The sequence below is a fragment of the uncultured Thiothrix sp. genome, from assembly GCF_937873765.1.
Taxonomy (GTDB): Bacteria; Pseudomonadota; Gammaproteobacteria; order Thiotrichales; family Thiotrichaceae; genus Thiolinea.
The window spans coordinates 1-43,068 of record NZ_CALMZC010000065.1 but is presented as its reverse complement, the minus strand read 5'-3'; the positions used below and the strand labels follow the sequence as shown (position 1 = coordinate 43,068).

The window sequence follows — 43,068 nt, the reverse complement described above, 5'->3', positions numbered from 1 at the left end:
CGCTTAAGTTACTACCGCTTTAGTGGCTCTTCAACTCCTCTGGTGCATGACCAGTGTAAGGTAGCCAGCTTGCTTAATCCAGCGTAACAACAATAGCTCACCTCCCACCCAATAACACCCCAACTCTATCCACTATCACCTTCACCAACGGCTCCAAATGCTTCCGCATCACCGACCCCACCGCATCGCTTCCCCCAAACATCTTATTCAAACTATCTTCACCCAGTTGCGCGAGCACTAACAGATGATTCATGGTGGGATGCAATTCGCTAGGCAAAGTATCCAACACTACCTGCAAAACTTCCGGTGTTTCAATCCCTTGGCAATACTGATTAGCACGTTGTAGAGCCAAGTCCATATCCACGCCGCGTACTTCAGGGAAGGGTAAATTAAAGCGTTTTTGGATGGCGCGAAATAAGGAAATCACCACCTCTTGATCAGTAGGTTTTTCCAGTGCCAATAACAAAGTTTGTAGCCATTTTTGCCCATCGGCACTGAGGGTATGATGTAGTGCATTCGCAAAAGGATTATTGTCAGCCAGCAAGGTTTGCAAAGCGCTATTCACCAGATTAAAGTGGGGGTGAGCTTGAGTATTGAGTGGAATATGTTTGGCATCCGCATGTAAAAAGCCCACATAAAATGGATTTTTGCGCTTAGCACGACTCCACAATTGCTCGCGCTCAGCCGCTACAATCAACTCACCTTGCAGACACAAGCGCACCGTATCCACCACATCTAAGGCGATTTCTTCAAAGGGTAAAAACTCTAATAAGTAAGTCGCTAACTCTTTGCCAAGTTCACCTTCAGCAACGGCTGACTTTTCCAATAACCGCCGCGCAGTATCCGCAGAGGGATTAGCCCACCAAGCATACTTAGCTAGCTCATGGCTAAGATTAGGGCTATGCACCACGGCAACAATCGCTTCCGGCTCGCCTAATAACAGCATGTGCTCTAAATTATTATGCGCATGCCCTGTGCGTGTCCAACGCTGCAAAAATACCGGATAACCGCCCGGTGATCCGGTGACTTTTAACGATAGCCATTCACGAATCCAACGCAAATACTGCTCATCGCGCACGGTAGGATTGAGTTTGATTGTTGCCTCGCCTTTAGTAGTTAAAGCGTGCAGAGTCATAGTGCCTTCATTAATACGCACCGCTTGTACAGACTGAGCGAACAAAACATGGAGGCGCAAATTATCTTCATGGGCAAGTTGCATAGCAGCAATTCTAAAATGGATTAAGGTTAACAATACGCTAAATCAGCCTTCACCCTATACCTCTGTTTGCATAGCAGAGCATGGAGCTAACTAGCTTTGAAAGCTTAACTTATCTTTAGAAACCACGAATCCTCTATTCTTCCGATATTTTAAATCTATGGAATGAAGTGGTCGCTCCGCCTCATATCTGTTTTAATACTAAAACCTATCAGTCCAGATTGGCGACATAACGGAGGAAAGTGTATGAGTGGGGTCACTAAAACCAGTCTTTCAATCTTGATCGGGACAGTGCTAGCCAGTACCAGTCTCGTGCAGGCCGATATGCTCCAAGAGCTAGGCAAAGGCGAGGGCAAGCTCAATATTGTTGCTTGGCCGGGCTATATTGAGCGGGGCGAAACCGATAAAAAATTTGATTGGGTCACGAAATTTGAGGAGAACAGCGGCTGCAAGGTCAGTGTAAAAACCGCGAATACCTCAGATGAAATGGTCGCTTTGATGAATGAAGGCGGTTTTGATCTAGTAACAGCCTCAGGCGATGCTTCCTTGCGCTTAATTGCGGGCGAGCGCGTGCAGCCGATTAATCCTAAATTAATTCCTAGTTGGTCAACGCTCGACAAACGCCTGCAAGATGCGCCTTGGCATACTGTTGATGGTGTGCATTACGGCACTCCCTACATGTGGGGGCCAAATGTATTAATGTATAACACTGAAGTATTCAAAGAAGCACCAAAAAGCTGGAATGTAGTGTTCGAACCGATGGATTTGCCCGATGGCAAACCGAATAAAGGCCGCGTCCAAGCTTACGATGGCCCCATTCATATTGCTGATGCGGCGAATTATCTGATGGCGCATAAACCCGAGCTTGGCATTAAAAGCCCCTATGAATTAAACGAAGATCAATACAAAGCTGCTTTAGATTTGCTGCGCCAACAACGCAGCTTAATAGCGCGTTATTGGCACGATGCGATGATTCAAATTGATGACTTTAAAAATGAAGGGGTAGTTGCCTCAGGCTCGTGGCCTTTCCAAGTGAATTTGCTGCAAAGCGAACAAAAACCAATCGCCTCAACTATTCCTGAAGAAGGGGTGACTGGCTGGGCAGATACCACCATGTTGCACGCTAAGGCCGAAAATCCAAATTGTGCTTATCTGTGGATGGAACATAGTCTGTCTTCCAATCTGCAAAGTGATTTAGGCGTATGGTTTGGCGCGAACCCGAGCGTACCAGCAGCCTGTACTGATAAACGCGGCATGTTGGATGAAGCAACTTGTAAGAAAAACGGCATGGATGACTTTGAGAAGATTAAATTCTGGGTCACACCTGCGGCGAAATGCGCCTCACAAACCGCTTGTGTACCCTATTACCGTTGGGTTTCTGATTATATTGCAGTCATTGGCGGACGCTAATCCTGCAATGCGGCGAGCTTAAAGAGTTAAGCTCGCTGCCTTTCCTCGCTCGTGCTCAGGAACGCTATGCATATGCCTACTGCCGTGTTATTCGAGCAAGTCTCGCGCCATTTCGACCAAGTCAAAGCAGTCGATAGGGTTGATTTAGCCATTCAAGAAGGTGAATTCTTTGCCATGCTCGGGCCTTCTGGTTCGGGCAAAACCACTTGCTTACGTTTAATTGCAGGTTTCGAGCAGCCGAGCGCGGGGCAGATTGCAATCTTTGGTGAACCAGTAGCCGGTATACCACCCTATCACCGCCAAGTGAATACGGTTTTTCAAGACTATGCTCTCTTCCCGCACCTGAATATTATCGACAATGTGGCCTATGGTTTAATGATTCGCGGTGTGGATAAAAAAACACGTTATCAGGCTGCAGAACAAGCTTTAAACCTTGTGCAATTAGCTGGCTTTTCGGTACGCCGCCCTGCACAACTCTCGGGGGGACAGCGCCAACGGGTGGCTTTAGCCCGTGCTCTAATCAATCAACCCAAAGTGCTGCTCTTGGATGAACCACTCGGCGCTTTGGATTTAAAGCTGCGCGAACAAATGCAGGAAGAACTAAAAACCCTGCAAAAACAGCTCGGTATTACCTTTGTGTTTGTGACTCACGATCAAGGCGAAGCACTCTCAATGGCGGATCGGATTGCGGTCTTTAATCAAGGCAAAATTATCCAAGTTGACACCCCTGAAGCTTTATATCGCCGTCCAAACTCACCTTTTGTAGCCAACTTCGTGGGTTCCTCCAATGTCTTACCCCCTGCTTTTATGCAAAGTTTAGGTTTACCTGCACAATGGGCAAGCTTACGTCCCGAAGATATTCAATTGGTACAAACGGGCGGGTATAGCGTGACTCTATTAAGTCGCAGTTATATGGGTAGTGCAAATCGAGTACAATTAGCGCTTAACGATCAGGTGTTACACGCTCTAGTGCCGCATCACCTTCCCTTACCAGCCGATCACAGCAATTTACAAATTGCGTGGCAGCCAAGCGATTTGCATCTGATGGAGTCAGCATGACTACGTTGGCCGCCCTCAATCATCATTCGCGCTTAGCACGCTTATCCGATTATTTATGGCAGTATCCCAAACAAGTTTTAATTACAATGCTGCTTTTGCCCGTGCTCTGGCTTGGGGTAGTTTATTTAGGCTCGCTCGCGACTTTATTGATTCAAAGCTTTTTTTCGATTGATGAATTTTCTGGCCTGATCAAACACGAGTGGACGCTGAAAACTTATCAAGAATTATTTGTTCCCGCCAATCTAGATATTATTCTGCGTACAGTCTTGATGTCCGCTTTAGTCACCATTGCTTCCGCGATCATTGCCTTTCCGATTGCTTATTACGCTGCACGCTATGCCAAAGGCGTATGGAAAGCTTTATTTTATATTGGAATTATGTTGCCACTCTGGTCGAGTTATTTGGTCAAAGTCTATGCTTGGAAGTTGATTCTGGCTAAAGAAGGGATTCTGAACTGGCTCTTCACCACCTTGCATTTAGATAGTCTGCTGAATGTGTATTTGGCGCTACCCGTAGTGGGAGGCAGTTCGCTATCGGTGAGTTATACCGGCACCTTCTTGGTCTTCGTTTATGTCTGGCTGCCCTTTATGATTTTGCCTTTACAAGCCGCCTTAGAGCGTGTACCGACCAGTTTATTGGAGGCTTCTGCGGATTTAGGCGCGAGTGCTTGGCCGACCTTTCGCTATGTTTTATTGCCACTCGCCCTGCCCGGTCTGATTGCAGGTTCGATTTTTACCTTTTCCCTGACTTTAGGTGATTACATTATTCCGCAAATTATTGGCTCCTCACGCTTATTCATTGGTCAAGCCGTCTACATGCAGCAAGGCACAGCGGGAAATATTCCGCTGGCGGCGGCTTTCTCAGTCGTACCGATTGTGATCATGGGCATTTACTTGTGGCTGGCAAAACGCGCTGGGGCTTTCAATGCACTCTAAAGCACCATGGAGCTTAAAATTCGCTGCTGGCTTAGGCCTAGCCTTCTTGCACCTGCCCATTGTCTTGATCTTTGTATATGCCTTTACTACCGAAGAAAAAAGCTACCAATGGCCACCGCCTGATTTCACCTTAAAATGGTTTGGTGTGGCGTGGGAACGCAGTGATGTTTGGGAGGCGTTAGCGTTGTCTTTAAAAGTCGCGAGCATTTCCACCTTAATTGCTTTAGTGCTCGGCACTTTATGTGCTGCTGCGGTGGCGCGCACGCGCTTTCTTGGCCGTGAAACGATTTCCTTATTGGTGATTTTGCCGATTGCCCTACCCGGCATTATTACGGGCATTGCGCTACGCTCGGCTTTCAATTTGGCAGAAATTCCCTTTTCGTTTTGGACAATTGTTTTAGGACATGCGACCTTTTGCATTGTGGTGGTTTATAACAATGCAGTGGCACGCTTCCGACGTATTTCTGGTTCATTAATTGAAGCTTCGATGGATTTGGGTGCGAATAGTTTTCAGACCTTTCGCTATGTGATTTTGCCGAATATTGCCACTGCATTACTAGCAGGCGGGATGTTGGCATTTGCACTCTCATTTGATGAAGTCATTGTTACCACTTTCACCGCAGGGCAACAAAGCACCTTACCGATTTGGATGCTGGAAGAATTGGTACGCCCACGCCAGCGTCCTGTCACCAATGTGGTGGCAGTGCTGGTGGTATTAATGACTTTACTGCCGATTATCGCGGCGTATTACTTAACTCGTGATGGCGAGCATAACGCTGTCCAAGGTAAATAAAGGAGCAGGTATGGATACTCAGATGTTAATTGGTGCGAGTTTTGAAGCGGGCACTGAAGCCGAGGAAACCATTTTTAATCCCCGTACTGGCGCTAAGATTTTAGGCATTCCTGAAGCTTCGCCAGAACAAATTAATCGTGCGGTTGCTGCGGCCGAAAAAGCTTATGACGCTTGGTCACGCACCACTCCCGCTCAACGTTCCGCTTATTTATTGAAAATTGCCGATCGCTTAGAGGCTGAAGCGGATGATTTCGCGGCACTTGAAGCGCTCAATTGCGGTAAGCCAATTAATGCGGTACGCAATGATGAGCTACCGGCGATTATTGATTGCTATCGCTTTTTTGCCGGTGCTGTGCGTTGTATGCCGGGGAATGCAGCCGGTGAATATTTACCCGGCCATACCTCAATGATTCGCCGCGATCCGATTGGCTTAGTCGCATCTATCGCACCGTGGAATTATCCTTTAATGATGATGGCATGGAAGCTCGCCCCTGCTTTAGCGGGTGGGAATACTGTCGTGTTCAAACCTTCTGAGCAAACGCCTCTCACTGCACTCAAATTCGCCAAACTCCTCGCCGATATTTTACCGGAAGGCGTGGTTAATCTAGTACTTGGACGAGGTGATAGTGTCGGTAATACCCTGATTAATCACCCGAAAATCAATATGATTTCGATCACTGGCGATATCGCAACGGGTAAGAAAATCATGCAAGCTGCTGCAAAATCGGTCAAGCGCACGCACTTAGAATTAGGCGGTAAAGCGCCCGTGATTGTGTTCGACGATGCCGATTTAGAAGCCGTGGTGAATGGCTTACGCACTTTCGGTTTTTATAATGCTGGCCAAGATTGCACCGCCGCTTGTCGTGTCTATGCTGGCTCCAAAATCTATGAGCGCTTAGCGGCTGACTTATCTTCTGCGGTCAGTTCAATTCGCTATAATCAAGCCGATGATGGGGCGAATGAAATGGGTCCCTTAATCTCGACGCGTCAACGTAATCGTGTCGCCAGCTTTGTGGAGCGTGCCGCTGAATTGCAACATATTGAAATCACTACCGGCGGCAAACTCGCTGGAGAAAATGGTTTTTATTACGAGCCAACAGTAGTTGCGGGTGCGTTGCAAACGGATGAAATCGTCCAGCGCGAAGTATTTGGTCCTGTCATTTCACTGACTCGTTTTACGGATACCGATGAAGCGGTGAATTGGGCGAATGACTCTGATTATGGCCTCGCCTCCTCGGTGTGGACGAAAGATGTGAGCAAAGCAATGTCCACCGCCGCACGCTTACGCTATGGCTGTACTTGGATTAATACCCACTTCATGCTAGTGAATGAAATGCCTCATGGTGGCTTGAAACAATCGGGCTATGGCAAAGACATGTCGCTGTATGCCTTAGAGGATTACACCACAGTGCGGCATGTGATGATTGCGCATTAGTCTTAGGCAAGAAGTTAGGCTAAGTATCTGTTTACTAAGAATAGTACAGCTCCAGATAGTACGCGAGGCTAACTATTAACTGTAAAGCTTAACCCTTAAATTTACCTTCACTAGCGGCTATGCCACACTCGACATAATAAAAAACTCAGGAGCAGGCAGATGTTTGAAACAGCACTAGAGGCGAGCCTTGAGTGGCATAGCAGCATGCAAGCATGGCGACGTGATTTGCATCAATATCCTGAAATTGCTTATGCAGAACATCGCACCAGCCAGAAAGTGGCTGAATTACTTACAACGATGGGATTAGAGGTTCACTCAGGGATTGGCGAGACAGGTGTAGTCGGTGTGCTCAAAGGTAAACAGGCAGCCGATCGGCATATTGCCTTGCGGGCAGATATGGATGCGCTGAAACTAACTGAACTAAATACCTTTGAACATGCCTCCTGCCATCACGGTCAGATGCACGGTTGTGGGCATGATGGGCATACCGCGATGCTGTTAGGCGCTGCCGCTGCTTTAGCCAAAAATTCAGATTTTGCGGGCACAGTGTATTTTATCTTCCAGCCTGCGGAAGAAGGTGAGCGCGGTGCTTTGCGTATGTTGGAAGATGGTTTATTTAAGCGCTTCCCGATTCAGGAAATTTACGGTATGCACAATTGGCCGGGCTTACCTGCGGGTGAGTTTGCGGTACATTCAGGTCCCGTAATGGCGGCTATTAATGGCTTTGACATTAGGATTCAAGGCACTGGCGGACACGGCGGCATGCCGGATAAAGTCAATGACCCGATTATTATTGCCGCTCAATTGATTAATGCCGTACAGACGGTGATTTCACGCAATCTTTCGCCGATTCATAGTGGAGTAATTAGCGTTACCCAGATTCAAGGCGGCAGTGGTGCGTATAATGTCATCCCTGAAACTGTGACCTTACGTGGTGCGATTCGCAGTTTTTACAAAGCAGATTTAGAACTGATTTATGCACGCTTGCGGACTTTAGTTGAACATACGGCAGCGGCCTTTAATGCTCAAGCCAGCATTGAATTTCTTGACGGGGCTAGTGCCACCATTAATCATCCGGCACAAGCAGAAGAATGCTATGCCGTGGTTAACGATTTAGTCGGGATGGATAAAGCACACTGGAATCCAGAACCCAGCATGGGTGCTGAGGATTTTGCTTACTTTTTATTAGAGCGTCCGGGTGCGTATATTTGGATTGGCAATGGCGACTTAGATCAAAGTCATGCTTTGCACAGCCCTTATTATGATTTCAATGATCAGATTCTGCCGCTCGGTGCAGCTTATTGGGTTAAATTAGTCCAAAGCTTAAGCCCTTTATCCTAATCGCAGCGAGAATTAAGCCATTTTCAATGCATTAGAGTTAATGAAGCCTGCCAGTGAGAGTGATACACTCGCTGGCCTCACTGTAGGGAGACCTGCAATTTTTAAATGACGGAGTTTGTAATGCTCAAAGTAGGTTTTGTCGGTTGGCGTGGCATGGTTGGTTCCGTGCTGATGGAGCGCATGCAGGCCGAAAAAGATTTTCAAGGTTTTGAACCAGTATTTTTCACCACTTCGCAAGCAGGCCAAGCAGGCCCTGATGTTGGCATGGGCGCGAAGCCTTTGCTGAATGCCTCAGATATTGATGCTTTAAGCCAAATGGACATTATTGTCACCTGCCAAGGTGGCGATTATACGACTGAAGTGTATGAAAAATTACGTGCCAACTGGAATGGCTACTGGATTGATGCCGCTTCTACTTTGCGCATGAAAGACGATGCGATTATTGTGCTCGACCCTGTGAATCGTCATGTGATTGATGCGGGCTTAAAAGCAGGCATTAAAAACTATGTTGGTGGCAACTGCACGGTGTCCTTGATGCTGATGGCACTCGGTGGCTTATTTGAAAAAGGCTTAGTCGAATGGATGTCGACGATGACTTATCAAGCGGCCAGTGGTGCAGGTGCGAAGAATATGCGCGAACTGCTCACGCAAATGGGTGAATTGAATGGTGAAGTCCAAGATTTATTAGCTGATCCCCATTCGGCGATTTTAGATATTGACCGTAAAGTCACTGCTAAATTAAATGATGGTAGTTTATCCACTGAAAACTTTGGCGCACCTTTAGCCGGTAGCTTAATCCCATGGATTGATAAAGCTTGGGAAAACGGCCAAACCAAAGAAGAATGGAAAGGTATTGCTGAGACTAATAAAATTCTTGGCCTTGCGGGTGCAGATATTATTCCAGTGGATGGTCAATGTGTCAGAATTGGTGCAATGCGCTGCCATTCTCAAGGTGTGACGATTAAATTAAAACAGGATTTACCCTTAGCGGAAATCGAAGCTATCATTGCTAATCATAATGAATGGGTAAAATTAATTCCGAATGATAAAGCCGCTACTTTGGCAGGTTTAACCCCTGTGCAAGCGTCTGGAACTTTAACTATTCCAGTCGGGCGTGTGCGGAAAATGAATATTGGCCCTGAATACTTGACAGCCTTTACTGTCGGTGATCAATTACTCTGGGGTGCGGCTGAGCCAGTACGGCGGATGCTGAAAATCACTTTAGATTATTTGAAAACGACTCAGCATTAATGCCTCATAAATACGAAAGGCGTGAATTGAATATTTACGCCTTTACGGCTCTCTTCAACCCATCGCCACCTTACTACTCCGCCGTTTACGATCTGCTACATCTTTGCGCCAAGTGACATAAGCAAAAATCATCCAAGAGCTATGAAATAAAATACCGCAAGCAATCACTACTTCCCCCGGAATGGGGCCGACGACCGCCCGCGCATATAAATCACTAAAACCACCTAACGGACTGGGATGAATCGCTAACTTTCCATAATAAGCAATCGCTTGCACGCTCAAGACCCAAGCATAATTACGTCGCAAGCGGCGACCAATCGCACGCGGTAAACTAATATGATGATGTGGCTTACAATAATCATCGGCGAGAATTTGATTCCACTTATTTAAATGCGCACCCTCACCACGCAACATCGGCGCATAAAACTCGCGTTCCATATGGCGTGCACGCGCCCGCCATACATTAAAATATCGATAACGATGGGCTTCAAATAACAGAAATACACAAATGAGAAAGCCTACTAGAATTAAAGGCAAGGGTGATGCATCTTTGCCTGCAAAGGTAATGGAAAAGGCCAAGCCCGTCGTCACGACCGCCCAGTTGGTCGTATTGTCTAAGCGAGTGCGCCAGACCGTCGAACGATAAACCTCCCCTCGGTACAAATGCGCCAGAGCACCAATTTCAGCAGCGGTAAATTCACGAGCGGGAATAGTGGGCGCGACTGTCTGTGCGCTTTCAGCTTGTTTTTCGTCCATTTCACGGTTTTTTTCGTTGTTAATTGGTTAGCCTTCCTCCAAGTTCACAATGGCATAAAACCTGCTTAACAGCCAATAACAATTCACTAAACCTAAGTGTCTAAACGGAGTTATTTTTATGCAGCCTCTAATCATCTCCGCTAATCCCAATAATGAATATTACTTTCATGAAGGCTGTCACATCCTTGAATTGAGTAATAGCCCAGCCGATGGGGGAATTTCCATTGCACGAGCTCGTGTCGAGTTGGGGCAAACCACCCGCTGGCATTGGCTATTACACACCACTGAACGCTATGTGATTTTAGAAGGTCGGGGTATGGTTGAAATCGGTGCTTTAGAACCACAAGCGGTTCAAGCGGGTGATGTCGTCATTATTCCCCCGCATTGTCGGCAGCGTATTCGCAATACTGGCGAAGGCGATTTGATTTTTTTGGCGATTTGCTCACCACGCTTTCGCGCAGAGAACTATTGCTCGGATTAAGAGCGTGATCAATTAACTAGCTTATTGATCTTAAAGGAGTAAATTTACAGCATCCCTTATTTAAGGGATGCTAAAACAGCGGGTCAGCCTGTATATTAGTTTTTAGCTACTATAAAAATTTTAAAACCCTAGCCCCCCCCCTTCTATCACTGCGAGGTCAATCTGTATGAGTAAGCAAGGTTTGTGGTGTTTGCTATTTGCGAATGCGCTAACGATGGGTACAGTACAAGCGAATTGCCAAGTCTTTGAGCATATCAATTACACCGGTTCCGTCATGTCTTTATTACCCGGCCAAACCATACCGAGCGTAGGCCCTGCGTGGAATGATCGCATTTCCTCGGTTCAAGTGGCGAATAGCTGTCGCTTAGTTGCCTTTGAGCACGATAATTACCAAGGGGATCGACGTGTGTTTGCCAACAATACGCCCTCCGTTGGCAACTTATGGAATGACCAAATCTCTGCTTTAAAATGTCAATGCCCTACCCCACCGCAGCCAGCTTGTTTGATGTATGAGCACAGTGATTTTGCCGGACAAGTGCTACCGGTGCGTGGCAAGCTCAACTCTGTCGGCGATAGCTGGAACGACAAGGTCTCTGCGATACGTGTGCCCAATAATTGTGAACTGACGGTTTATCAACATATTAACTACGATGGTGACAGCCGCAGCTTTGGCCCTGGTGCAGTCCCGTTTGTAGGCAATTTATGGAATGATCAAATCTCATCGGCTGTGTGTAGCTGCCGATAAAGACTAAAATCTTTGCGCTAGCCTTGAGGCTTGCTCTGACTAATGCCTGAGCAAGCTTTTTGTACCCATCGAGCGATGTTTAATCTAGCTAGTGAACACTACATCAAGCAAAATTTAAATCCACCATTAGCTGATCACTTAACTCTTCGAGTTTAGCTTGTACCTGCTCTGTACTGATACCTTCAGGTAGGCTCACTGTTAAAGCTGCAAAAAATAAGAGACCACCCGACATAGGCGCGGGGCGCTGCTCACTGAACAACTCTTCAATATTGACTTTGAGACTGGCTAATTGTGTGGTGATGTCACGAATAATACCGGGACGATCCAAGCCCAATACTTCAACTTTTAAGATTTCCGTGGCTGTTGGAAGCTCGTTAGCTTCCGCGATTAATACTTTTAAACCACTATCTTGCAAGCCATCCAAAGCTGCTTTCAAATTTGCCACACGCTCACGTGGTAGACTCACTTGTAGCAAGCCAGCAAACTGTCCCCCTAAATGCACCATACGGCTTTCAGTCCAGTTCCCTTGTTGCTGATTGAGGACTTCGGATAAGGACTTTACTAAACCTGGGTGATCAGGACCTAAAACGGTAAGAATTAATGTGGTGTGCATAACGACCTCCTCGCCATGAGCTTTTATTATGAGAATAGCAAACTAACACCAAAGCGTTAGCTGAAGCCAATGCTATTAAAGCGGTAATTGTACCGAGTGACTCCCATCCATAGCGACCGGAACACTGTGGTCAATGGAATAATAATCGCCAGCCTCGGCTGCAAAAATATGTGCCGCGATTTTCAGCCCCTGAGGACGATCTAAAGAACCAGCGGCTATCGAAATACGCTCACCCTGTTCATCTTCAAAAAACAAACTAGACCCACATTCCTGACAAAAGCCTTGGCGCAAACCAGTCTGATAGCTATACCATTTCAAGCCATCCGTGTTCAGCCATTGGAAATAAAGTTTACGGGTCGCGGTTGCTGCCACAAAATGCCCACTGAAACGTCGGCATTGCTCACAATGGCAAGCAATCACAGGACGCAAAGAGCCATTGATTTGATAGCGCACCGCACCACAAACACAGCCACCGGTAATGGCTAAGTTTGCATTACTCATAGTCAAACTCCGATAGGGCGGGCTAAGCACTCCGCCGTTAAAGTAGCAGAAATTAAGCCGACATCGCCCGTTAAACCCGGTACATCCAAACGTTCTAGTTTTACTTCAGTTGTTAAGACATCACCATCCATTTGTTGCGCTTTAGACTCTGCTAATTGCCGAACTAAACAATCCGCTTCTGCCAAAGCTTGCGAGGCATCCGTAAAAATTAAAGGTTCACCACTATGATGCAAGGTAAAGCCGCCCGGCTCACGCATAGCCACCGTAACCACGGCTTGCACACGAATCAAACCGATAGCAGCACCAATCGCATTGGCAACTTCACTACCTACTGGGATAATGGTTTCAACCCCCAAACGTCTACCCACTTCGCCATAAAATACCGGTGCAGGCCCGCCGACCGCGACTAAAGGAATAGAAGGCTGCAGGCTCACTTGCAAGTGATTTAATAACCTTTGCCCATGAGCCACTAAACTCACTAAAGGATCGTTGGCGGCAAAACTGCTGCCCGCTAAAGATTCGAGCAACACGTGTATACTTTTTGCCACCATGACCTCAAAGATTTCTTGGGCAAAAGCTTGGCACTCCGCCTCACGCTTAGCTTCATTGTAAGAAACTTTGCCGTAAGAACGTCCAATCATCAGACAGGTTAAATCGGCAACCTCTTTCGACCACTGTGCTTGCAGAGCCAAGACATGCGCCGCGTCACTTGGCGTAAAGCCTGCTAATTGAACTAAACCACGCTCCACAAAACGCAAGACCCGCCGCCGATCACTGACTGAGCTAACCACTTGCGTCCAAGGCTTAGGTTCTTCACCGATAGCGGCTAGTAAGCTTTTTTCAGCCGCTGTTAAATCTGTCGGATCAGAGGCTGCATTGAAACCTTCAGGGCGCAATAAAAATAGCGTAGCAATCCCTAAACCCATGCCTTGCGCTAAAGCGCTTTCTAAAGCTTTTTGCACACTTGGCCAGCGTGCTCCAATCAAAGCTACTGGCACGACACGATTAGGTTGTAGTGAGACTGTCCCTTGAGGATCAACCGCAACTTCGCTATCGCCCCCTAAACCAATGGTGCGCATATCAATGGCTTTGACCATCGTGCGATGCATACCGACCATTGCGCCTTTTTCATTTAAAGCAGGCCAACCATTGCGCACTATCGCGACATCGGTCGTTGTACCACCAATATCCGAGATAATGAAATCGGTTAACCCTGAAATGAAATTCGCACCGATCACACTCGCTGCCGGCCCCGATAAAATGGTTTCAATGGGCTTTTCCATCACTGCTTGTGCGCTCGCCAGTGAACCATCGCCTTTGACTATCATTAAAGGCGCGTGAATGCCTTGAGCCTGCATAGCGGTTTGCACCGCATTAATAAGTGCAACGATCATGGCAATAATGCGCGCATTGAAAGCTGCCGTTAGCGCACGTCTTGGCCCATTTAAAGCCTCAGATAAATCGCATGAAGCCGTCACAGGGCAGCCGGTCTTTGCTTGAATTAAAGCTTGAACGCGACGTTCATGACTGGAATTACGAACTGAATAAACACCTGCCACCGCATAAGCATCAACAGTACCAGTGATAGTGGCTAATTCGGTTAATAATGTAATCTCATCTAAAGCAGTAAGCTCGCTACCATCGTATTTATGACCACCCGCAATGCGTACTACTTTAGCCGCTGGCAAAGCCGTTTTTAGTTCAGAGCGATCCAGCATGGTGTCATCGAAGCCGAGCAGAATCACCGCTATCGCAGAACCTTTACCCTCGACTAAGGCATTGGTCGCTAACGTAGTCGAGAGCGAGACTAAACCAATCTGCTGTGGATCAACCTGAGCACGACTTACATCCAGCACTCGTTGCAAAGACTCAAGTACGCCGATGGATAAATCACCACGGGTTGTCAGTGCTTTCGCGGAAGCTAAAACTTTACGCTGCTGCGTATCAATCACCACCGCATCGGTATAAGTACCTCCCGTATCAATTCCAATATTGAAACTACTCATTTACGCCGACGCCGCCGTTGCGTTGGATCATCCGCCACTACTGTTTCTTTTTCAGTAGGCTTGTCGACCACTGCGAATAAATGTGGAAAAGGATCTGTCTTATGAGGGAAAGCCATCGCACCGACAAAATAGTCTTGGAATTTAGGCTCGACTGCAGTTTCGATTTTGGTAATTTGCCGGACTACCGTTTCAATCACTTGCCGAGCATCTTGATTCAATAAAGCAATCCGTGCCCCTGTTCCCGCAGCATTACCTGCTGAAGATACTTGATCCAAAGGACAATCAGGAATTAAGCCTAATACCATCGCATGTTTCACATCAATATGACTACCGAAAGCACCCGCCAAGCGAATACGTCCAACTTGCTGCACTTGCATCTTATCCATCAATAAGCGCACCCCTGCATACAGAGCGGCTTTGGCTAATTGAATCTGGCGTACATCATTTTGCGTGACCGCAATCACGCGCCCTGCCCCATCGCTATACACAACATACGACCAAGTACGGGCGTTCGGAATAATCAGTTCAGGATAGGCTTCAGCCAAACTACCATCAATCACGCCATCGGTACTGATCACACCCGCCAGATACATTTCAGCCACGACTTCAATAATGCCTGAACCACAAATGCCATTCACACCAATTGCAGCCACTGATTCGGCAAAGCCTGTCTGATCTGACCAAAGCTCTGAACCAATCACTCGAAAGCGCGCTTGTTTAGTTAAGGGATCAATCCGCACCCGTTCAATCGCTCCTGGTGCAGCCCGTTGACCACTACTGATCTGTGCCCCTTCAAAAGCAGGCCCTGTTGGGCTGGAACATGCAAATAATTGATCTCGATTGCCTAAGACAATCTCAGCATTCGTACCCACATCAACTAATAAGGTGACTTCTTCCTGCAACTGCGGCTCTTCTGCGAGCACCACGCCTGCCGCATCTGCACCCACATGCCCGGCGATACAAGGCAACACATAAACCATCCCGGCAGGATGAATCTGCAAACCCATCTCAGCGGCTTTGATATTCACTGCCTCATCGGTCGCGAGTGCGAAGGGAGCGCCGCCTAATTCCACCGGATTAATCCCAAGGAAAATATGGTGCATGATCGGATTGCCAACCAGCACCATCTCAAGAATTTCAGTGCGCTGAATGGCTTGGTGTTGGCAAAGTTCACTAATAATCGTATTTAAGCCATCCCGAATCGCTTGCGTGAGTGCTTCAGCAGCTTCGGGATGCATCATGATGTAAGAAACGCGGCTCATCAGGTCTTCGCCGAAGCGAATCTGTGGATTCATTAGGCTACTTGAACCCAGCACAGCACCCGTGCGTAAATCACATAAATGCGCTGCGACCGTGGTGGAACCCACATCAACCGCGATCCCATAAACCGTTTCGCGTAAACCCGGCCAAACCGTTAAGATGCGTTGATTTTGATAAACCGCCGCCGTCACTGACCATTTACCTTGGCGCAACGCAGTTTGCAATTCAGCTAATAAACTAAAGTCGTAAGTCAAACCTGCCAATTGCCACTCAAACTCCAAAGCCTCTAGCAAACGTTGTAAATCGCCTTTAGGGTCATGCATATCTGCTTCAGTGACTTCGACATAATGCAGCGTCACACTTGGATTCAGCACAATATCGCGCTGCTCAGCGGCTTTACGCACAACTTGCTTATGCACTTGGCTATCTGGTGGTACATCAATCACCACATCGCCTTGCAGATAAGTATGGCAACTTAAACGCCGCCCTTGTGCCAGCGGCTTACGCTCTTGGTTGTAACGCAGTTCGGTGAGCGTGAAATCATTCAAATTCTCTAGGCTAGAATGGATTCCATGCTTAGGGAAACTGCCTTCAGCGCAGAGGATTTGACAACGCCCACATAAACCACGCCCACCGCAGATGGAGTCAATATCAACACCGAGCTTTTGGGCTGCCTGTAATAAAGGTGTGCCAATGGGAAATTCTCCACGGCGACCTGAGGGAAGAAAAACGACTTTAGCAGTAGTCATAGCACTCCTTTAAGCACGACGCCGACGGCGATTCTCACGCGCCCCACCTTCACCTTCCGGCGCTGGCTCACGGTATTTACGAATCCAGCTCGCACAGTTAGGATCATGCCCCATCATAACATCCGCCCCTAGCACTGCCATCATCACCTCAGGGTGCAAGGGATTAGTAATCGCTGAAGTCATACCAGCACCAATCGCCATAGTTAAAAAAGCGCTATTGATACCATTCCGATTGGGCAAGCCAAAGCTCACATTAGATGCACCACAAGTGGTATTCACTTTGAGTTCTTCGCGCAAACGCCGGACTAAAGCCATGACTTGCCGACCTGAGTCATTGATCGCACCAATCGGCATGACAAGAGGATCAACGACAACACGATCACGGGAAATGCCATGATCAGCCGCGCGCTCAACAATCTTTTTCGCCACGTTGTAGCGCACATTAATATCTTGAGAAATTCCCGTTTCATCATTGGAGATCGCCACCACCGAAGCCCCGTATTTAGCCACTAAAGGCAAGACACGCTCTAAGCTCTCATCTTCGCCCGTTACCGAATTGACTAAAGCCCGGCCTTGATAGACGCTTAAACCCGCTTCTAAAGCCGCAATAATTGAGGAATCAATGCACAAAGGTACATTAGTGATGGACTGCACCAGTTGAATGACTTCCGCCAGAATCCGTGGCTCATCGGCTAAAGGAATACCGGCATTCACATCCAGCATTTGCGCGCCCGCTTCGACTTGCGCTAAAGCATCGGCTTGTACACGGCTATAATCACCATTTTTCATTTCTTCGGCGAGAATTTTGCGCCCAGTCGGGTTAATACGCTCCCCAATAATCACAAAAGGCTCATCAAAACCGATGCGCACTTCTTTGCTGGGCGAACTGATAATTGTGACGGTCATACGGCTGCTTCCTTTGGGGTAATCGGTGAATTTGTGGATTCATTAGTTTCATACATACCCGGATGCCAAGGGGTACGCCCCTCTAAAGCACCGGAGCGCTCGACAATCTCAGCCACATGGTGCTCTTGGCGATAAGCCATAATATGCACACCATGCACGCCTTCGATTTCACGCGCTTGATTGATCATATCAATACAAATATTCAGACCTTCCTGCTTCTGATTTTGTGCACCTTTCAGGCGATTAATAATGCTGTCAGGAATATGTACACCCGCGACATTACTGCGAATCCATTCTGCTGTTTTCGCCGAAGCTAAGGGGCCAACGCCAAGCAGGATAAAGACTTGTTTATCTAAACCTAAATCGCGCACTTTCTGCATATAGGTTTTAAACATCTCCATATCAAAGCAATATTGGGTCTGTACAAATTGCGCACCAGCGGCAATTTTTTTCGCCAAGCGCAAAGGGCGGTAATCAAATGGTGGCGCGAATGGATTGGCTGCACCACCGATAAAGACTTTCGGCGGGTAAGTGAGTTTACGCCCACTTAAAAAGCGACTCTCATCGCGCATGGTGCGGATGGTATTAAGTGCGGTCATGCTATCCAGATCAAAGACTGGCTTGGCTTCAGGGTGATCACCTGCTTGTACACCATCCCCGCTTAGGCAGAGAATATTACACACGCCCATAGCGGCTGCACCTAAGACATCACCTTGAATGGCTATTCGATTGCGGTCACGGCAGGAAATCTGCATCACCATTGCATAGCCTTTACGCGTGAGTAACGAACACATCCCCACACTCGACATATGGCAATGCGCCCCCGAACCATCGGTCGCATTCATGGCATCGACATAACCATCAAATAGCTTAGCGCGCGCATAAACCTCTTCAGGGTCAGCGGAATCAGGCGGGGCAATTTCAGTGGTCATGGCAAAATGCCCGGCACGTAAGACCCGTTCTAAACGGCCGGGCGAGACATGACCTGCTAAAATCGGTAAGTTTTCTCCGGGAGTTGGTTCATCGGCATAGGAGAACGTGGGCAACTGACTTCTTTTTAAAATCGCACTCATGAGCGTAGCTCCCGCACTTTTTGCTCAGCCGCCCGTAACCAAGCCGACTTACCCTTCAAGCGCCAATCGAGCATGGGTTGGACGATTTGAATGGCACGTTCTTCGGGTTTTAGATGTTGTGTACCCTCCCAAGCAACCACCCAAACGCAATCCATTTCCGGTTTAACTTCGCATTTACCATTGGCACGCACGCCACCACAAGGGCCATTACGAATGGTTTTTGGACAATTCATTGGGCAGGACATACCCGTCGAGCCTAAAGTACACTGCCCACAGGATTGTGAGTCGAAGAAGAAACTTTTGGTCGGCTTTTCAATGAACATCAGCGGCTTTTCAATCTTCTGAATACCGATTTTTTCGAATCTCGGATAGAGTTTGACCAGTAGATTTTCAAGCTGGTGATACAAAGTTTTCAAGATACTCGAATGGCGAGCGGACCAACGACGCATGGCATACATAGCAATCTCCTCAAGCAGCGATTAAGCCACCATTGCGTATGACTTGTTCTAAAACCTCTGTGGGGAATTGCGCTTCTAATAAAGAGACTTCTTGACGAGCCGCCTTATCCAGATCATCACCAACATCTACCTCGCTAGTGATTCGATGCCATTCAGCCACATAATCATCTGTACCTGCTTTGCCGGCACGAATCGCCGCTTTATCAATCGCCTCTTGAAATTTTTCACTCAACAGTGCTTTGCCTTTCAAGCGGCCTCTTTTCAAAATAACTTGAGAAGGAATATCACGCCAGTACACGATCACACGTTCTGCCATTGTTATCACCTTTGCGCAATGCGCGCTAATTCTGTGGCTAACTCACCATAGCCGGTAGGAACCAGCTTAAATTCTAAGCGCAAAAACTCGGCGGCTGCTTGTGCTTTAGCCAGCAGCTCAGGATTCGAGGTTTGAGCCAAATACACAAGACGTTTATAGTGATTGAAATACAAGGGCATTAACTCGGGGTGCTTATCGAGCTGCATCCCCTTAATCACTAGACGCTCAAAATGTCTGGCAAGAAAATCAGTTAAATAAAAACTACCTAACTCAGCTTCTGCTAACTCAGCAAATGACTGTTGACCTGCGAAGGTGGCATAACAATGTGCGCCGGGTAAACGTTCGACACCCTCTTCTGCAAGTACACGATCTAACAAACCACCCGTACCACAATCTGCATAAGCAACAAAGATTTGCGAAAATTGGGGACGATAACGGCGAATATTGGCTCTGACACGCTCAGGAATACGCTCAGGGCGATTATGTAAGTCAGCTTCAAGGCAGTTTATTTTGAGATGTTCCCAGCCATTGATTAACTTAAGCTGTTGAATCTCTCGGGCTAAGGCACCACAAGCCAGTACTAAGACTGGCTCTACTTGAGCTGACATATTTTATTAACTTAAGCAGCTTGGCGTTGTTGAACCATGCTTAAACCAGTGCTAGAAGCTGCGGCTGCATCACGACAATAAGCATCCGCACCGACCGCTTTACCAAACTCTTCATTCAGTGGAGCACCGCCAACTAACACAATGTAGTCATCACGAATACCTTTCTCGACCATCGCATCAATCACTACTTTCATATAAGGCATCGTGGTGGTTAAGAGCGCAGACATACCGAGGATATCGGGTTTATGCTCTTCTAAAGCCGCTAAGTATTCATCAACTGAGTTATTGATGCCTAAGTCGATGACTTCAAAGCCCGCACCTTCCATCATCATCGTGACGAGGTTTTTGCCAATATCATGGATATCGCCTTTTACTGTGCCAATGACCATCTTGCCAATAGGTTTAGCACCAGTTTCAGCTAAGAGGGGACGCAGGATTGCCATCCCGCCTTTCATTGCATTGGCCGCCAACAGCACTTCTGGTACGAATAAAATACCATCCCGGAAATCCACCCCAACAATTCGCATCCCCTCTACCAATGCTTCAGACAAGACTTTGTCCGCAGCCCAGCCACGCTCAAGGAGAATATTGACACCTTCCTCGATTTCTTCTTTCAAACCGTCATACAGATCATCATGCATTTGTGCGACTAACTCTTCGTCATCTAACTCCGAAAGAATCAGTTCATCCCCATCATCATACTCTTCAGCCATAACCGGTGTTCCTTAATAATCTTTATCGGGAAATTCAGCTTTACGCTTAGCCATAAACTCAAGCAAAGCCTCATCAATCGCTTGATCCATCGGTGGAAGTTCATACTCAGCCAACACACGCTTAAACAAAGTATTCGCACGCTGTGCCATATCTTGCTCCCCCTCTTCGCTCCACTGCTCAAAACTATTGTTATCTGCGAGTGTAGACCGATAGAAAGCGGTTTCAAAATTACGCTGAGTATGTGCGGCGCCAAGGAAATGTTTACCAGGTCCCACTTCACGGAAGGCATCCAGTGCTTGACCATTCTCGCTCATATCCACACCACCTAGCAGCACCGACATCATATTCGCTTGGTCAACATCCATCATGAACTTTTCATAGCCCATGACTAAACCGCCTTCTAACCAACCCGCTGTATGTAGCATGAAATTCACACCGGCTAAGGCGGCTGTTTGTAAGGTATTTGCGGCTTCATAGGCGGCTTGTGCATCTGGTAACTTTGAAGCACATAAGCCACCACCACTCCGGAAAGGCACACCTAAACGCCGCGCTAGAGCCGCTACAGTATACATCACTAAGCTAGGCTCTGGCCCACCAAAGGTAGGCGCACCCGATTGCATGGATACCGCACTCGAGAAAGTTCCAAACACGACCGGCGCACCAGAACGTACCAATTGTGCAAAGGCCATGCCTGCTAGAGCTTCCGCTAGGATCTGGGTAGCTGTACCTGCTACAGTCACAGGAGACATCGCGCCAGAAAGAATAAAAGGAGAGATGACTGTGGCTTGCATATTACGCGCATAGACTTTCAAAGCACCTAACATGGTGTCATCGTAGGTCATCGGTGAATTAGCGTTGATTAGGCTAGTGGTAACACAATTATTGGTGGCGAACTCTTCACCAAACACAATCTTCGCCATATCCACGGTGTCTTGGGCACGTGAATAGTGGGTTACAGAACCCATGAACGGCTTATCACTGTATTTGAGATGGCTATAGATCATGTCGAAATGCCGCTTATTCACCGGCAAATCGACAGGCTCGCACACCGTACCCCCAGAATGATGCAGGCCAGGACTCATATAAGCGAGCTTGACGAAATTGCGAAAGTCTTCAATGGAGGCGTAACGGCGACCTTTGTCTAAGTCACGCACAAACGGTGAACCATAGGCGGGCACTAAGACGGTACGCTTACCACCGATAATAGTGCTACGCTCTGGATTACGTGCATGCTGGGTAAATTCTTTGGGAGCAGTGGCTTGAATTAGTGTTCGGCACATACCCCGTGGAAAGCGCACTCGCTCCCCTTGAATATCTGCACCTGCACTTTTCAGCAGACTAATTGCTTCTGGGTCATCACGGAAATCAATGCCGATTTCTTCAAGGATGGTATCTGCATTGTGCTCAATCAGCTCCAAACTTTCTTCGCTGAGGACTTCGAAATAAGGAATGCGCCGTTCAATGAAGGCTGCTTGTTTGGTCTGAGAAACTTGGCGTGCTGCTCGTTTACTGTCGCGGCCACCACCTCGCCGTGCTTGCCTTTCGCTCATGTTCAGTACCACCTGACATACTGTTAATGTCTGGCATATTAAATATCGTTGACTGAACAGTCAATCAATAAAAGCAATCACTTCAAGTAACTGCTTTTAGTAGACGAGCAGTTGCTACAAAACTTACAGAATACCGGTCTTATTTAAGCGTTTTGCATTAGAAACAGCTCGTTTGTGCACTGGCTTAAGAGCACTCGTTAGAATCTGCGTAGCGGCTTGCTCTAATTGCTCGACTGGATTTTTGGAAGAACCTTGTGCTGCCCAAGGAAACCAAAAAGAAAAGAACAAGCGCTGATTAATTTGCAAGCTTTGCAGCATCATTGCATTCCAAGACTCATAGAAAGCCTCAACTTTCTCCGCTCCCATCTGATAAAACTCTCGTTGATCACGGGCAGAAGGGTTAGCACCCGCCAACGCCATGCGGGTTAAACGGTGTGCAATGACTTGTGGTGCAGCATAGGCGACTTCGCTTGCTAAAGTCGGTAAAGATTTGGAAGGGTTTGCCATCGTTTTTCTCCTAGAAAAACTCTAAATTGTTGCAGTGCAGCAAATATAACATAAAGCCCTTCCAAATAGATACAATTATCCAGCTAAGCTCAGCTAACTGAGTGTTTAGCTTATTATTTAGCCTAAATAAATCTGCAAAAATTAAGTTCAACTCCTATTAGATAAGAGCCAATGACTCACCGAACTTGAATCGGGATAAAACGCTCCGGCTTAGCACTAGGCCTAATCCGTGGCGCCCAAGCATGTCCAAAAATCACTTCATACGTTGCAGGATAAGTTTCATCAGCTAAACGATAATGCTCATAGGCTTGATAAAATCCCTGCAAGCGTTGTTTACCCGTTAAGCCGCGATTACGGCCTAAGGTTGCATTATTCGCACCGATTGTTTTTAAGTCCTGCAATAAGTTTCTCACGGCTGGATAAGTCACCGTTATCACCTCCCGATCCATCACCGGATCACGAAAACCAGCAGCAAGTAAAGCATCTCCCACATCATGCATATCCACAAAGCGACTCGTGTGGGTATAACCATCCACCTGTCCCCAGCTATTACGCAGCTCGTACAAAGTATCTGGCCCAAAAGTAGTAAAAATGAATAAGCCTTCTGGCCGCAATACCCGCACGCATTCTTGGAATACCGCGCCTAAATCATTACACCATTGTAACATCAGGTTAGAAATGAGGAGATCCGCGCAATTCTCTTGCAACGGCATCTGTTGTACATCTGCACATAGGCCATTGAGCCTAAAGTTATTAGCTTGACGCTTAGTTTCTTCCACCATACCTAAAGCGAGATCAAGACTCACTACTTCAGCTTGTGGATAACGGCTTAGCAGTTGTTTACTGATCGCGCCCGTTCCGCAGCCTAAATCCACCACACGTTTAGGTTGTAAACGCACATAGTCCAAACGCTCCATTAGACGATTGCCAATTTCACGTTGGATAAAAGCTGCTTGATCATAAGTTTTCGCCGCACGATCAAAACTCGAGCGAGTTTTAAACGGATCAAGGTAATGGGCTAGCTCAGCGGGAACAGTCTTAGAGACCATGAATAAAATTTTCCACGATTATCATAAATTCATCAGAATGTGTCACAAAAGGTACATGCGCCGCTTTAGGCATGACTTGCACTTCACCATAACGCAAAGCTTGCAAACCTGCTGCCAAACTAACAGGAATTAATTTATCTAAGCGTCCTAAAACCCACAAACAAGGCTGTTGAATAGAGTGTTGCCGGCAATCTGCGGTACGCAAAATCTCCAAGCCATCTTTGAGCGCGCCCAAACTCGCTGGATATTGTAAAATTTGATCGCGTAAATTATGTAAAGCTGTTGGATCGCTACGCACACCCATAAACTGTAAGGCAAAAAAGCGCCTTACTGTCGCTGTATAATCCTGAGCTAAACTATCCGCAAAGCTTTGCAGCACTTCAGCGCTGAGTGCATAAGGCCAATCTGGGGAGAGGACAAACCTCGGAGTACTAGCAACCAGAATTAAACCCGCTACTTGCTCTGGCAAACGTTGCGCTACAGCCTGCGCAATCAGCCCCCCTAAAGACCAGCCCATGACAATTGCATTATCTGGGATATGCGGAATTAGTTGTTCCACTACTGTTTCGAGACTCGCTGATTTAAGCTCAGCACTGCGCCCATGCCCCGGCAAATCAACCCAAGTCACTTGAGCTTGTTGAGTCAGGCGTTCCCGAATCGGTTGCCAAACGATCTGATTCATTCCCCAGCCATGCAAAGCGACGAGTGGGCGGCCTTGGCCTTCAGTAATGGTAAAAAGCTGCGACAATTCTGTTCCTTTCACGCTATCATGTTGGCGCATTCTAACAAGCAATACGGGATCACGCTGCTATGTCCTATGCCCTGCTAGTTTTAGCTTATTTACTGGGTTCGATTTCGACCGCAATTATTACCTGCAAAATAATGGGCTTACCTGACCCACGTACAGCAGGCTCGAATAACCCGGGCGCCACTAACGTTTTGCGCGTAGGGGGTAAAAAAGCTGCAGCCCTTACTCTAGCAGGCGATATGCTGAAAGGCTTAATTCCAGTACTCGTCGGACAAGCTTTAGGCCTGAGCTATGGCTGGCTCCTCTTAATCGGCTTTGCTGCATTTATGGGTCATTTATTGCCAATTTATTACAACTTCAAGGGTGGCAAAGGAGTAGCAACGGCCTTAGGTGTCTATTTTGGGATCCATTTTTGGGCAGGTGTGTGTGTTGCCTTAATTTGGTTATTTATAGCCAAAATTCTGAAAATTTCATCCCTCTCAGCACTAATCGCTACTTTATTAGCACCGCTTATTTTCTATTTATTTACCCATAGTGGCAGTTTAGCTTTAGGTTTAATTTTAATGACCGCTTTAATTTGGTGGCGGCATGAATCTAATATAAAAAACCTGTTAGCTGGCAAAGAAGGTACAATAAAAATGAAGAATCAAGACGATAATACTTAGTAATTTTTTACAACATGGCTAACTTTAATACGCATATTACTTGGGCTGCCGCAAGTTCGGGTTTGCTGTCGATTCTCTGTTTACAAGTCGGCTTAGTTGATCAACAAGATGCTCTGACTTTAGCACTAGTTGGGACAATTGGTGGCATATTACCGGATGTCGACTTACAACATGCTTATCCTAGTCGGATTATGTTTTCAATACTTGGGATTTTTGTTGCTTTTTTGATGGTCTTTTCAGTCAAAAATACCATGTCAATCAGTGAGTTATGGCTAGTTGGTATTGGAGCGTTTTTAGGCATTCGCTTTGTATTTTGGCAAGTCTTCCATAAATACACTACCCACCGTGGTTCTATTCACTCTTTGCTTGCTGCCTTATTTGCCACTTTTGCACTTACTGCCCTAAGCTATCATGTGCTCGGCAAGAATGATTTCACCTCTTGGTTAATTGGCTTATTTTTATTGCTTGGATTTCTTCTACATTTAATCTTAGATGAAATGTATAGTGTTGATTTTATGAACTATCGAATTAAGCGCTCGTTTGGAACTGCTTTAAAATTATTTGATAGCTCAAAACCCGCTAAGTCTTTGTTTCTTTTTGGAGTTACTTTTCTCGCTTGGTTTGCCACTCCCAGTGAACAGCGTTTCTGGGATACCTTCACAAGTCCACAAACCTACCAAATCATTGCTAGCCGCTTATTGCCTGAATAGTTACCGCTAATTCCATTTATCGGTTTTCTCCCCTCTTCTAGCTATATTTAGTTACACTTCTTTATCCTTGTTAGGATTAGACCACAATACCTGATTATAAAAATACATAACTATATAGTTGTTACGAGGGGTTCACTCATGTTTCCAAAAATTCACCTGTTCAAAAAGCGCGACTACGCGTATTTATTGGTAGCCGCATCGGTCATTGCAGGCGGTATTGCGATTGCGAATACACAAACCTCTAAAGCGCCTTTGCAAAACACCATGACTGCTTATGTTGTTAGCACTGACCAAGCAGGTAAAGAAGTTCTCGAGCCAGCGACCGAAGTGGAACCCGGACAAACGGTTGAATATCAACTGACTTATGAAAATACGGGCACTAACCCTTTAAAAGATTTAATTGTCACAGGCCCTGTGCCACGGGTAACAGCTTATATTGGTAAAAGTGCTTTTACTGAAGCCAAAGCAGCCTTACAGGTCAGTATCGACGGCGGTAAAACCTTCGAAAACGAACCCGTGAAACGCATGGTTAAAGATGCCCAAGGTAAGAAAGTTGAAAAAATTATCCCCCCAAGTGCCTATACCCACTTACGTTGGACTATGCAAGAACCTTTGAACGCAGGCGAAGTACAAAACTTTGCTTATCGCTCTACTGTTAAATAGCTATACCAACAAACCCTTAAGCGTCATTCATTAATAAAAACAAGCGAGAGTCAAAAGTATATGACCTTCAATAAAAGAAAACTAAGCCAAGTCTGTGCAGGTGCTTTATTGGCTGGTGGCCTAGTCGTCAGTATTGCCCCCGCTGTCGCGGCGACTGCTGCTGGCACATTGATTAAGAACTTAGCAACTGTTACTTATGAAGATAGTGCTGGGAATAAATACTCAGCTCAATCTAACGAAGCCGTAATTACTGTAAAACAAGTTTATAAAGCTGACCTGAGCAGCGATAGCACCAAAACGGCTGCTGCTGGCCAAATGACGTATATCCAACATACCTTAACCAACAATGGTAACGGTACTGACACTTATACTTTGACGGCTGCCAACGATATTGGCGATGATCTTACCTCTAGCTCAGTTAAAGTATATCGCGATGTGAATGGTAACGGCTTAGTAGATGCTGGCGAACCCGAAGTCACTAGCGTCACTTTAGCTGCAGGTGCAAGTGCTGAATTAGTCATTGCGGTAGCAGTACCTAGCAGTGCAACGACTGGCCAAGAATTGGGCGTTATCTTGACGGCTACTTCAGCCAATGGCGTTGTTACAGATGCTACTAATGCAACAGGTGGTGCTGACACCCTACAAGGTACGAACCAAGATGTGATCACTGTCTCTGGTGATGCAGTCCTGAACTACACTAAATCAGCGGTATTAAATGCTGCGACTAACCGTATTACTTATACTTTAACCATTACTAATACAGGTAATCGTGCCGCTACTGACGTCAATATCTATGACGCTATTCCAGTTGATAATAGCAATACACCTCTGACCTTAATTAGTACTTCTGCTTCTGGTTTATTACTTGCTAATGGTGATACCCTACCTGCAGCTACTCCTCTTAATGAAACAACTCTCGGTATCGACCTCAATAACGATAGCGACCAAACGGACACTGCTCTAGCAGGCATTAGTGCCATGGATGCTTCGATTGCACCGAATCAAACGGTGAGTGTCAGCATGGTCTTAGAATATGATCCAGCTACGTTCAACAACAACACAACCCCCGGTTCCGCAGGTGATATTATTAAGAATATTGCTTGGTTACAAGCGAACTTAGATGGCAATACAAGTACTACTGAAAATCCTATCCCATCTAATCCTACGCAAACCGTACTGCCGCAAAAATATGCTGTAGATGCGAACGATACCGATGAAAACTTAAATGATACTGTCAACGATGGTAAAGACGATGACGGTGACAACGATACTCAATACGTAACTCAAGCCCCAATTGGCTCAGCAGTACAATTCTTAGTTGATGTCACCAATAATGGCTCTGGTACTGATACCTTTGAACTATTAATTGCTAGAGGCGATTACCCTGTAGGTACTACCTTCACTATCTGGAATGAAGCCGGTACGGTACAAATTACTGACACGAATAATGAAGGTGGTGTCGATACAGGCCCACTAGCAGCAGGCGCTACTAAGACCTTTATGGTAAAAGCGCAATTACCATCCACCACTAGTGGTGATAATAGTGGCGCTGGCTTTACGGCTACTCTGACGGCTACCTCAGCTAATGACCCTTCTACTACTCCAGCTAGTAATACTACTAGCCTGAAATTAGGTGAAATTACCAGCTCCGGCGTGGATTTAACAGACAGTGCTGATGGCTCAACTATTGGCGTAGATATGGATGAGTTAGGTAGCTCTCCTTATACCATTAACAATGGCAACGATACTACCTCTACCACCAAAGGCTCACGCCCAACCTTCGATGCCACTGTGGGTAGCAAAGTTGAGATCCCATTCTATGTCGACAATGACTCTGGCTCTGCCGATGCTTTCAAACTCTATGCAGGTGGCAGTGACGGTACTAACTTAGGCGCTCTACCCACTGGCTGGACAGTAGCTTTCTATGCGACTGACGCCTCAGGTAATCGTACCGGTAGCCCCATCACTACGACTCCATCTTTACCAGCCGGTACTGCTGACCGCAAGTTTATCGCTGTCGTTAGTATCCCTGCTGATCCAGCTAATGCAGCCGCTGATTACGGTACAGTAGATACCAATGGCGATGGTGATGGCGATCAATTGATCACGATTAAAGTCTTGTCATCTGTCACGGGTGCAACTGACATTATGATGGATGCGATTGATGTAGCTCCATTACGTCAAGTTGCCTTAACACCTCCGGGTTCAGACCAAATCCAAGCGGGTGGTTCTGTCGATTATACCCATACCTTGGATAACACCGGTAACACTGAAGAAACCTTTGAATTAGCCGCTACTAACCCAGGTACTACACCGAACTGGAATAATAATCTGTTGGTTGATACCACAGGGGACGGCATTCCAGATAAGCCAACTAGCCAGTTAACCCCAACCGATAAAATTTACGGTACTGATAATACGGGTAATCCTGTGCAAGTTGTTTGGACCGATACGGATACAGATGGCAATCCTGAGGTAACTTTACCGCCTGGTGTTTCTATGCCGTTAACACCGGTTGTGTTTGCACCTAGCGATGCTGATCCCGGTGAAGTCAATACCTTGACGGTGACTGCAACCAACACTGACACTGCTGCAACCGCACCCGATGCTAGTGTTGAAGACATTTCTACCGTTATTTTAGGCCAAGTACGCTTAGTCAAAACAGTAGCTTATGACGCCGCTTGTGATGGTACTGCAGACGGTGCGTTTGCTGCGAATTTAGGTTCTAAAGTCGCTCCTGGCGAATGTGCGATTTGGCAGATTGTGGCGGAGAACCAAGGGGATGCTAATGCACTGAAAGTAGTCGTACGTGACAATGTTCCAACTTATACGACTTACCAAGCAAGCAGTCTGAAGTATGCTTTAGGCAACAGTAGCTTCGCAGCTCGTACTGATGTAGCAGGTGATGATAGTGCAGAACAAGTTAGCGGTACTATCTCCTTCTTCATAGGCCCAGACGCAACTGCTGCTGTAGGTGGCACTTTATTGCCTGGTCAAACTGCAACCGTTCAATTCAGTACTAAAGTTGATTAATTTTAGACCTGATTAACTGAAGCAAAAGACCAACTCCCTCTGCCTTTGGTAGGGGGAGTTTTATGAATAGAATGGCGCTGTGGTGATACCACAAACCACCACCTTGCAAGCACAAAAAATTAAAAAAATAACCAAGAGAGGCATGCATGTTACGCATTCTCAGCGCATTGATGCTCTTCATGCTCATGACGGTAGTATCTTATAGCCAAGCAGCCGCTACTGCTGCAGGCACCAAGATTACTAACCAAGCAGAAGCTTCATATTCGTACAAAACTAAAAATGGCACAGAGATTAAAGCAACTGCGCTTTCTAATGTGGCTACTCTAGTGGTTGCGCCCCTATTAAAGGTCGAGCAGAACCAAGATCAAACTCAGCCTGCGGTAGTAGGCAAGCCCGTTTCTTTCCCCCATAAAATTACTAATACGGGTAACCAGTCAGACTATTATCTGCTGAGCGTTGAAAACCTTACTGGTGATAATGGGGATTTAGAAAATCTCAAGATTTACTTGGATGAAAATGGTAACGGTCAAGTCGACCCCGGTGAACGCGAACTCACTAAGACCGACCTTTTAAAACCCGGCGAAAGCATCCAAGTGGTCGTGGTCGGTACAGTACCTAGCACTAGCCAGCCCGGCGACCAATTCACTATTAAACTAACCACAACCTCTACTAATGACCCAAGCGTCAAAGACAGTGATATTGACACGGTCAATATCAAACAAGGCGCAATCATTCAGCTAAATCAGACTGGCGATGTGGATTGCCAAGTGACTCAAGCCATTGGGGATCGTAGTTATCATGAAGTTAGTTTTACTAATAAAGGCTCTAGTCTTCCTGATGAACGTACTATCAATATAGAAGGCTTAGCTTACAAAGGCGTTTTGATTGAAGAAGCGATTAATCCTAATTACTTTAGCTTACTTAAACAACCAGCCTTCTTTGTGCAACCAACCCAAGGCATGCTGTTAGTAGCCAATGCTTTAGGCCAATGGAGTCTTTATAGTGCTTGGAATGGTAGCAGCGCAATCAGCAAGGTCGGAGTATTAATTCCCGCTAGCTATTTAGGGGTTAATAAAAGCGGTAAATTCGGCTATACCCTATCTGTTGCTAAATTACCTGCTGAGCAAACAGTCTTTAATCAGCAGGCTACTATTGATTTAAATGGGGACGGCACTCCTGACTTTCAAGGCAATACGGTGTGTAATACTTTAATAGCTGACCCAATTATTAAAGATCGTGATGGACAAGATGTTGAAGGCACTGTGTTTGACTCAGTGGCATTGTCAGGTGTAAGTAATGCTAAAATTGATTTAATTACAGTAGAGGATAATGTGGTTGTAAAAACCGTTTATACTGATAGTAACGGTAATTTTAAATTCACTGGATTGGAAGTGGGCGAATACTATATTAAAGTAACTCCACCCGCACCTTACACGGCTCCTTCTAGCCATCCGCCGAGTGAATATGCAAGCACTCAATATGATCAAGTCCGTCAAGCTTCTTATGGACTAGCCGGCTATCAGGGTAGTAGCGCCAACTCAGGGTTGATTGCTGTCATTGAATCATCTACAAGCTATACACTAGATATTCCAGTTGACCGCCCAACTACACCAACGACTGAAATTGCCATTCAAAAGCAAGCTTCCGTGAATGCTGTTTCAATAGGTGAATTGGTGGCCTATACAGTAAAGATTCGCAATACATCCAGTGAAGATCTCTACAACACCATTATTCGCGATCTCCTACCAGTTGGCTTTAAATATATTAATGGCACGGCCAAAGTCGATAGCAATTTCATTAATGACCCGCTATTGAGCACTAATGGAAAAACCAATCAATTAGAATTCCGTATCGGTAATTTCCCGGCAGGTAGTGAAATTACTCTGAGTTATATTACGCAAGCGACTGCAACCGCCGATAATGGTACTGGGATTAACACAGCTCAAGCGATTGGGTATAGCGCTACGAACACCTCGGTTTCCTCACCGATCGCCAGTGCGCAAGTACAGTTGAAAAAGACCGGCGTGCTCTCAAATCGTGCCATTCTATTTGGACGCTTAGCTTTAGCACAAGGCTGCCCGATTGGTACGCCTGAAGAACAAGCGAATGGCTATCCGATAGCCGGTGTACGCTTGTATATGGAGGATGGCACTTATGTAATCACTGACATCAATGGCCAATACAGCCTATATGGCTTACAACCGGGTGTACATGTGTTGAAGGTAGATCAACATACTGTACCAGAAGGCCTGCAATTCCAAGTCTTAGATGTGGCTCAAGCCGGTGATCCTGATAGTCGCTTTGTGGATCTAGTTCCCGGCGACTTCTATCGTGCTGACTTCACCGCAGCTTGCCCACAAGTGGAAACGCGCACTATCCAAGAATGTGCTGAACCAGTGAAAAAGCAAGTCCGAGAATGTACTCAAAAGCCCGTGGTAACTACCACAACTGAAATGGCAACGCGCACGGTGAAAAACCCAGTACAAGCGATTCACTTTGATTCGGGTAAAGCCGTAATTCCATCTGAGTATTTGGCGAAGCTCAACAAAATCGTACAAATGACTAAAGATAAACAAAATGTACGCTTCCAGTTCGTCGGTCATACTGATAATGAGCGCTTAAAACCTGCGACTAAAGCGCAATTTGGTACGAACCAAGGTTTATCTGAAGCTCGCGCTAAAGAAGTGGCTGATTATGTTCAACAAAACTTAGGTCAAGCGATCCAAGTGAATGTAGCGGGTCACGGTGAAACACAACCGATTGCTAGCAATGAAACACCCGAAGGCATGGCAAAAAATCGGCGCGTTGAACTCGTGATGACTTATGAAGAGCCTGTACAAAAACAAGTTCAACAGCAACAACTACAGCAAGACTGTAAAATTCGCGAAATTGCAGAGGAACGCTCCACGGGTTGTACCACTCGTACAGTAACAGTGGATAATCCAGCCATCAATGCTCTCCTTGCGAAAAACAAAACGACCGCTCAAGGCTGGAATAATGAAGTCCAAAGCCTTGATCCTGCCAATACCGAAAACTTACAGAACTTAGCGCGTTTTGCGGATAAGAATGGCGACATTTCCAATGGTTTGATGGAAGCGCATCGTCAACAAGTGAAGAATCAACAAGAAAACTTCGCCAGTGAACATGCCGCAGAAATCGAGCAACAAACCCAAGAACCAGCCATTCCTAATCCAAAAGAAGTGGTGAAAACCATCACCACTGAGCAGGGTAAAACGGGTACTTGGTTATGGCCTTTAGGTGACACTAGTTTAGATGGTCGCTTTATGGTGGTGATTCGCTCTGAAGTGGAACCCAGTCTACTGGTGAACGGTCAACCTGTATCCAACAGCCAACTTGGCGAGCAGATCGTTAACAAGAGTGCACAAGCACAAGTCTTAGCTTGGTATGGCGTAGATCTACAAGAAGGTATGAATGAGATTAAAGTCGTCGCTAAAGACGCCTTTGGTAATACACGTACCTTAGCAGAAAAAAGCGTGAAGCGTCCTTCTGCAGGGGTAGCTATCAAATTGAAAGTGGATGGCACACTGACCGCAGATAGTGGTCGCTCAACTGTTCCAGTGCAAATCGACATTCTGGACGTGAACAACTACCCCGCCAAAGGTACTTACTTCCTAACGCTAGAAGCCAGTGATGGCACTTGGGCAGAACCGGATATTCAGGACAAAGTAGCGGGTCATCAGGTGAAGGTCACCAGCGGTACTCGTACTGTCCATCTGCGTAGCTCAGGGACTAGCGGTGAAATCAAACTGCGTGTCTCTACCGGCACACTGCAAAGCGAAACCGATGTCGCGCAAATCGCCGAAATGCGCCCACTGATTGCCGTTGGTTTACTGGATTTGCGTGCCCATACAGGCTATGCGAAAGGTTATAAAAGTTTAGGCCTAACGCAGCTCGATGATGCTGCCGAGGATACTGAATTTGATGGTCGCTCGGCCTTCTTCCTGAAAGGTAAAGTACGGGGCGATATGCACCTGACCGCTGCTTATGACAGTGCCAAGGACAAAGAAGCTGAGCTATTACGTGATATTAATCCGGATGAATACTATCGTGTCTATGGTGACTCCTCTTTACGTGGCTTCGAGGCACAAAGCCGTAGCAAGCTGTATGTGAAATTGGAGAAAGACCGCAATAGCGCCATGTGGGGTGATTATATTACCGATAATGATTCAAGTAGCGCTGATATTGCACGGATTTCACGTACCCTGACTGGCTTCAACGGCATCTATGACAACGGTAAAACTCGTCTACAAATGTTTGCCGCCCAGCAAGATAATCTACGAGGCTATGAAGAGATTCCGGGTAATGGCACGGCAATGCATTATCAGTTGCAAGGCCATCCGATTGTGCGTAACTCAGATATTGTCGAAATCATTACCCGTGATCGCGGCAATATCGGTCTGATTACCAAAACTGAGAAACTCGAACGCTTCCGTGATTACTCGATTGATGAAGTGACTGGCTATATCACTTTCCATAAAGTCATTCCGACTTTGGATGATGAGTTAAATCCAGTTGCTATTCGCATTACCTATGATCGTGTTGAGCAAGGTGATGATTATCTAGTGGCGGGCGTGCGCTTAATGCATCGCTTTACGGATGAGTTCAGTGCAGGCGCAAGTTATACCAAGGACGAGCATGCTACTGAAGGCTACGATGTTAGTGGCGTATTTGCTCAGTACAAAACGGCTGATACTGAAATCCAAGCAGGTATTTCTAAAATGAACCATGCCGATGGTAGTGAAGGTGGTACAGCAGTACGTCTACAAGCCAGTAAGAAATGGGATGAAACCTCTCGGACTCAGTTCACCGCCGTGCAGGCAGATGCGGGTTATACCAACTCTACAGGGGGTGTGACGGCTGATCGACGCGAACTGAAACTGACCCATGAGCAAAAATTAGCTACTAATTTAGAAGGCAAAGCTGAGCTAACTCATAGTGAGTCTTTAAGCACTGAAGACCAACGTCAAACTGCGGAATTAAGCGCGACCACTAAGATCGATGAGTGGAAACTGAAAGGCGGGGTACGTCATATCCGTCAATCGGATACGAATGGTCAGGAAAATATCAACACAGCCATTGTGGGGGTCGAGCGTAATATTAAGGTATTCGAACGCGATGGTAGCGTGAAAGCTGAATACGAGCGTGAAATTGGCGGTGATTCAGATCGCCAACGTGCGAGCATCGGCGCTGAGCTTGAAGTGAATGATAAAACTAAAGCGTATATCCGTTACGAACAAGCTGATCGCTTATCCAGTGGTACTTTAGCTGGTGCAGTCGATACCAGTAATAACTTAGTAGCTGGGGTCAAAACCCAAGTATTGCCTTCAACTGAGCTTTACTCTGAATATCGCATTGAAGGTGATATCAGCGGTGAAGATGTGGTGGCGGTGAATGGTGCAAAGGCGACTTTTGATCTAGAGAAAAATCTGGTTGTTACTCCGGGCATTGAATTCATGAATTATGATGACAACTCCGAAAAGAGTGACAGTATCGCCGCCTCGGTAGGCTTAAGTGATACCCGCGACCCGGATGCGAAGAAGTTGCTGCGCTTAGAGACACGCCATAGCGATGATGAAGACTACTATGGTTTAAGTGGTACTTATGTGCAAAAGCTGAATGAGACCACCACAGTGATGGCGCAAGACGATCTACGCCTACAAAAATATGCTGATGGTCGTGAAGATGCGCTGCAAAACACCCTGACTTTAGCGGCAGCGCATCGTCCGGCCGGCTCTGATGACTATAATGCACTCTATGCCTATAAGTGGGATAAGAATGACACGGACAATACCAATACACATATTCTGTCTACTCAGCAGCATTATCGTGTCAATGAGGATGTCGATGTTTCTGGACGCTTAGGTGCTAAACATCAGACCCTAAAAAGCGAGGCGGGTGATAGCAGTTCAAATGCAGTGTTAGCCGATGGCCGGGTCATTTGGGAGTTCAATGATCGTTTCAGTTTCGATGCACACGGGGGTGTATTGAATAGTGATTCGAATACTGCTTACTCCTTAGGTGCTGGCATCGCATTTAATGTGATTGACAATGTACGCTTAGGTGCAGGCTACAACTTCCTCGGCTTTAATGATAGCGACTTAGACTCGGAAGGCTTCAATGTCCAAGGCGGCTATGTTGGCTTACAGATGAAAGCGGATGAAGCCTTATTTGGCTGGTTAACTGGCGAAAAACCGGATTGCGCCCCGCGCTATATGGCAGGTCGTGATCAATTAAGCGAACCAGCCAAACGTGCTGAAGATGATTGCAACAACAATAATAATGAAAAGAAGGCTGCGAATCATGAGCAACAACCCACTGAATAACCTGAGTCGTTTGATTCTGCTGCTGGTCATGAGCTTAGTGCTCATGCCTTTGCAGACCTGGGCACTGACTGCAGCGAATACGATGATTCGCAACCAAGCCAGCGCCACCTTTAAGGATGAAGCTGGTACGGCTTACAGTGTGACCTCTAATATGGTGGAAACACTGGTGCAACAAGTCGCTGGTTTAGAATTAGTGCAAACGCAAACTAAGCTTGCTAGCAGTGGAGCTACTGTCGACTTCCCGCATGTGGTGACTAACACTGGGAATGGCGATGATAGTTTCACGTTAGCTTCGGCTGAAATCACCGGTGATAGCTTCGATTTCACTACAGTGAAATTCTATGCGGATGCGAATCAAGATGGTCAAGCGGATGATTTCAGCAGCCCGATTACGCAAACGCCGCTGTTGAAATCGGGAGAAAGCTTTTCGTTTGTAGCCATTGCGGATGTACCGGCTGGCTTAAGTGATGCAGCAACCGGCAAATACACTTTGACCGCAGCCAGCGCTTTCACACCCGCCACGCAAAAAACCAATGTTGACACGGCTGAAGTCAATACGAGCGCGGTTATAGATGTGACTAAATCGATGAGCGCTACGCAAGGTATGGCGGGCAGTGGTAATTACACGGTGACTTTGCGCTATCATAATACCAGTGCACTGGATGCCAGCAATGTCACTTTGCTTGATGCCCTGCCCACTGGGATGACTTATGTAACTAATAGTGCGCGTTGGAGTGAATCTGGCTCGACAATACTGAGTGATGCTAATCCAAGTGATGCTCAGGGCGCTGTACAAACTATCAGCTATTGTGCCTATGACAGTAGTTGTACCGGTGTGCCAGAAGCAGCTCAAGATGCAGACACGAATAGCACTAATCAAGTCACTGCGATTATTAGTCAAGTAGAAGCGGGTGTGACCGGTGAGTTGCGTTTTGAAGTGAAAATTGCGGCGAACGTACCAGCCTCTGTCCTAACTAATACTGCTGAGTACTTATTCAATGATGGCAGCACGACGACACCTAGCTTTAATACCAACTCCGTCAAGTTTGAAGTCTTACAAGATGTCGGAGTCGTAACGAATGGCAGCGTCTCTAATAGCACCGATGGCACGAGTGAACCGATTCTAGTAGCCAGCATTCCTCAAGGTGGTACTGCTGTTTTCAAAGACTATGTGTGGAATAAAGGTAATGGCGTTGATAGCTTCGATTTAAGCTTGAGCAATAGTAACTTCCCTGTAGGTACTGTACTACATCTGTTCCAAGCGGATGGCAATACCCCACTGTTGGATACCAATGGCAATGGCATTCCAGATACTGGTAATTTAGACTCAAACACTAATGCTTTAATTGTGATTAAAGCGACTTTACCAGCCAGTGTGAGTGGTGGCACGCCATATTCAGTCACCTTAAATGCTAGTTCCTTTAAGGATAATAGCCAAACTAACCCAGCGATTAATACCTTAAACGGGATTGGCGTTAGTGCCGTGGACTTAACCAACAATGCTAGCTTAGGCCAATCCGGCGTTTTAGGTGTGGGTGCAGGCCCAGAGGCAGCGGCTGTCAGTACCAATACTGCTATGCCCGGCACCAAAACTCAGTTTGTATTATATGTGAATAATGCCAGTACTGTGGCTGATAGCTTCAACCTACAAACTAGTACGGATAGCAGCTTTGCGAGTATTGCGCTCCCTGCAGGTTGGGCAGTGCGCTTCTTAGATGAGCAAGGCAAAGCCATTACTAATACCGGACCGATTGCAGCCGGTACCAACAAACGGATTTTTGCTGAAGTTTCAGTCCCTGCTAAAGCCAGCAATAGCATCGTTGATTTGTACTTTCGGATACTTTCACCCACGACTGGTGCGAGTGACATCAAGCATGATGCTGTTGCCGTGGGTGCGGTCGCGGATCTAGTTTTATATCCTGATCATACTGGGCAAATCCTGCCCGGTGGTTCGATTGTCTACTCGCATTGGTTGAGCAATCAAGGCAATGTGGATAAAGCCAATATCAGCCTCACTACCAGTGATGAACAAGAGGGTTGGACTTCCCTACTCTATGCTGATACGGATGGAAATGGGGTGTTAAGTGGTGGCGATCAACGCTTGACTACCCTTGCAAATTTAGCAGTTAGCGAGACAGTTCTGCTCTTCACTAAAGTCTTAGCTACCTCTGATATTCAATTGGGCTTAGCCAATATTACCACTGTCAAAGCGACTTGGGATGGCGGTGCCTCCAGTACTCAGGCGATTGATGTTACCACTACGAATAGCTCAGATGTTTCCATTCGTAAACAACAAGCTTTAGATAGTAACTGCGATGGCACGCCAGAAACTAGCTTTACCCATGATTTATTTACGGCTGAACCCAAGCAATGTGTGATTTATCAGTTGATCGCGACGAATACCGGCGCTGAGGAGGTACGGAATGTGCGTATTCAAGATGCGGCTCCTGCTTACACTAGCTTTAATATCACAGGCGGTCTACCGATAGTCAGTCAGGGCAGTATTGCCACACCGATTAGCCAAGGTGGTACTGGACAGATTATTGGTAATATGGGTAATCTGGCAGCGGGTACTCAAGCAAGCTTAACTTTTGGAATTAAGGTTGAGTAAATAGAATATACCCTATCCTGATAGTAAAACTAGAGATTGTGCACCCAAATAAAAAATATCGTTACTTTCTACGAACGAAATCAATAACTATTTACTAGTTAGTATGAAGTAAAGGATAATAAATTTCTTGGGTGCACAGTTAATAATAAAAATAGAGATTTTATATAATGCCTTCCTGTTGGAAAAAAACCACTTTTCTATTTGTGAGTCTCTTATTTTTATTTAACTCGTCAGCTTTCGCTTTAACTTGCAACCCTATCTATGCTTCTAAATACAATACCAGTACCAGTGCATTCTCTCCACAACTGTACACACTAACCAATAATGTGGCTACCCTTGCAGGAACAGCCACACAAAATCTAGCAGCTATTTCACAAGCAACCGATACCAATATTTACTTCGATAATGGTGCTAATACGATTATTCGGAAATATACGGGTAGTGCCACTTCAAACCTAGGTACTAACTGGCTGAGTTGGACGGCATCGAGTGGACCGGGTGGCGCCTCTGATGGGAATAGCTATTATGTGGGTGCCAATTATCATTTATATCAAGTCACGACTGCAGGTGTTATTACTGATAAGGGTGCATTAGTCCCTACGAGTGGGGATACTATCTATAGTAGTTTAAAAGCAGGCGATGTAACTGCAGATAATAATGGCCGTCTCTATTGGTACGCATCGGTTAATGGTACTGGAGTTAGTCATTTATATCGTATTGATATAAATACCTTGAAGGCTACTAATCTTGGTAATTACGGCCCTAATGCAGCTTCTGGGGCTGCTTTTAACAATGCAGGTGCTCTAATCTCTACATCTGGTTCACCAAGTTCGGTTTATGCGATGGATTTAGGAGCCAACAGTTCTACCAACTTAGGGACAGTCACTGGTTTTGCTGCAAATGAATTGGTCTATGATCTAGCCTCTTGTAATCTACCCACACTAGACCCTAATCTTGCCATTACCAAGACCGTAGTTAATATCACCACCAGTCAATCTCCTGCTACCTTGGCCATAGCCAATGATGTTTTAGAGTACACGATTACCGTGACTAACAACGGTAATTTAGCCGCAGATACTACCACCTTATCCGATACTATTCCTACCGGCACGACCTATGTGGCGGGTTCTACCACTTTGAATAGCGCAGCAGTCAGCGATGTTTCTGGAAAAATGCCCTATGACCCGACTGGAGCAGGCACACGTGAAATACATTCATCTGGACAAGCTGCTGGCATAGTCCAAGTGGGTGCAGCCAAGGCTGCAGTGGTTAAATTTAGGGTTAAGCTAAATGCCAGTGGCTTACCTGCCAGTGTTAGTAATACAGCGACCACTAACTATCCCAAAGTCACCGGGGGTGCTACTACCTTTGTGAATGTTACTTCTAATAGTTCTGATGTCAGTACTAGCAGCTTGCCCAAGTTAACAGGCGTGGTTTTTGAAGATGTCAACTACGGTGGTGGTGCAGGCCGTCCCTTCAGCACGGTGGGCGCAGTTGGTATAAGTAGCGCACGGGTTGAACTTTATGGTACAGCAGGTGCCTTTGTTAGCAGCACTACTACTGCCACGGATGGTTCTTATAGTTTTAATGCGCTCGCTGCTGGCAATTATTATGTACGCGTGGTCAATAACACCATCAAATCCACCAGAGCGGGTTCTAATGCCACTGAGCGAGGTGTTCAGACCTATCGTACTGATGGAACAACTGCGACCACCAATGAAGTGGGTGGACGCAATCCAGCCGTTGTTGATGCAACTTCCAACACCACGGGTGACACACTCAATACATCAACGTTTCTGCTTTCCGGCGGCGGGCAAGCCCAATCGGTTCAACCGATCACACTAGCTTCTAGTGATAGAACAGGCGTAGACTTCGGTTTCAACTTCGATACGATTGTAAACACGAATGACAGCGGGCAAGGTTCTCTACGCCAATTTATCCTCAATAGTAATCTGCTACAAAATACCGGTTTAGCACAAACCGGTTTAACTGTAGGTGTTGAAACCTCTATCTTTCAACTGACAGGTACTGCTCCATTTACTATTACGCCTATCGCTAGTTTGCCTGCTATCACAGATAGCTATACGGCTATTGATGCGACCACACAGTCTGGCACTAACTGTGCTACTAGTGGGCGTAATCTCGTAGTGCAATTAGATGGCACTACCTCAGGTGCGAACGCACAGGGTCTTACAGTCAATGCTGATCATACGCTCATTCGTGGTTTAGCCATTGGCAACTACACTGAATCAGGGATTTATGCCTCATCCACAGGTACTAATCTCACGGTACAGTGTAATAACCTTGGCTTAAAAGCCGATGGCACAACGATTGCGCCCAATACGTTCTACGGTTTATACAATAATGGTGGTGGTAGCTTAACAGTAGGTGGCAACTCCACGGCAACACGCAATATTATTTCAGGCAATGGTAAAGATGGGGTGCGCTTAAATAGCGTCAACATAGCTCTAATTCAGAATAACTATATTGGCACGAGTGGAGATGGATTAAGCCCTAAACCCAATAACCAAGAAGCTGCTGATTATGCAGGTATTATGCTAACAAGTAGTAACGCGAGTACGGCCAGTACAACTATTACTATGGTTGATAATGTGATTGCAGGCAACAACAAGACTAATACCGGTGTAAATGCGAATAACACTAGTAAAGGCATTAAGCTCGCTTACGCCAATTTTGTATCCATTCTGAATAACAAAATTGGAACTACCCCAGACGGTATGTCTGCACTAGCTAATTCTGGTTATGGGATTTATACGACTAATTCAAGTGATATTACCATTGGTGGCACGACTGCAGCGGAGCGCAATATTATTTCTGGTAATCAGCAAGATGGTATTAATACCCGCTTTGGTACTAATCGTATTACTATTTATGGCAACTATATCGGCCTTGGTAGTGATGGGGTGAAGGCCATTGGGAATGCAAATAATGGTATTTTCTTAGCAGATACAAGTAATGCTCTCATCGGCAATAGTAGTGCAACAGGACGCAATATTATCGGTAGCAATAGCTACAGCGGTATTCGCAACACCACCAGTAATGGTACTAAAATCGCAGATAACTACATCGGTACAGATGTCTCTGGCACCTTGGATCGGGGTAACACCTTACACGGTATCTATGTTAGTAATGCTAATAATGTGGTGGTAGGTGGCTCCACTAATAGTGATGCCAATTTAATCATCTATAACAAAGTAATTGGGGTTTTCACCGAGCGTATCTTAGCCTCTACCGCAAACACGAATACTTTAGTTGAAAATAACTACATAGGCCTTTTAAAAGATGGTGAAACAATTGCAGGCAATACTCAAGCAGGGATAGAAACTAAAAATAATACAGGTGTAACTGTCCGCAATAATACTATTTCTGGTAATAAAACGCGGGGCGTGCATGTGGTGAGTAGTCCCTCGACGACTATTACTAATAACCGTATTGGTACTAACGCGGCTGGAACCAGTGATAAAGGAAACTTGCAATATGGTATTGATATTAATACTGCAGCCGCTAACTTAACTATTAACGGCAATACCGTCTCAGGCAATGACATGGCTGGTATTCGCTTAATTAACGGGGATGCCACGGCTTCAGCCATTAATGACAACCGCATTGGGACTAATCTAAGTGGTACTGCCACTATCCCCAATACCCTTGATGGGATCATCGTTGATAATACCCCCAATGTCTTCATCGGCAGTAGTTCAGGTACTGCTAATACCATTTCAGGCAATACGCGTAATGGTATTTTAATCAACGGTGCGGCCAGTCAGTCTATTCAAGTTTTAGGTAATTTAATTGGTTTAAATAGTGCAGGCACTAGCGGTCTAGCTAATACTGGGGAAGGTATTTTAGTCCAAGCTAGTGCGAGTAATATTAATATCGGGGATGGAACCAGTACAGGGGCTAATAAAATTGCCTATAACGGTGGCAATGGTATTAGCCTTAGTGGAACGACCCCTAGTAATGTCACGATTAGCCGCAATAGTCTTTATGCAAATCAGGCCTTAGGCATTGATCTCGGTTTAGACCAAGTGAGTTTGGACGATACGAATGATGCTGATAGTGGCGCCAATAACTTATTAAACTTCCCTATCTTCAAATCCTCACAAATCATTGGTAGCAATCTGGTAGTGAGTGGTTGTGCGCCTGCTGGGGCAAAAATCGAATTGTTTGAAGCGGATGTATCACCAAGCTCTAGCACTGGACAACCTGCAGGCGCTAATCAAACCACATTGACCCAAGATTATGGTGAGGGTGAAGCTTATCTAACTAATTATACAGAAGGTGTAGGTGAAGATCCGGTTAGCTTTAGCTGTAGCAGTCTCGTTAATACTGATGGTAATAGCAGCACCGGTATGTCTGAGTTCCAATGGACATTGCCTTTACCCAGTAGCTTAGTGCTCGGTGATAAAATTACCGCCACTGCCACTCTTAGCGGAACAGGCACTTCTGAATTCTCAGCCATTACTACCCTTGCCAACCCAGCTTATGACTATGGCGATGCCCCTGCGACTTATGGCGTCCCCTCACATGAGATAGTCACG

At 46.2% G+C, this 43,068-nt stretch carries 32 protein-coding genes; 16 read left to right on the top strand and 16 right to left on the bottom strand.

Annotated features, from left to right (window positions below):
- Window positions 1-97 precede the first annotated feature (97 nt).
- Complete coding sequence (locus Q0307_RS18555; RefSeq protein WP_298662770.1) at window positions 98-1,219, bottom strand: hypothetical protein; 1,122 nt, start codon at window positions 1,217-1,219, stop codon at window positions 98-100.
- A 243-nt stretch (window positions 1,220-1,462) separates the two neighbouring features.
- Between Q0307_RS18555 and Q0307_RS18550 the strand changes: the two genes are divergently transcribed.
- The 7 genes from Q0307_RS18550 to asd all read left to right on the top strand — a co-directional run bounded on the left by Q0307_RS18550 (window position 1,463) and on the right by asd (window position 9,440).
- Window positions 1,463-2,626 (top strand): ABC transporter substrate-binding protein, encoded by a 1,164-nt coding sequence (locus tag Q0307_RS18550; protein ID WP_298662768.1) that lies wholly within the window; start codon window positions 1,463-1,465, stop codon window positions 2,624-2,626.
- Window positions 2,627-2,692: 66 nt separating this feature from the next.
- Window positions 2,693-3,685 (top strand): ABC transporter ATP-binding protein, encoded by a 993-nt coding sequence (locus Q0307_RS18545; protein ID WP_298662766.1) that lies wholly within the window; start codon window positions 2,693-2,695, stop codon window positions 3,683-3,685.
- On the top strand, window positions 3,682-4,620 hold the full coding sequence (locus tag Q0307_RS18540; protein WP_298662764.1) for an ABC transporter permease: 939 nt from the start codon (window positions 3,682-3,684) through the stop codon (window positions 4,618-4,620). The genes Q0307_RS18545 and Q0307_RS18540 overlap by 4 nt, the downstream gene beginning before the upstream one ends.
- Window positions 4,610-5,413, top strand: a complete 804-nt coding sequence (locus Q0307_RS18535; protein ID WP_298662762.1) for an ABC transporter permease — start codon at window positions 4,610-4,612, stop codon at window positions 5,411-5,413. The genes Q0307_RS18540 and Q0307_RS18535 overlap by 11 nt, the downstream gene beginning before the upstream one ends.
- 10 nt (window positions 5,414-5,423) lie before the next feature.
- Window positions 5,424-6,848: a gamma-aminobutyraldehyde dehydrogenase gene (locus Q0307_RS18530; RefSeq protein WP_298662760.1), complete on the top strand. Its 1,425-nt coding sequence runs from the start codon at window positions 5,424-5,426 to the stop codon at window positions 6,846-6,848.
- 159 nt (window positions 6,849-7,007) lie between these two features.
- Window positions 7,008-8,189, top strand: coding sequence for a M20 aminoacylase family protein (locus tag Q0307_RS18525; protein ID WP_298662758.1), 1,182 nt, complete (start codon window positions 7,008-7,010; stop codon window positions 8,187-8,189).
- A 120-nt stretch (window positions 8,190-8,309) separates the two neighbouring features.
- On the top strand, window positions 8,310-9,440 hold the full coding sequence (gene asd / locus Q0307_RS18520) for an aspartate-semialdehyde dehydrogenase (protein WP_298662771.1): 1,131 nt from the start codon (window positions 8,310-8,312) through the stop codon (window positions 9,438-9,440).
- A gap of 54 nt (window positions 9,441-9,494) precedes the next feature.
- Here asd and Q0307_RS18515 read toward each other — a convergent pair whose 3' ends face one another.
- Entirely contained in the window at window positions 9,495-10,196 is a 702-nt protein-coding gene (locus tag Q0307_RS18515) for a DUF2270 domain-containing protein (protein ID WP_298662756.1), read from the bottom strand.
- A gap of 118 nt (window positions 10,197-10,314) precedes the next feature.
- Here Q0307_RS18515 and Q0307_RS18510 point away from each other — a divergent pair, with 118 nt between their 5' ends.
- Entirely contained in the window at window positions 10,315-10,677 is a 363-nt protein-coding gene (locus tag Q0307_RS18510) for a cupin domain-containing protein (RefSeq protein WP_298662754.1), read from the top strand.
- Between the two features lie 166 nt (window positions 10,678-10,843).
- On the top strand, window positions 10,844-11,422 hold the full coding sequence (locus tag Q0307_RS18505; RefSeq protein WP_298662752.1) for a peptidase inhibitor family I36 protein: 579 nt from the start codon (window positions 10,844-10,846) through the stop codon (window positions 11,420-11,422).
- Between the two features lie 103 nt (window positions 11,423-11,525).
- Here Q0307_RS18505 and Q0307_RS18500 read toward each other — a convergent pair whose 3' ends face one another.
- From Q0307_RS18500 to bioH, 14 genes are all read right to left on the bottom strand, one after another.
- Complete coding sequence (locus Q0307_RS18500; protein WP_298662751.1) at window positions 11,526-12,035, bottom strand: ACT domain-containing protein; 510 nt, start codon at window positions 12,033-12,035, stop codon at window positions 11,526-11,528.
- Between the two features lie 75 nt (window positions 12,036-12,110).
- A complete protein-coding gene (locus Q0307_RS18495; protein ID WP_298662749.1) occupies window positions 12,111-12,536 on the bottom strand; it encodes a GFA family protein in 426 nt (141 codons plus the stop codon).
- Between the two features lie 2 nt (window positions 12,537-12,538).
- Window positions 12,539-14,542 carry a hydantoinase/oxoprolinase family protein gene (locus Q0307_RS18490; RefSeq protein ID WP_298662747.1) on the bottom strand — a complete coding sequence of 668 codons (2,004 nt, stop codon included), beginning with the start codon at window positions 14,540-14,542 and terminating at the stop codon, window positions 12,539-12,541.
- Window positions 14,539-16,551 (bottom strand): ASKHA domain-containing protein, encoded by a 2,013-nt coding sequence (locus Q0307_RS18485; protein ID WP_298662745.1) that lies wholly within the window; start codon window positions 16,549-16,551, stop codon window positions 14,539-14,541. The genes Q0307_RS18490 and Q0307_RS18485 overlap by 4 nt, the downstream gene beginning before the upstream one ends.
- 9 nt (window positions 16,552-16,560) lie before the next feature.
- Window positions 16,561-17,457, bottom strand: coding sequence for a methyltetrahydrofolate cobalamin methyltransferase (locus Q0307_RS18480; protein ID WP_298662744.1), 897 nt, complete (start codon window positions 17,455-17,457; stop codon window positions 16,561-16,563).
- Window positions 17,454-18,530, bottom strand: a complete 1,077-nt coding sequence (locus tag Q0307_RS18475) for a methylenetetrahydrofolate reductase (protein WP_298662743.1) — start codon at window positions 18,528-18,530, stop codon at window positions 17,454-17,456. Before Q0307_RS18475 ends, Q0307_RS18480 begins: the two co-directional genes overlap by 4 nt.
- On the bottom strand, window positions 18,527-18,988 hold the full coding sequence (locus Q0307_RS18470; protein WP_298662741.1) for a methylenetetrahydrofolate reductase C-terminal domain-containing protein: 462 nt from the start codon (window positions 18,986-18,988) through the stop codon (window positions 18,527-18,529). The genes Q0307_RS18475 and Q0307_RS18470 overlap by 4 nt, the downstream gene beginning before the upstream one ends.
- Before the next feature lie 10 nt (window positions 18,989-18,998).
- Entirely contained in the window at window positions 18,999-19,304 is a 306-nt protein-coding gene (locus Q0307_RS18465) for a virulence factor (RefSeq protein WP_298662740.1), read from the bottom strand.
- Window positions 19,305-19,309: 5 nt separating this feature from the next.
- Window positions 19,310-19,912: a DUF1638 domain-containing protein gene (locus Q0307_RS18460; RefSeq protein WP_298662738.1), complete on the bottom strand. Its 603-nt coding sequence runs from the start codon at window positions 19,910-19,912 to the stop codon at window positions 19,310-19,312.
- Window positions 19,913-19,923: 11 nt separating this feature from the next.
- Entirely contained in the window at window positions 19,924-20,625 is a 702-nt protein-coding gene (locus Q0307_RS18455; protein WP_298662736.1) for a corrinoid protein, read from the bottom strand.
- A 12-nt stretch (window positions 20,626-20,637) separates the two neighbouring features.
- Entirely contained in the window at window positions 20,638-22,176 is a 1,539-nt protein-coding gene (locus Q0307_RS18450; RefSeq protein ID WP_298662734.1) for a trimethylamine methyltransferase family protein, read from the bottom strand.
- 123 nt (window positions 22,177-22,299) lie between these two features.
- Window positions 22,300-22,683 (bottom strand): polyhydroxyalkanoate granule-associated phasin, encoded by a 384-nt coding sequence (locus tag Q0307_RS18445; RefSeq protein ID WP_298662732.1) that lies wholly within the window; start codon window positions 22,681-22,683, stop codon window positions 22,300-22,302.
- A gap of 176 nt (window positions 22,684-22,859) precedes the next feature.
- On the bottom strand, window positions 22,860-23,732 hold the full coding sequence (bioC, locus tag Q0307_RS18440; protein WP_298662730.1) for a malonyl-ACP O-methyltransferase BioC: 873 nt from the start codon (window positions 23,730-23,732) through the stop codon (window positions 22,860-22,862).
- Window positions 23,722-24,480 carry a pimeloyl-ACP methyl ester esterase BioH gene (bioH, locus tag Q0307_RS18435; RefSeq protein ID WP_298662728.1) on the bottom strand — a complete coding sequence of 253 codons (759 nt, stop codon included), beginning with the start codon at window positions 24,478-24,480 and terminating at the stop codon, window positions 23,722-23,724. The genes bioC and bioH overlap by 11 nt, the downstream gene beginning before the upstream one ends.
- Window positions 24,481-24,542: 62 nt before the next feature.
- On the opposite strand from bioH, the gene plsY reads away from it, so the two are divergent.
- The 7 genes from plsY to Q0307_RS18400 form a co-directional block, all read left to right on the top strand.
- Window positions 24,543-25,145 (top strand): glycerol-3-phosphate 1-O-acyltransferase PlsY, encoded by a 603-nt coding sequence (gene plsY, locus Q0307_RS18430; protein ID WP_298662726.1) that lies wholly within the window; start codon window positions 24,543-24,545, stop codon window positions 25,143-25,145.
- A gap of 14 nt (window positions 25,146-25,159) precedes the next feature.
- Window positions 25,160-25,855, top strand: a complete 696-nt coding sequence (locus Q0307_RS18425) for a metal-dependent hydrolase (RefSeq protein ID WP_298662724.1) — start codon at window positions 25,160-25,162, stop codon at window positions 25,853-25,855.
- Window positions 25,856-25,993: 138 nt separating this feature from the next.
- Window positions 25,994-26,518: a hypothetical protein gene (locus tag Q0307_RS18420; protein WP_298662722.1), complete on the top strand. Its 525-nt coding sequence runs from the start codon at window positions 25,994-25,996 to the stop codon at window positions 26,516-26,518.
- 60 nt (window positions 26,519-26,578) lie between these two features.
- Window positions 26,579-29,551, top strand: coding sequence for a hypothetical protein (locus tag Q0307_RS18415; protein WP_298662721.1), 2,973 nt, complete (start codon window positions 26,579-26,581; stop codon window positions 29,549-29,551).
- Window positions 29,552-29,697: 146 nt separating this feature from the next.
- On the top strand, window positions 29,698-35,895 hold the full coding sequence (locus Q0307_RS18410; RefSeq protein ID WP_298662719.1) for an OmpA family protein: 6,198 nt from the start codon (window positions 29,698-29,700) through the stop codon (window positions 35,893-35,895).
- Window positions 35,873-38,506, top strand: a complete 2,634-nt coding sequence (locus tag Q0307_RS18405; RefSeq protein WP_298662717.1) for a hypothetical protein — start codon at window positions 35,873-35,875, stop codon at window positions 38,504-38,506. Before Q0307_RS18410 ends, Q0307_RS18405 begins: the two co-directional genes overlap by 23 nt.
- 167 nt (window positions 38,507-38,673) lie before the next feature.
- Window positions 38,674-43,068, top strand: a 4,395-nt coding sequence (locus Q0307_RS18400; RefSeq protein ID WP_298662715.1) for a right-handed parallel beta-helix repeat-containing protein, incomplete at its 3' end; no start/stop codon positions are given.

Excerpts from the sequence above, each read along its gene's own strand:
- Q0307_RS18555 (WP_298662770.1), bottom strand. The coding sequence starts at position 1,219 with ATGCAACTTGCCCATGAAGATAATTTGCGCCTCCATGTTTTGTTCGCT.
- Q0307_RS18550 (WP_298662768.1), top strand. The coding sequence starts at position 1,463 with ATGAGTGGGGTCACTAAAACCAGTCTTTCAATCTTGATCGGGACAGTG.
- Q0307_RS18545 (WP_298662766.1), top strand. The coding sequence starts at position 2,693 with ATGCATATGCCTACTGCCGTGTTATTCGAGCAAGTCTCGCGCCATTTC.
- Q0307_RS18540 (WP_298662764.1), top strand. The coding sequence starts at position 3,682 with ATGACTACGTTGGCCGCCCTCAATCATCATTCGCGCTTAGCACGCTTA.
- Q0307_RS18535 (WP_298662762.1), top strand. The coding sequence starts at position 4,610 with ATGCACTCTAAAGCACCATGGAGCTTAAAATTCGCTGCTGGCTTAGGC.
- Q0307_RS18530 (WP_298662760.1), top strand. The coding sequence starts at position 5,424 with ATGGATACTCAGATGTTAATTGGTGCGAGTTTTGAAGCGGGCACTGAA.
- Q0307_RS18525 (WP_298662758.1), top strand. The coding sequence starts at position 7,008 with ATGTTTGAAACAGCACTAGAGGCGAGCCTTGAGTGGCATAGCAGCATG.
- asd (WP_298662771.1), top strand. The coding sequence starts at position 8,310 with ATGCTCAAAGTAGGTTTTGTCGGTTGGCGTGGCATGGTTGGTTCCGTG.
- Q0307_RS18515 (WP_298662756.1), bottom strand. The coding sequence starts at position 10,196 with ATGGACGAAAAACAAGCTGAAAGCGCACAGACAGTCGCGCCCACTATT.
- Q0307_RS18510 (WP_298662754.1), top strand. The coding sequence starts at position 10,315 with ATGCAGCCTCTAATCATCTCCGCTAATCCCAATAATGAATATTACTTT.
- Q0307_RS18505 (WP_298662752.1), top strand. The coding sequence starts at position 10,844 with ATGAGTAAGCAAGGTTTGTGGTGTTTGCTATTTGCGAATGCGCTAACG.
- Q0307_RS18500 (WP_298662751.1), bottom strand. The coding sequence starts at position 12,035 with ATGCACACCACATTAATTCTTACCGTTTTAGGTCCTGATCACCCAGGT.
- Q0307_RS18495 (WP_298662749.1), bottom strand. The coding sequence starts at position 12,536 with ATGAGTAATGCAAACTTAGCCATTACCGGTGGCTGTGTTTGTGGTGCG.
- Q0307_RS18490 (WP_298662747.1), bottom strand. The coding sequence starts at position 14,542 with ATGAGTAGTTTCAATATTGGAATTGATACGGGAGGTACTTATACCGAT.
- Q0307_RS18485 (WP_298662745.1), bottom strand. The coding sequence starts at position 16,551 with ATGACTACTGCTAAAGTCGTTTTTCTTCCCTCAGGTCGCCGTGGAGAA.
- Q0307_RS18480 (WP_298662744.1), bottom strand. The coding sequence starts at position 17,457 with ATGACCGTCACAATTATCAGTTCGCCCAGCAAAGAAGTGCGCATCGGT.
- Q0307_RS18475 (WP_298662743.1), bottom strand. The coding sequence starts at position 18,530 with ATGAGTGCGATTTTAAAAAGAAGTCAGTTGCCCACGTTCTCCTATGCC.
- Q0307_RS18470 (WP_298662741.1), bottom strand. The coding sequence starts at position 18,988 with ATGTATGCCATGCGTCGTTGGTCCGCTCGCCATTCGAGTATCTTGAAA.
- Q0307_RS18465 (WP_298662740.1), bottom strand. The coding sequence starts at position 19,304 with ATGGCAGAACGTGTGATCGTGTACTGGCGTGATATTCCTTCTCAAGTT.
- Q0307_RS18460 (WP_298662738.1), bottom strand. The coding sequence starts at position 19,912 with ATGTCAGCTCAAGTAGAGCCAGTCTTAGTACTGGCTTGTGGTGCCTTA.
- Q0307_RS18455 (WP_298662736.1), bottom strand. The coding sequence starts at position 20,625 with ATGGCTGAAGAGTATGATGATGGGGATGAACTGATTCTTTCGGAGTTA.
- Q0307_RS18450 (WP_298662734.1), bottom strand. The coding sequence starts at position 22,176 with ATGAGCGAAAGGCAAGCACGGCGAGGTGGTGGCCGCGACAGTAAACGA.
- Q0307_RS18445 (WP_298662732.1), bottom strand. The coding sequence starts at position 22,683 with ATGGCAAACCCTTCCAAATCTTTACCGACTTTAGCAAGCGAAGTCGCC.
- bioC (WP_298662730.1), bottom strand. The coding sequence starts at position 23,732 with ATGGTCTCTAAGACTGTTCCCGCTGAGCTAGCCCATTACCTTGATCCG.
- plsY (WP_298662726.1), top strand. The coding sequence starts at position 24,543 with ATGTCCTATGCCCTGCTAGTTTTAGCTTATTTACTGGGTTCGATTTCG.
- Q0307_RS18425 (WP_298662724.1), top strand. The coding sequence starts at position 25,160 with ATGGCTAACTTTAATACGCATATTACTTGGGCTGCCGCAAGTTCGGGT.
- Q0307_RS18420 (WP_298662722.1), top strand. The coding sequence starts at position 25,994 with ATGTTTCCAAAAATTCACCTGTTCAAAAAGCGCGACTACGCGTATTTA.
- Q0307_RS18415 (WP_298662721.1), top strand. The coding sequence starts at position 26,579 with ATGACCTTCAATAAAAGAAAACTAAGCCAAGTCTGTGCAGGTGCTTTA.
- Q0307_RS18410 (WP_298662719.1), top strand. The coding sequence starts at position 29,698 with ATGTTACGCATTCTCAGCGCATTGATGCTCTTCATGCTCATGACGGTA.
- Q0307_RS18405 (WP_298662717.1), top strand. The coding sequence starts at position 35,873 with ATGAGCAACAACCCACTGAATAACCTGAGTCGTTTGATTCTGCTGCTG.